Origin of the sequence: Streptomyces sp. V1I1 (assembly GCF_030817355.1) — a bacterium.
Classification (GTDB): Bacteria; Actinomycetota; Actinomycetes; order Streptomycetales; family Streptomycetaceae; genus Streptomyces.
This window is the reverse complement of record NZ_JAUSZH010000001.1, coordinates 3,535,001-3,590,121: the sequence shown is the minus strand read 5'-3', so window position 1 is coordinate 3,590,121 and position 55,121 is coordinate 3,535,001. Positions and strand designations below refer to the sequence as shown.

Sequence of the window (55,121 nt, the reverse complement as noted above, 5' to 3'; positions counted from 1 at the left end):
ATCTGGGCCGGGGCGGCGCGCTCGCGGTCAATATCTCCAACGCCGGACGGGCGATCCCTGTCTTCGCGGTCCTCGCCCTCTTCATGCTCACGCCGCTGCGCAGCGCCGGCTATGTGCCGACGATCATCGCCCTGGTGCTGTTCGCGGTCCCGCCGCTGCTGACCAACGCCTATGTCGGCATGCGTGAGGTGGACCGGGCGGTGGTGGAGGCCGCGCGGGGGATGGGGATGTCGGGCGGCCAGCTCTTCTTGCGGGTCGAACTGCCCCTCGCCTACCCGCTGCTCATGACCGGGCTGCGGTCGGCCGCCGTCCAGGTGGTGGCCACGGCCACGATCGCCTCGATGGTCGGCCAGGGCGGCCTGGGCCGGATCATCACCGCGGGATTCAACACGTACAACACCCCGCAGGTGGTGGCGGGCGCGCTCCTCGCGGCGCTGCTCGCGCTGCTCGTGGAGGGGGCGCTGGTGGCGGCCGACCGGCTGTTGAGCCCCCTTCGTAAGACCGTGTGACAACACTTGGACGGAGAACCTGATGATCAAGACCTCGCGCATCGCGGGTGCGGTACTCGGTGTGGTGGCCCTGACGGGTTCTCTCGCCGCATGCGGCGGCGACAGCCTGGAGAAGGAGAAGGGCGGCTCGGTATCGGGCGATGGGACGGGCAAGAAGGGCGCGCTCGTCGTCGGCGCCGCGTCCTTCACTGAGTCCAAGGTGCTCGCCGAGCTGTACGCGCAGCTCCTGGCCGACGCCGGATACAAGACGTCGGTCACCACGGTGAAGAACCGTGAGCTGTACGAACCCTCCCTGGAGAAGGGCGAGATCGACGTCGTACCGGAATACGCCGCGACGATCGCCGAATTCCTCAACGCGAAGGTGAACGGGCCGAAGGCGCCCGACGAGAAGCCGGTGGCGTCCGGCGACGTCGACGCCACCGTCGCCGCTCTCACCAAGCTCGCCGAGCCGCGCGGACTGAAGGTGCTGCCGGCCGGCGCGGCCGTCGACCAGAACGCCTTCGCGGTGAGCAAGGAATTCGCCGAGAAGAACAACCTCAAGACACTTTCCGATCTCGGCAGGTCGAAGCTCAAGGTGAAGATCGCGGCGGGCGACGAGTGCGAGGTGCGGCCGTTCTGCGCGCCCGGTCTGAAGAAGACGTACGGCATTGACGTCACGGGCATCGACCCCAAGGGAGTCGGCACCCCGCAGTCCAAGCAGGCGGTCAAGGACGGCGCCGACCAGCTGGTGCTGACCACGACCACCGACGCGGTGCTGGACGGCCTGGTCTTCCTGGAGGACGACAAGAAGCTCCAGAACGCCGACAACGTCCTGCCGGTGGTCAATGCGAAGGACGCGGGATCGAAGGAGATTGCCGACGTCCTCGACAAGCTCACCAAGGCGCTGACCACCGAGGATCTCGCGGAGTTGAACCGCAAGGTGGACGCCGAGCGCGCGAAGCCCGAGGACGCGGCGAAGGCATATCTCGAGTCGAAGGGCCTGCTCAAGAAGTAGCGGCGGTGCGGCCCGGCGTTCTTTCAATGAGAGATTTGCCGGGCCGAGACCCCATTCGGCGTCTACGCACGGTAAATTTCAGGCCATGCCACGTGGACGCCACCGCCATTCCCCGCCCCTTCACAGGCTGCTGCCGCCTTTGGCGGTCGCCGGAGCGTCGGTGCTGTGCGCCGCCGGCGCGTGGTTTCTGGCGGAGCCAGTCGTGCTCCGCTCGCTGGTCACTGCCGCGACGGCCGCCGCCGTCACCGGCGCGGTCCTGATGCGAAGTTGGGACCGGGCCGCCGGGCGCCGGGTCGCTGAGCTCACGCGCGCTCGCGCGAGCGACCAGTGGAAGACCGAGGAGCGCATAGCCGAACTCGAGACGGACGTCGAGGAGTCGCGCGAGCTGCGCGCCAAGCTCGACGCGAAACTCCGGGCAAAGCGGGTCGAACTGGCCGCGCTGCGCAGTGAGCACGCCGCGCTGCTGCGGCGGTACGCGACCGCCGAGACCGAGCGGGCCGGGGTGCTCGAGGACCGCCGCCAGCTCGCGCTGGAAGCGGCATCCCCGGTCAAGGCGCTGCCCCCGGCGGGGACCACGCCCACCCCGGCGACGTATCTGCGCGCCAACAAGGCACTGGATGACCTGTCGCGCAACGCCGCCGCGCAGGAGGCGAAACGTACCGTCGAGGAGGCCCGAGCCCGCGATCTGGCCGAGCGGGCCCGTGAGGCGGACGAGTCGCAGGGGAAGCACGCGGCGGTCGCCGGGGGAGAGCAGCACACCCGCCCGTCGTCCGCCGTCCCCGCTCGTCGTCCCGTCCCGGCGGCGGCAGCGATCGTTCCGTACGGTCCGCAGCGCCGTCGGCCCAAGCGCCCCGAGGGCGGCTTCGACTTCTTCGGCACGGGCGGGGACGCCGCTCCGGGTCCCGGTGCGCAAAAGGCCATAGAGGCCGTGCAGAACGAGGACCTCGCGGACGTGGTGGGCGAGGAGCTGGCCTCGCAACGTACGGCGGACTCGCGCGCGGTCGGCAAGGTCATCGACCTGACCGCACACGACGAGACGGAGCAGGTGGACGTGACGGAGCTGCGCGACGCGGTGAGCTGACGACGGACCCGGCTGACGGACCCGGCTGACGGTCCGGGTGCTACTTCGTCCGAGTGCTGCTTCGCCCGAGTACTACTTGTCGATGTCGCCGACGACGAAGAACAGCGAGCCCAGGATCGCCACCATGTCCGCGACCAGCGTCCCCGGCAGCAGCACCGTCAGCGCCTGGATGTTGTTGTACGACGCCGAGCGGAGCTTCAGCCGGTAAGGCGTCTTCTCGCCCTTGGAGACCAGGTAGTAGCCGTTGATTCCGAGCGGGTTCTCTGTCCAGGCGTAGGTGTGGCCCTCGGGCGCCTTCAGCACCTTCGGCAGCCGCTGGTTGATCGGCCCCGGCGCGAGCTCGGCGATCCGGTCCAGGCACGCGTCCGCCAGTTCCAGCGCGTTGTGGGTCTGGTCGAGCAGCACCTCGAAGCGGGCCAGGCAGTCGCCCTCCGCCCGCGTGACGACCTTGAGGGTGTCCTGCAGCTCCCCGTACGCCAGATACGGCTCGTCGCGCCGCAGATCGAAGTCGACGCCGGACGCGCGGGCGATGGGGCCGCTCACTCCGTACGCGTGCACCGCCTGCGCCGACAGGACGCCCACGCCGCGCGTACGGCCGCGGAAGATCTCATTGCCGAGGACCAGCCGGTCGTACACGTCCATCCGCGAGCGGAGGGCGGCGACGGCTTCGCGGGCCCGGCCGAGCCAGCCCGCCGGGAGGTCCTCCTTGAGGCCGCCGACACGGTTGAACATGTAGTGCATCCGGCCGCCGGAGACCTCCTCCATGACGTGCTGGAGGTCCTCTCGTTCACGGAAGGCGTGGAAGATCGGGGTGATTCCGCCCAGTTCAAGGGGGTACGACCCGAGGAACATCAGGTGGTTGAGGACGCGGTTCAGCTCGGCGAGGAGCGTACGGGTCCAGACCGCGCGTTCCGGGACCTCCATGCCGAGCATCCGCTCGACGGCCATCACGACGCCGAGCTCGTTGGAGAAGGCGGAGAGCCAGTCGTGGCGGTTGGCCAGCATCACGATCTGGCGGTAGTCGCGCGCCTCGAAGAGCTTCTCGGCGCCGCGGTGCATATAGCCGATGACCGGCTCGGCCTGCTGGATCCGCTCCCCGTCGAGTACGAGGCGGAGGCGGAGGACGCCGTGGGTGGAGGGATGCTGGGGGCCGATGTTGAGCACCATGTCGGTGCTTTCCGCCGCGCCGCCGATGCCGACCGTGGTCTCCGTCATGGCGCCAGTATCCCCCGGGCGGGGCGCGGCCGGGGATCCGCCCCAGACCCCGGTCCTCAATCCCCGGACGGGCTTGAAGATTGCGCCGGGCCGCCCACCCGCTGCACCAGCCAGCCGAAATCGCCCAGGCCGCCCCGCGCCCTCAGCTCCGCCGCCTCGCCCGCCGAGGCCAGCGCGCGGACGTACGCCGCGGGGTCGGACGTCGCCAGCGACAGCGGGGGCCGCCCGCCCGTGATGCCCAGGCGAGCCAGGGCATCCCGCTGGGGCAGCAACTCCGCGCCCGGCAGCGCACACGCGTCCAGCGCCACATGGGAGGTGATGTCGCAGCTGCCGTCCGGGACGGGAGGAACCTCGCGGCCCGCCCGGAAGCCGGTCAGTGTGCCGAAGAGCGGCCGGGCGTCCCGTACATGCGCGTAGTCGGCCGCGACCGCCAGACCGGCCTCCAGCGTGCCCACCGCCGCCGACCATGCCTCGTCGCGCGGGCGGCCGATCTCCGCCCGCGTGCCCGGCTCCGTCAGCGGCCACCAGCGGGCCAGCCAGTCCGCGTCCGCGCCGCCCACGGGGGAGCCGAGGCGCTCCGTGCCGTCCGGGCGTACGAGGACGTAGCGCGCCACCCCGTCCGGATCCACCTCGGCGACGTCAACCGGGACATTGTCCAGCCACTCGTTGGCGAAGAGGAGGCCGCTCACGCCCGCGGGGGGCTCGGCGGCCCACTCGATACGGGGGTCGAGGCCGGCGGGGCGGGCGGCACGTTCGACGGCGTACGCCCGGACCGGGAAGCCGGACGGGAGCACCGCCAGCACGCCCGTCAGGAGCTCCCCGCGGCCCGCGCCGATGTCGACAAGCGCCACCTCGTCGAGATCCGCTCCTTCCGCCGCGGTGAGGAGGAGACGCGCGACCGCCGCGGCGAAGAGGGGCGAGGCGTGCACGGACGTACGGAAGTGCCCGGCCGGTCCCTCGGGCTTCAGATAGAAGCCGTCGGGCCCGTACAGCGCGGCCTGGGTCGCTTCCCGCCAGCCGCGCCACTTACACGTCTCACCCGTTGCGTCATCCATCACGCGACCAAGTCTCCACCTTGGGGAGTACGCTTCCGCCGTCCGGATCGCTCCTCCGGTTGACCCTTGCACCTATCTGCTTTCCCTACGCTGGGTTACGTGCAGCTCCTCTATGACTTCATCCGCAGACACCCGACGGGCGTCGACACCTTCTGGGCTGTCGTGCTCTTCGGGTTCTCAATGCTGTGGGTGATCACAGCTGCCCCCGTCGGGGTCGAGCCCCGGACAGCGGCTGCTGTGATCGTTCTCCTGCTGAGTCTGGTCGTGGCCCTGCGCCGCCGTATGCCGGAGAGGATGCTGGTCCTCGCCGCCGTACTGGGAGTCGCCCAGCTCGCACTGGACGTCGAGGTCAACCCGGCCGACTTCGCGATGCTGGTGATCATCTACACCCTCGCCGCGCACGACGGCTCGCGCTGGGCGTCCCGGCTGGCGCTCGTCGGCGGGCTGTCCGCGGCGCCGTTGGCGCAGGTGCGCTGGCCGATGGAGGACACCGGCGCCGGCGGCAAGATCTTCTTCACGATCGTCATGAGCGCGACCTTCGCCCTCGCCTGGGTGCTCGGCGACTCGATACGGACCAGGCGCGCGTACTTCGCCCAGCTCGAGGAGCGCGCGACCCGGCTGGAGAGGGAGCGCGAGGCGCAGTCGAAGGTCGCGGTCGCGGCCGAGCGCGCCAGGATCGCCCGCGAGCTGCACGATGTCGTCGCGCACAACGTCTCGGTGATGGTGGTGCAGGCGGACGGCGCCGCGTACGTCATGGACGCCGCGCCCGACCAGGCCAAGCAGGCGCTGGAGACCATCTCGACCACCGGCCGCCAGGCGCTCGCGGAGATGCGCAGGCTGCTCGGCGTGCTGCGCACCGGCGATGCCAAGGAGAGCGGTGAGTACGTCCCGCAGCCCGATGTGCGGCAGATCGAGGACCTGGTCGAGCAGGTGCGCTGCGCGGGTCTGACCGTGGACTTCAAGATCGAGGGCACGCCGCGGGCCCTGCCGAGCGGCGTCGAGCTCACCGCGTACCGCATCGTCCAGGAGGCGCTGACCAACTCCCGTAAGCACGGCGGCCCGGAAGTCGGCGCCAGCGTACGGCTGGTCTACTTCGACGACGGCCTCGGCCTGCTGGTGGAGGACGACGGGCGCGGCGCGGCACACGAGATGTACGAGGACGGCGGCGCCGACGGCCGGGGCCACGGGCTCATCGGCATGCGCGAGCGCGTCGGTATGGTCGGCGGCACGCTGGACGCCGGGCCGCGGCCCGGCGGCGGCTTCCGGATCAGCGCACTGCTTCCCCTCAAGCCCGCCCACTAGAGCCCCCGCCCACTTGAGCCCCGCCCACTAGAGATCCCGCCCACTTGAGCCCCCCGTCCACTAGAGACCGAGGACCCTGCTGACATGTCCATCCGTGTGATGCTCGTCGACGATCAGGTGCTGCTTCGCACCGGATTCCGCATGGTGCTCGCAGCCCAACCGGACATGGAGGTCGTCGCCGAGGCGGGCGACGGCGCGGAGGCGATCGAGAACCTCCGCTCCACGGCCGTGGATGTGGTGCTGATGGACGTCCGTATGCCGAGGCTGGACGGCGTCGAGGCGACCCGCCGGATCTGCGCGGAGCCGGACGCGCCGAAGGTGCTGATACTGACCACCTTCGACCTGGACGAGTACGCCTTCTCCGGGCTGAAGGCGGGCGCCAGCGGCTTCATGCTCAAGGATGTGCCGCCCGGCGAACTGCTCGGCGCGATCCGCTCGGTGCACAGCGGCGACGCGGTCGTCGCGCCGTCCACGACGCGGCGGCTGCTCGACCGGTTCGCACCGTTGCTGCCGAGCAGCGGCAAGGAGCCGCGGCACAAGGAGATCGAGAAGCTCACCGAGCGGGAGCGCGAGGTGATGCTGCTGGTCGCGCAGGGGCTGTCGAACGGCGAGATCGCGGGCCGTCTGGTGCTCTCGGAAGCCACGGTCAAGACGCATGTGGGCCGCATCCTCACCAAGCTGGGCCTGCGGGACCGGGTGCAGGTGGTGGTGCTGGCGTACGAGACGGGACTGGTGCGGGCGGGCGGGGCCGGCTGATCAGTCTTCCCGGGGGACGAGGTCCAGTGGGTCTTCCCGGAGGACGAGGTCCAGCAGCCCGGGGAAGCGCGCGTCGAACTCCGTACGCCGCAGCCGGTTGACCCGCTTCGGCCCTATGTCGCGCTGCTCGACGAGTCCGGCGGCGCGCAGCACCGAGAAGTGGTGGCTGATGGCCGCCTTCCGTACGGGCACGTCGAAGGATCCGCAGGTGCGCGTCCAGTCCTCGGAGACGCCCAGTTCGCGGACGAGTCGCATGCGTACGGGGTCGGCAAGGGCGTCGAGCGCGGTCAGGAGCGGGACGTCGGCGGGGTGGGTGTGCTCGGGGGCGGGCCGGTGGCTGCTCATGTCGCGTGTGTTCCTCCTTGCTGAGTGTTCGATGGCGGTCATACACTTCGAGTGTTCGCTCTCCATTGAACACCCTAGGCTTTCACGACGGAGGAGTTCGGCATGCGCGCGATCCAGGCGACGGAGTACGGCGGCCCCGAGGTGCTGCGGCTGGTCGAGACGGATGCGCCGGAACCCGGGCCCGGTGAGGTGGCGATCGATGTCGCGTATGCCGGGGTGAACTTCGCGGAGATCAAGGCCAGGCGCAGCGGCTATAGGGCATCAAGTCTCCCCTTGCGTCCGGGACTTGAGGTCGCGGGCCGCGTCCGGGCGCTCGGTGCGGGCGTCACGGAGCCGGCCATCGGCCAGGAGGTCGCCGCGTTCACGACCCAGGGCGGCTACGCCGAGGTCGCGCTCGCCCCCGCCGCCACCGTCTTCCCCATTCCGGCCGGGCTCGCGCTGCGCACCGCGGCCACCCTGCCGACCGTGCTGCCCACCGCGCATGCACTGGTCCATGAGATGGGGCGGCTGCGTGCGGGCGAGAGCGTGCTGGTGCGGGGCGCGGCGGGCGGAGTCGGCACAGTGGTGGGCCAGTTGGCGAAGCGGGTGGGCAAGGGCGCGGTCTACGGAGTGTTGTCGTCCGCCGCCAAGGCCGACTTCGCTCTCGAGCACGGCTACGACCAGGTCTTCGTCGGCGACGACTGGGCGCGGCAGCTGGCCGATGTCACCGGCCGGCGTGGGGTCGACCTGCTGCTCGACCCGATCGGCGGCGAGCAGCTGCGCCGGAGCCTGGACTCGCTCGCGCCGTTCGGCCGGGCGGTGTCCTTCGGCAACTCGAGCGACGAGGCGCCTTGGCAGTTCGGCGCGGCCGAACTCGGGCCCGGTGCAAGGTCGGTGGCCTTCTTCTCGATCCTGACGCTGGCGGAGACGGCGCCGGACGCGCTGCGCGCGCTGTCGGAGCGGGCGTTCCGGCTGGTCGCCGACGGGGAGGTGGAGCTTCCCGTGACCGCCGAACTGCCGCTCGCCGAGGCGGCGGAGGCACACCGGCTGATCGAGAGCCGTACGACGACGGGCAAGCTGCTGCTCCGCGTCCAGGGTTAACGCAGCACGGTCTCCAGAAAATCACTCCCCAGCCGGGCGACGGCGGTGACGTCGAGCTGGTGCAGTACGTACCGGCCGCGCCGCCGCGTGGAGATCAGCCCGGCCTTCTTCAGCACGGCGAGATGGCGGGAGACCTCGGGCGCGGTGATCCCGTACGCGTCCGCCAGCTCGCTCGTCGTGAACGGGGCACGGGCGAGGTTGCGGCACAGGCGCATGCGCATGGGGTGGGCCAGCGCCTCCATCCGCAGCTTCAGCAGCTCGACGGGGGCGGGGCCGGCAGTGCGGGCGAGCCGACTGGGTAGTGGATCACCGGCCGGTGGGCCGGCACCGGTGGGCGGCCCGCCCGCGCACCGGTGGGTCCCCCCGCGCCGCGAAGCCGGCGCTCTCGGGGGTGTGGGGGCGTCAGCCCCCACGTTCCCCTCCCCCCAGGGGGCTGGGGAGCATCCCCAGTTTCGGGAAGGGGCGGGGTGGGGGAGCTACCCCACCCGCCGCACAAACTCCGCCGCCGCCTTCCTCACGTCCTCCCCCGTCCACTCCAGCCCCTCCGCCCCCACCGTCACCTCCGTGACCGCGATCCCCGGCGGGCAGCCCTCCGTGAACCACCTGCGGAACAGCGTCACTCCCGTCTCCTCAGACTGGCCGAGCGCCGCCACATTCAGCGCGTCCGCCTCCGACGCCAGCCAGACCTGGAACTGGTGCGTGTGCGGCTCTTCCGGGTGGATGCGGAACCACGGGACGCCCGCCTCCGCGAAGCCCTCCCGCAGCGCCGCTGCCACGACCTTCGCGTGGGCGACGTACGACGGCAGCCGTGGCAGCTCCCGTTCCAGGCCCAGCAGCGCCGACAGGGCCGCGGGGTACTGCTGGAAGATCTGGCCGCCGTAGCGATGGCGCCAGGCAATGGCTTCGTCGACCAGCTCCGGCGGGCCCGCGAGCACCGCGCCCGAAATCGCGTCCAGGGACTTGTAGAAGGACACGTACACGCTGTCCGCCAGCGACGCGATCTCGTCCAGCGCGCGGCCGAAGTGCGGGGCGCACTCCCACAGGCGCGCGCCGTCGAAGTGCACCACTGCATCGCGTGAGCGCGCCGCCTCCACGACCGCCACCAGCTCGTCCCACGTCGGCAGGACGAAACCCGCGTCCCGCAGCGGCAGTTCCAGCATCAGCGCCCCGAAGGGCTCGTCGAAGTCGTGTACCTCGTCGGCCGTCGGCAGCCGCGGCGCGCTCGTCGGGTGGACCGTACGCAGCCCGCTCACCACCCCGACCGCACCCCGCTCGTGCAGCTCCGGATGCGCCATCGGATGCAGCGCGACCGTCGCGTTCCCGGTACGCCCCGCCCAGCACCGCAGCGCCACCTGCTGCGCCATCGTCCCGGTCGGGAAGAACGCCGCGGCCGGGAAGCCGAGCAGCTCCGCCACCCGCCGCTCCAACTCGGCGACGACCCCGTTGCCGTACACATCGGTCCACTCGTCGAGGTCGTAGACCGCCCCCGCGTCCGCCGCAAGCGCCGTCAGCCGCTCCCCGACGCGGCGGTCCGCCGAGGCCCGCCACAGCACCCGGTGCGAGGCCCGCCACGCGGCGAGCCTGCGCCGCCGCTCGTCCTGCTCGCCCACTTCAGCCTCTTCAGCTTCAGCCATGCCCCGATCATCGCCCACGCCGCCGCCCACAGGCTGTGGACAACCGCAAGGGTGCGAGTGGCGCTGGCGTAGCATGACGAGAAATCGTCCGGTACCCCCCGCGGACTGGAACGGAAGGCCCCGCCGCGTGAATGCCACAGCACCACAGGAACCGCTCGACCCGCGGGACCGCCCAGCCCGCCTCACCGTGGGCGTCGTCGGAGCAGGCCGTGTCGGCCCGGCCCTCGCGGCATCGCTTCAGCTGGCGGGACACCGGCCGGTCGCCGTCTCCGGCGTCTCGGACGCGTCCGTACGACGGGCGGCCGTCCTGCTCCCCGACGTACCCCTGGTGACCCCCGCAGAGGTCCTCGCCCGCGCCGAACTGGTGCTGCTGACCGTCCCGGACGATGCGCTGCCTGCGCTGGTCGACGGACTCGTTGAGACCGGTGCGGTACGTCCCGGGCAACTGCTTGTGCACACCTCCGGTCGGTACGGCGCGAAGGTGCTGGATCCCGCCATGCGGGCCGGCGCGCTGCCGCTCGCGCTGCACCCGGTGATGACGTTCACGGGGACGAGCGTGGACGTCCAGCGGCTGGCGGGCTGCTCGTTCGGAGTGACGGCCCCCGAGGAACTGCGGCTGGCCGCCGAGGCGCTGGTCATCGAGATGGGCGGCGAGCCCGAGTGGATCGAGGAGGAGGCCCGCCCGCTCTACCACGCGGCTCTCGCCCTCGGCGCGAACTACCTGGTCACGCTGGTCGCGCAGGCGATGGAGCTGCTGCGTACGGCAGGGGTCGGCGCCCCTGACCGGATGCTCGGCCCGCTGCTCGGCGCGGCCCTCGACAACGCTCTGCGCTCCGGCGACGCGGCCCTCACAGGACCCGTCGCCCGCGGCGATGCCGGCACCGTCGCCGCCCATGTCGCGGAGCTGCGCAAGCACGCCCCCGGCATGGTCGCCGGTTATCTGGCGATGGCGCGCACCACCGCCGACCGGGCTCTCGCGCACGGCCTGCTCAAACCGGAGATGGCGGAGGATCTGCTGGGCGTCCTCGCGGACGGTGACCCCCGATGAGCCGCAGTTTCGAACTCGTACCGACGCGCGAGGCGCTTCAGTACGCCCTCGACCACCGCGCCGCCCCCGGCCGCACCGCCGTCGTGATGACCATGGGCGCGCTCCACGAGGGGCACGCCTCCCTGATCCGCGCCGCCCGGGCGGAGGTCGGGCCCGAAGGCTTCGTGACGGTCACGGTCTTCGTCAACCCGCTGCAGTTCGGCGCGGGCGAGGACCTGGACCGTTATCCCCGTACCCTCGAAGCCGATCTCAAGACGGCCGAACAGGCGGGCGCGGACGTGGTGTTCGCACCGTCCGCCGACGAGGTCTACCCCGGCGGCGAGCCGCAGGTCAGGATCGCCGCGGGCCCGATGGCCGAGCGCCTTGAAGGGGCTTCGCGACCCGGCCACTTCGACGGCATGCTCACCGTCGTCGCCAAGCTCCTCCACCTCACCCGCCCGGATGTCGCCCTCTTCGGCCAGAAGGACGCGCAGCAGCTCGCCCTGATCCGCCGTATGGTCCGCGATCTGAACTTCCCGGTCGAGATCGTCGGTGTGCCGACCGTCCGCGAGAGCGACGGCCTCGCGCTGTCCAGCCGCAACCGCTACCTGTCGGCGGCGGAGCGGCGCACCGCGCTCGCCCTGTCCGGCGCGCTGTTCGCGGCCCACGACCGGCTCGCCGCCCAGCAGGCGCTGCACGCCCGCGCCGAGGCCACCCCCGGCACGCACGCCCGCGCCGCCGCGCTCTCCGCGATCGGCGAGGCGCGCGCCGCGGCCGACGCACACGCGGTGGCCCAGGCGGGACCGGGCGGCGCCGACGGCGTACGGGCAGCGGCCCGCGCCGTCCTCGACGAGGCGGCGCAGGCTGTGCCGCCCCTCGTCCTCGACTATCTGGCCCTGGTCGACCCGGCCACCTTCGCCGAGGTCCCCGACGACCACACCGGCGAGGCGATCCTCGCGGTGGCCGCGAAGGTCGGCGCGACGCGCCTGATCGACAACATCCCCCTGACCTTCGGGCCCCCGGTCTTCGGGCCCCCGGTCTTCGAACCGCCGCCCCTCGGATCTCAGCCCGCCGAATCGCCGCCCCTCGAATCGCCGACGCCCGACTCCCCGACGCCCGACCATCCCCCGACCCTCGAACCCCCGACCTTCGGAGCCGCCAAGTGACCGGAATACGGCTGACCGCCCCCGCTCCCGGCTGGGCCATCGACGCCGACGTCGTCGTGGTCGGCTCCGGCGTCGCAGGCCTCACCGCCGCACTGCGCTGCGCGGCGACCGGGCTGAGCACGGTCGTGGTCACCAAAGCCCGTCTGGACGACGGCTCCACGCGCTGGGCGCAGGGCGGCATCGCCGCGGCGCTCGGCGACGGCGACACCCCCGAGCAGCACTTGGACGACACCCTCGTCGCGGGCGCGGGCCTGTGCGACGAGGAGGCGGTACGCACCCTGGTCACCGAGGGCCCCGACGCCGTACGCCGGCTGATCGCCACCGGTGCGCACTTCGACACCTCCGAGGCCGGCGAGATCGAGCTCACCCGCGAGGGCGGCCACCACCGCCGCCGTATCGCGCACGCGGGCGGCGACGCGACGGGGGCCGAGATCTCCCGCGCCCTGGTCGAGGCGGTCCGCGAGGCCGGTCTGCGCACCATCGAGAACGCCCTGGTCCTGGACCTGCTGACGGACGCCGAAGGCCGTACGGCAGGCATCACCCTCCATGTCATGGGCGAAGGCCAGCACGACGGCGTCGGCGCGGTCCACGCCCCCACCGTCGTGCTCGCCACCGGCGGCATGGGCCAGGTCTTCTCCGCCACCACCAACCCCGCCGTCTCCACGGGCGACGGCGTCGCGCTCGCGCTGCGCGCCGGAGCGGAGGTCTCCGACCTCGAATTCGTGCAGTTCCACCCGACGGTGCTCTTCCTCGGCGCGGACTCCGAGGGCCAGCAGCCGCTGGTCTCCGAGGCGGTACGGGGAGAGGGCGCCCATCTCGTCGACGCATCCGGCACCCGCTTCATGCTCGGTCAGCACGAGCTGGCCGAGCTCGCCCCCCGCGACATCGTCGCCAAGGGCATCATGCGCCGCATGCAGGAACAGGGCGCGGCGCACATGTACCTCGACGCCCGCCACTTCGGCGCCGAGATGTGGGAGCAGCGCTTCCCCACGATCCTGGCGGCCTGCCGCACCCACGGCATAGACCCGGTCACCGAGCCCATCCCGGTCGCCCCGGCCGCCCACTACGCCTCCGGCGGCGTCCGCACGGACCTGCGCGGCCGCACGACCGTGCCCGGGCTCTACGCCTGTGGCGAGGTCGCCTGCACTGGCGTCCACGGCGCGAACCGGCTGGCCTCCAACTCCCTTCTGGAGGGCCTGGTCTTCGCGGAGCGCATAGCGGCCGACATCGCCTCCCGCGCCCCGCTCCTGGCCGGTGCGGCCGCCGAGCCCCCCACCCCGTCCGTACTTCCGCTCATCGCCCCCGAGGCGCGAGCCGACATCCAGCGGATCATGTCGCAGGGCGCCGGTGTGCTCCGCTCGGCCAGTAGCCTGGCCGACGCGGCGGCCGCGCTGGACGCGGTCCACCGCAACGCCGTGCACGACCAGGAGGGTTCGGGCAAGACGGCCGAGCCCGGCGTCGAGTCCTGGGAGACGTCGAACCTCCTGTGCGTTGCCCGCGTGCTGACCACCGCGGCCCTTGAGCGCGAGGAGACCCGCGGCTGCCACTGGCGCGAGGACCGACCCGAGCGCGACGACGCCGACTGGCGCCGCCATCTCGTCGTACGTCTCGCTCCCGACCGGAGCCTCGTCGTCCGCCGCACCGAGAACACCGCTTTCGCCCCGACCGTCCCCGACGCCCCCAGGGAGCCGTAACCGTGAGCACGCCCGAAGAACGTCCGCGTCCCGTGGACGTACCGCTGATCCAGATCGGCGCCCCCGCGACCGAGGCGGGCGGCTGCGGAGACGCCTGCGGCTGCGGAGACGACGAAGCGTACGAGTGCGGTCTCGACCCCGCCCTGGCCCGGCTGCTCGCCGACGCGGGCCTCGACCCGGTCCAGGTCGAGGACATCGCGCACCTCGCGCTCGGGGAGGACCTCGACGGCAGCGTGGATGTGACGACCGTGGCGACCGTCCCCGAGGACGCCGTCGCCACCGGCGACTTCACCGCCCGCGAGGCGGGCACGGTCGCGGGCCTGAGGGTCGCCGAGGCCGTCCTGTCGATCGTCTGCACCGAGTCGTTCGAGGTGGAGAGGCACGTCGAGGACGGCGACCGCGTCGAGGCGGGACAGAAGCTGCTGTCCGTCACCACCAACACCCGTGACCTGCTCACCGGCGAGCGCAGCGCGCTGAACCTCCTGTGCCGCCTGTCCGGCATCGCGACCGCGACCCGCGCCTGGGCCGACGTGCTCGAAGGCACCAAGGCCAAGGTCCGCGACACCCGCAAGACGACGCCCGGCCTGCGCGCCCTGGAGAAGTACGCGGTGCGCTGCGGCGGCGGCGTCAACCACCGTATGTCGCTGTCCGATGCCGCCCTGGTCAAGGACAACCACGTGGTGGCGGCGGGCGGCGTCGCCGAGGCGTTCAAGGCCGTACGGGAAGCCTTCCCCGACCTCGCCATCGAGGTCGAGGTGGACACCCTCCACCAGGTACGCGAAGTCCTCGACGCGGGCGCCGACCTGATCCTGCTGGACAACTTCACCCCGGCCGAGACCGAGGAGGCCGTCTCGATCGTCGCTAGCCGCGCCGCTCTGGAATCCTCCGGCCGTCTCACCCTCGAGAACGCCCGCGCCTACGCCGAGACGGGCGTCGACTACCTCGCGGTGGGCGCGCTCACGCACTCCTCCCCGATCCTCGACATCGGCCTCGACCTGCGCGAGGCAGGCGTCTGATGCTGCTCACGATCGACGTCGGCAACACCCACACCGTCCTCGGCCTGTTCGACGGTGAGGAGATCGTCGAGCACTGGCGCATCTCCACCGACGCACGCCGCACCGCCGACGAACTGGCCGTCCTGCTCCAGGGCTTGATGGGCATGCACCCGCTGCTCGGCGACGAGTTGGGCGACGGCATCGAGGGCATCGCCATCTGCTCCACCGTCCCCTCCGTCCTGCACGAGCTGCGCGAGGTGACCCGCCGCTACTACGGCGACGTGCCGGCGGTCCTCGTCGAGCCCGGCATCAAGACCGGCGTACCGATCCTGATGGACAACCCCAAGGAGGTCGGCGCGGACCGCATCATCAACGCGGTCGCCGCCGTCGACCTGTACGGCGGCCCGGCGATCGTCGTCGACTTCGGCACGGCGACGACCTTCGACGCGGTCAGCGCGCGCGGCGAGTACGCGGGCGGCGTGATCGCCCCGGGCATCGAGATCTCCGTCGAGGCGCTCGGCGTGAAGGGCGCCCAGCTCCGCAAGATCGAGCTGGCCCGCCCGCGCAGCGTGATCGGCAAGAACACCGTCGAGGCGATGCAGTCCGGCATTGTGTACGGCTTCGCGGGCCAGGTCGACGGCGTTGTACGGCGCATGAAGGTCGAGCTCGCGGACGACCCGGACGAGGTCACCGTGATCGCGACCGGCGGCCTGGCCCCGATGGTGCTGGGCGAGGCGTCGGCGATAGACGAGCACGAGCCGTGGCTGACGCTGATCGGCCTGCGCCTGGTCTACGAGCGGAACGTCTCCCGGATGTGACGTTCCCAGATTTCACGGGGTCGTGGTGCTCGTGGGCCAGGGGCGTTGCTGGTTGCCCTCCGGTGGGTGGTTTCGCGGGCTGACCCTCCCGTGCTACCGCCCCTCCGGGTGGGGAGGGACCGTGCAGGGTCGGCCCGCGGGCGAACCCCGGCGTTTCCGGGTTTCCAGGGGGCGGGCCCGGACCGGGTGCCTGCTGGTGGGAGGGGCCGTGCAGGGTCGTCCCCGCAGGGGATCGGCGGCCGGACGCGGTGATCAATACGGACCCCTTGATGCCGCCGACCCCGAGGAGTCGAGCCCGGAGGGGCCCCGGAACCCGCGCCGCACGGCACCGGGCAACCCCGCAGCCCGCGCCGCGGACCCCCGCACGCCACGGCACCGGGCCACCCCACGACCCGCGCAACGCACCCCGCACCCCGCGGCCCAGCCGCGGCACCGCATCCGCCGCGCCCGGGCTTGCTCAATTAACCCGATTTTGTCCAAGTCGCACGTATCGTCGGCCCATGCCCACGCCATACGGATCCCGCGGCGGCATGGCCTTCAGCGCAGACGAGCTGCGTGTGCTCCGACGCGCCCTCGCCATCGCCCTCCATCCCGTCCCTCTCGCCGACGACGACGTCCAGGACGCTCTGCGTCTGGCCGATTCCGTGGACGAGGCGGTACGCGAGGCCGGCCGACTGCGTACGTTCCTCCTCGCCGACCTTGTCCGCTACCGCGAAGCGCTCCCCGGCTCCGCCGCGGGCTATCTGGAGCTCCTCCAGGACGCCCTGGCCACCGGCTACCACCCACGCCCCGAAGACCTGGCCGCGCTGCGCACGCTGCGCTCCAACCCCGTCGGAGCCGCCGTGCTGCACCGTTGCCAGACGCTCGCCGAGCAGTCCGTACGCGCCCGGCTGGCCGGCCGCGCGGTGCGGGCCGCGGTCACCGCCCCGGCCCCCCGCACCCGGCTCCTCGCGCTCGTCGGCGGCCGCGCTGCCGAGGACCCCAAACCGCAGCAGAAGCCCCAGCAGAAACCGCAGCAGAAACCCCAGCCCAAGCCGCCCGCGCCGGGCGAGAAGCCGGTGCCGAAGCCGTCCGAGGTCTTTCCGCCGCGCCGCCGGCCCGTGCCCCCGCCCGAACAGCTCGCGGCCGGATAGCTACTCTGGGAGCCATGGACTACGTATCCGCGCTCCTGCCCCCAGTGGTGATGGCCGTCTTCTTCACCGCTCTGGTCGTGACGATCGTCAAGAGCCAGGGCGGCCCGAACAAGGCCAAGGAGGACGCGATCGTGGACGCCGCCGTGGCTCGCGCGCAGTCCGCCAAGCAGGCCGGCCGCGGCGACTGATGCCGTCGCACACTGAGGACGTACGGCCGATTTTTAGCCGTACGTCCTTTTTTGTTACGTCAATAACCAGCCATTCCGAGGTCTCCCACTATGGTGGTTATGTGCCTCGCCAATTGGGAGAGCTGGAAGACGCCGTCATGACACGCGTCTGGCAATGGAACCGGCCGGTCACCGTCCGGGAAGTCCTCGAAGACCTTCAGCAGGAACGGTCCATCGCCTACACCACCGTCATGACCGTAATGGACAATCTCCATCAGAAGGGCTGGGTCCGCCGAGAAGTCGACGGCCGCGCCTATCGATATACGGCGGTCTCCACCCGGGCTGCGTACTCGGCCGCACTGATGAACGAAGCCTGGTCCAAGAGCGACAACCCGGCGGCCGCACTTGTCGCCTTCTTCGGCATGATGTCGCCCGAGCAGCGTGAAGCGCTCCTTGCCGCGGTCCGACTCGTTCAGGGGGATGTTCAGGGCGAGGTTCCTGGCGGGGTTCCTGCCGAGGTTCAGGGCCAGGTTCCCGGCGACGAGGCCGCCGACGGCGGGACGTCCCCGGAGCGATAGCGTCGGGGCATGCCTTATGCCGCAGCAAATGCCATCACCGTCAGACGGGCCAGGACCAGCGATGTGCCGTCGGTCCGGCGACTCGTCGACCCGTACGTGAGTGAAGGCATCCTGCTCGACAAAGCGACGGTCACTCTTTACGAAGCCATCCAGGAGTTCTGGGTAGCGGAACGCGACGAGGATGCCAGGGTGGTCGGCTGCGGCGCACTGCATGTGATGTGGGAAGACCTCGCCGAAGTGCGTACTCTCGCCGTCGATCCCGTCTTCAAGGGCACCGGCATCGGACATCAGGTGCTGGACAAGCTGGTACGGACGGCCCGCTGGCTGGGAGTGCGCAAGGTTTTCTGCCTCACCTTCGAAGTGGACTTCTTCAGCAAGCACGGCTTCGTGGAGATCGGTGAGACACCCGTCGACGGAGATGTCTACAGCGAGCTGCTGCGTTCCTATGACGAGGGCGTCGCGGAGTTCCTCGGGCTCGAACGAGTGAAGCCGAACACCTTGGGCAACAGCCGGATGCTTCTGCACCTGTGATCACCGCTTGAGGCGGATCCCTATGTCCGAATCGCGCACGTTTCCCGTGTTCTCGAGGTTCTGAACCTCTGCCAAGGGTTTGTGTTTTTCAGGGAAAAGCGGTTTCCTTTCCGCGTACTGCATTTTCGATGAAAGGAAATCCGGTGGCACAGAAGGTTCAGGTCCTTCTTGTCGATGACCTCGACGGTGGCGAGGCGGACGAGACGGTGACGTTCGCTCTGGATGGCAAGACCTACGAGATCGACCTCACCACCGCCAATGCGGACAAGCTCCGCGGTCTGCTCGAGCCGTACGCCAAGAGCGGCCGGCGTACCGGCGGCCGTGCCGCGTCCGGCCGTGGCAAGGGCCGTGCGGCTGCCGGCGGCAACAAGGACACCGCCGAAATCCGTGCCTGGGCCAAGGCAAACGGCTTCGAGGTCAACGACCGCGGCCGAGTCCCGGCAACGGTCCGCGAGGCTTACGAGAAGGCCAACGGCTGAGTATTCGCACGCGGCGTATTCGTACGCAGCAATCGGGCCCGGTGGCACTCAGTCGCCACCGTGTCCACAAGTCGTACGAGATCGGGGCTGATTCCCCCACCGGCTGCGGCACTGCGCCCGAAAGGGACCAGGGCCGGCAGCGTCGGTTCCACTTCGCGCCCCGGCACGGGGGGTCGCAGCCATACGGCGGCCCCCCGGGAGCCAGGACATCCCGGCGGCGGCGGGGCGGTCATCAGGCCGCCCGTGCCGATGGCGGTCAGATCGAGAGCGATCCCGCCCCACTCCAGCCACTCGAGCAGCCCAGGCAGCTCGTCGGCGCTGCCCGCGGCCACCAGGAGCCGCATTCTGTGCCCCATGAGGGCCACGGGCCCGGCGGTCTTCGTCCGGCGCAGCACAGCGGCGCCCGCGTCGGCGGGCAGCTCCAGCACATCGAAGCGCAGCCCGGTCAGCAGCCGCACCGGCGACCCGTCGGCGGCGGCCCAGCCGAGCTCGTTCTCGTACCACCCCGCTACGCCGCCGTCTGACGGCGTGCGGGGGAGCGGGACGGTGAAGGCCATACCCCGGGAACTCCGGACCAGCCTCGGGGGTTACGCAGAGTGGATGCGTGATTGCGTACAGTGCCCGACTTGGGGGCGTGTGGGCGCATTCGGGGGCGCAAGGTTGTTCGCCCGTAGCTGAGGGAACCGGTGCGAGCCGCATGGACTGTCAGTGGTTACGGGTAAGACATTCCTAGTGGGAAGGGGCGACACGCCTGCTTGGCCGTCTTACGTTCGCCATCGGCGTAGTGATGGTGAGGGTAACTGCCTGGCCTGCGGGAACATCGTCTCGCACCATCGGGTTGGAGCAGGTGTCGGCGTTCAGCGGTCAGGAGGCCATGGACGGGTGTCGGCAGTTGGAATGAGCGGTCCCCGCTTGCGGGACTAAGCTGCGGAAGGACAGGGAGGGGATCGTCCCCAATCTTTCTGACCGCTCTGAGGAGCGATTAACGATGTTCGAGAGGTTCACCGACCGCGCGCGGCGGGTTGTCGTCCTGGCTCAGGAAGAAGCCCGGATGCTCAACCACAACTACATCGGCACCGAGCACATCCTCCTGGGCCTTATCCACGAGGGTGAGGGTGTCGCCGCTAAGGCCCTGGAGAGCCTCGGGATTTCGCTCGAGGCGGTCCGCCAGCAGGTGGAGGAGATCATCGGCCAGGGGCAGCAGGCCCCGTCCGGGCACATCCCCTTCACCCCTCGTGCCAAGAAGGTCCTGGAGCTCTCGCTCCGGGAGGCCCTCCAGCTCGGCCACAACTACATCGGCACCGAGCACATCCTGCTCGGCCTGATCCGCGAGGGCGAGGGCGTCGCAGCCCAGGTCCTCGTGAAGCTGGGCGCCGATCTCAACCGGGTGCGGCAGCAGGTCATCCAGCTGCTCTCCGGCTACCAGGGCAAGGAAGCCGCCACGGCAGGCGGCCCGGCCGAGGGCACGCCCTCGACCTCGCTCGTCCTGGACCAGTTCGGCCGGAATCTCACCCAGGCCGCTCGTGAGTCCAAGCTCGACCCGGTCATCGGGCGCGAGAAGGAGATCGAGCGGGTCATGCAGGTGCTGTCCCGGCGTACGAAGAACAACCCGGTTCTCATCGGCGAGCCCGGCGTCGGCAAGACGGCGGTCGTCGAGGGCCTGGCGCAGGCCATCGTCAAGGGCGAGGTGCCCGAGACCCTCAAGGACAAGCACCTCTACACCCTGGACCTCGGCGCGCTGGTCGCCGGCTCCCGCTACCGCGGTGACTTCGAGGAGCGCCTGAAGAAGGTGCTCAAGGAGATCCGCACCCGCGGCGACATCATCTTGTTCATCGACGAGCTCCACACCCTGGTGGGTGCGGGCGCCGCCGAGGGCGCGATCGACGCGGCATCGATCCTCAAGCCGATGCTGGCGCGGGGCGAGCTGCAGACCATCGGCGCCACGACGCTGGACGAGTACCGCAAGCACCTGGAGAAGGACGCCGCGCTGGAGCGCCGCTTCCAGCCCATTCAGGTCGCGGAGCCGTCGCTGCCGCACACCATCGAGATCCTCAAGGGCCTGCGGGACCGTTACGAGGCCCACCACCGCGTCTCCATCACGGACGAGGCGCTGGTCCAGGCCGCGACGCTGGCAGACAGGTACATCTCGGACCGCTTCCTGCCGGACAAGGCGATCGACCTGATCGACGAGGCCGGATCGCGGATGCGCATCCGCCGGATGACCGCGCCGCCGGACCTCCGCGAGTTCGACGAGAAGATCGCGGGCGTCCGCCGCGACAAGGAGTCGGCCATCGACTCCCAGGACTTCGAGAAGGCGGCCTCTCTCCGCGACAAGGAGAAGCAGCTGCTTGCCGCGAAGGCCAAGCGGGAGAAGGAATGGAAGGCCGGCGACATGGACGTCGTCGCCGAGGTCGACGGCGAGCTGATCGCCGAAGTCCTCGCCACGGCGACCGGCATTCCGGTCTTCAAGCTGACCGAGGAGGAGTCCTCGCGCTTGCTCCGTATGGAGGACGAGCTCCACAAGCGCGTCATCGGGCAGAAGGACGCCATCAAGGCGCTCTCGCAGGCCATTCGCCGTACGCGAGCGGGTCTGAAGGACCCGAAGCGCCCCGGTGGCTCGTTCATCTTCGCCGGCCCGTCCGGCGTCGGTAAGACCGAGCTCTCCAAGACGCTCGCCGAATTCCTCTTCGGCGACGAGGACGCGCTGATCGCCCTCGACATGTCGGAGTTCAGCGAGAAGCACACGGTTTCCCGTCTCTTCGGTTCCCCGCCCGGATACGTGGGTTACGAAGAGGGCGGCCAGCTCACCGAGAAGGTGCGCCGGAAGCCGTTCTCCGTCGTCCTCTTCGACGAGGTCGAGAAGGCCCACCCCGATATCTTCAATTCCCTTCTGCAGATCCTGGAGGACGGTCGGCTGACCGACTCCCAGGGCCGCGTCGTGGACTTCAAGAACACGGTCATCATCATGACGACCAACCTCGGGACCCGGGACATCTCGAAGGGCTTCAACCTGGGCTTCGCCGCGCAGGGCGACGTCAAGTCGAACTACGACCGGATGAAGAACAAGGTCAACGAAGAGCTGAAGCAGCACTTCCGGCCCGAGTTCCTCAACCGTGTCGACGACACGGTGGTCTTCCACCAGCTCACCGAGGAAGACATCATCCAGATCGTCGACCTGATGATCGCCAAGGTGGACGAGCGCCTGAAGGACCGTGACATGGGCCTGGAGCTCAGCCCCATGGCCAAGTCGCTCCTCGCCAAGAAGGGCTACGACCCGGTTCTGGGCGCCCGGCCGCTGCGCCGGACGATCCAGCGCGAGATCGAGGACATCCTGTCGGAGAAGATCCTCTTCGGCGAGCTGCGCCCCGGTCACATCGTGGTCGTGGACACCGAGGGCGAGGGTGAGGAGAAGAAGTTCACCTTCCGTGGCGAGGAGAAGTCGGCGCTGCCCGACGTCCCGCCGATCGAGCAGGCGGCCGGCGGTGCCGGTCCGAACCTGTCGAAGGACGCGTGACGCTCGCGCTGAGCTGAGCTGAGCGATTGAAGGGGCTGCCCCGGCCCCGTACGGAAACGTACGGGCCGGGGCAGCCCCTTTTTCGCCGTCCTCAGCGGTAGTCGATGATCTGTCGCTTGGGAAGGCCGGAGACGCTGAGCGTCAACCCGGCCACGGCCCGCAGCGGTGTCAGATTCAGCTTTTCCTCCCCCATCGTGGGGTACGAGATGAAGAGGGAGCTCAGCCGGGATATCCGGGCCATCGCCCCCACATCGACGGCGGAAACCCGCACGGCATTCAGCTCGACCACGTGCAGAGCGTCGAGTTCGGGGAGGAACGCGAGGCTTTCCACGGCGGGGCAGCGATTGATGGCCACCCGCTGGAGCTGTGAACCGCAGCAGCGCAGGAAGGCCAGGTCGGTGAGGAGCTTGTTGTCTGCGATGTCGATGGTATCGATGCTGTGGCCGTCGAGGTGGGACTCGAGGTCGGCGGCGCTGAAGTCACCCGTGATGTCGAGGTGCCGAACGTGTGACAACACGGGGAGCTGTGCCAGCTGTTCGCGGGTGGTGACGTGCAGGGGCACGTCCGTCAGATCGACGCGAGCCAGGACTTCGCGGGCGAACGTGCCGGCCGGGTAATTGGCCCAATTGCGCGCCAGTAAGAAGGCCAAGCGGAATCGGCCGTCGGACACTTCCGCGAAACGCCGGGCGTAGGGGACGGCGTCGGCGCCGCCGATCTCGTTGATCAGATCGACCACACGCTTGTCCTTCGCCGCGTCCCGGTCGTCGGGACCGGGCAGAAGCGGCAGCACATACGGCCCCAGCCGGGCCAGCAGGTGCAGCTCGGTGGCATTGCGGGGCGGGACGACAGACGTGATCCCCGACCGCACGCGCTTGAGAGTGGTCGCGGTGGTCGCGTCCAGCCACGCCGCGTGCTGTGCGCACAGCGCCGCCAGTACATACAAGGCGGTACGCCTGCCTTCCCGCTTCCCCAGCGAGGAGCCGGCGGCCATCAATCCATTGACCAGCACGGTCAGTTCCCGGCGGGAACAATGGCCCGCGGCCAGCAGCAGGACGTCCTGCCATTGCTGCTCATGGGCGTGCTGAAGCGCCTCCTGGATGTGGTCGCCTTCGACGAACTCCTTGGCCACCAGGAAGTCCTGGAAGGTGCGGTGGGCGAACTGGAAGTCGTCGTCGCCGCGTTCCTGGAGGAGACCGCTGCGGTTGAGCAGATGATTCAGTACATCCTCGGGCGTGCCCTGCTCCTGTACCCGTGGCATCCCCGGCAGGGCGCGGTTCAGTTGGTGCAGGGCCTGTTCCCGGGTGAATTCGGCCTGGCCGCCTCGCACCAGCCATACCGCGATCCGCTGGAGCAGCTGCAGATGCTCCTCCACATTCATGGAGATGCCTTCGGGCGCGTCGATCTTGCGGCGCTTGTCGCGGTTGCCGAGGAGCATCTGGAGCGCGGACTGGTAGAGCGCCCATCGGGTCTCCGGCAGGAAACCCTGGCGCAGCCGGTGCAGGGCGCAGATGACCGCGCAGAGCAGCGGCGTACGGGCGAGATCGCTGAGCGCGCGGTTCTGCTCGAACTGCTGGGCCAGGTCCCGTTCCAGGTCGTCCAGGTTCTCGCCGTCGTCGCCGTCCAGGCGGGCTGCCCTGTGCCATGCGGCGACGAAAGCGTGGATGTCCGAGCCGGTCATCGGCAGCAGGCTGAGCTCCTCGAAGTGCTCCGACTTCAGCCAGTCCGGCTCGACCGCGAGCGGCCGTACGGTCACCACGCACCGGGTGCCGGGGAAGCGGCGGGTGACCGGTCGACTCACCGTACGCCTCAAGGAATCCCCGGTTCATCGCGAGTGTCTGCAGGGGAAGGCACTCGACTCGCTGGTGGCCACGGCCGCGAGGGACCTCCTGGACGATGCCGAGAAGCCCGTCGTCGGCGAAGACCGGCGCACCGGAGAGCCCCGCGAGCGGCGATGTACCGTCGGCGGGCTCGCTCGCGGGAGGCCGGTCGAACTCGAACACCATCGTGCGCCGGATGAGCCCGGCCATGGGAAGGATCGTCCCGGTGTACTGATCGAGATCCAGCTTGCGGCCACTGTCGTACCGCTGGATGCGGGGGAAGCCGATGATCTCGCAGTGCGGCAGTGGCCGGTCGGCGGCCACGGTGCTCATGCGAGGCAGCTGCGTGCGTGCTTCCGGCTTTCGCGTGATGTGCAGCAGCGCTGCATCGAGGCCCTCGTCGGACCAGACCAGCCGGCAGGCCAGTTCGCCGGCGCTGCCGGGGACGGCCACCCGGGCCGTGTCGGCGGCGCCGATGACATGCGCGCACGTGAGCACTGTGCTGCGGCCGATCAGTACGCCGCTGCCCTGGTGTTCGGACAGGACCGCGACGACACTCCGTGACGGCGTCATGGATGACGAGCGGGCCATCAGTCAGCGGGTCCGGCGCCGAAGTCGTCGGTGCTGCCGAGATGTTCGTTGCCGACCTTCCAGCGCCCGCCCGTGGCCGCGTTCCGCGGCTTGAGGGTGAAGGCGATCTTGTGGGTGTGGCCGGTGGTACGGGCGGCGTCCGCGCCCGCCTCCACCACCCAGGCCTTCACCTTCGCGCCGCCCTTGACCTCCTTTCGGAGCTCGATCGTGAACTCCATCTGAATGTCCCCGACTTCGAAGGCGACCGGCTGACCGGTGGCCCGGGTGGCCGCGTCGAGTAACTGGTCCCGTACCGACTGGATGGCGTCGGCGAGCTCGATGTCCGTCATGGCCCGGACCGTACCTTCCGTACGGTCCGGGCGACCGGCGTTTCAGCAGAACTTCGGCTTCTGCCAGGAGCATTCGAGATCCGCCGCGGGATCCGAGCTGCGCGGGCCCCGCGGCGGTACGGCGGCGATGGTGTCCCCGGCCGTGTCGGACCTGGCCAGGGTGACCACGATCGCGTCCTCGATGCTCTTCACCGACGAGGCTAGGTAGTTGTTGAGGACGACGCTGTAGACGAGCTCGCGGCCGCCGGCGTCCGTGACGTACCCGGAGAGAGCCGAAGCGCCCGTCAACGAGCCGGTCTTGCCGCGGGCGTTGAGGGCCGCCGGGGTCGCGCACATCCGGGTGCGCAGGGTGCCGCCGATGGCGCGGTCCGGGTTGCAGGCCACTGGGAGGGATGCTGACCAGTCGGGGTACCAGGGGGCGTCTTGGACCGAGAGGAGCAGGGTGGCGAGCTGCTGGGCCGGGAAGAGGTTCATCCGGGTCAGGCCCGAGCCGTCGAGCTGGCGGATGGTGGAGGTCTGCACGCCCTCCTGCTTGAGGTAGCCGGTGATCGCCGACAGGCCCGCGTCCCAGGTGCCGCGGCCGGCCGTCTCGTAGCCGATCGTCTTGGTGAGCGCTTCGGCGTGCATGTTGTTGGACAGCTTCATGAACGGGAACATCAACTCCCGTAGCGGCATGGAGCTGTGCGAGGCGAGGAGCTTCGCGTCGGACGGGGTTGGACGGCCGAGGCGGGGGCCGCCGGCGATGCGTACGCCGTGGGCGGCGAGCGCGTCGGAGAAGACCGCGGCGGCGTAGCCGGTGGGTTCCCACACGCTCACCCACTCCTTGGTGGCGCTCGCGCCGACCGGGATGTTCCCGCTGACGGTGATCGTGTTGGTGCCGTGCTGCCGCTCGACGGCGAGGGTGTCGGGCTGTCCGGCGGGGACGGTGGTGCCGCGGATGTCGATGCGTACGTAGTCGGTGGGCGGGGTGAGCTTCACGCGCGGCTTGTCGCCCGGCGCGGCGCCGGGGAGCGCCTCGACGACGACCGTGCCGGAGTCGTAGTCGGTGTCGGGCGCGACGGTGAGCGGGGAGATCTGCGCGGAGTAGTACGAGGACTCGTCGTCCCCGGCCCAGGAGCGGCCGAGGCGCTGGGTGTCGAAGCGGGTGTCGTCCGCGACGAGGCGGCCGGTGACGCGGGTGACGCCGGAGGCGGCCAGGTCGGCGGCGAGCCGGTCGTAGTCCTTGGCGAGCGTGGTCGGGTCGCCGCTGCCGCGCAGATAGAGGTCGCCGCGGAGGGTGGAGCCGTGGCGGCGGCCGGTGGACAGGACGTCGGTGCGGTAGCGGTATTCGGGGCCCAGCAGCGCCATCGCGGCGGCGGAGGTGGCGAGCTTGGTGTTGGAGGCGGGCATGAGGCGGTCGGCGCCGTCCCGCTGATAGAGCCGCTCCCCGGTGGCGGCGTCGGCGATCACCACACTCGCGGCTCCGCCGTCCATGCGGGCGTCGGCGAGGATCTTGTCGATGGCGCCCTTGAGGCCGGTGTCGGAGGGACCGGCCCCGGCGGGCGCGCTCCAGGTGAGCGTGCAGGCGAGCCCGATGACCACGGGCAGGATCCAGCCGCGGGGGCGCCGGTTCGAGCGAATTACGGATCTACTCGTGGCACACACGGGTCTACTCATGGCACAGGAGCATCCCGGACGGGGGTGCGCGCGGGAAGAACGCGTGGGCCGTCCGGAGGGGCCAGGACGGGTTCCGAAGGGGTCCCGGAGGGGTCTCGGAAGGGTCTCGGAAGGGGCTCGGAAGGGGCTCGGAAGGAGCTCGGAAGGAGCTCGCGGAGGGGCTCGCGGAGGGGCAGTTCTCGGTTGAATCCGTGACAAGGCACACAGGGGTTTCGGGGCCTACTAGCCGGAGTAGTGGGCTGGATCGGCTCTGATGCGGGACCTCGGGCCTGGGTCGGCGGGGACCGTGGGCCCTTCGGTGTCCGATGGCGGGTGATCCGGGGTGGATGTCGTATTCGCACGGTTCGTGTGTGGTCCGTACGTGGAGCTAAACCTGTCCACGTAGGGAGATTTTGACCGATTTGCGAAGAGGCCTCGAAAGGGGATCGGGGGGCGTCAAGGGCCGAATTCAAGGTGGGGCGGCTACGACCCTATGTCGTAGATGGGCGGTTTTGGGCCTTGTGGGGGCTTGGGTTACCAAGGGATGGCCAAGCCCGGCGCAGAGGTGCCGGGTCCCTTTATGCCCCGGAGGTTCACTCCAATGTCGCAGCGCGCCACGTCCCACCTTCCCCGCCCGTCCGCTCTCCGTACCCGCGCCGCCGTGCTGGCCGCCGGTCTGGGAGCGTCGATGGTGCTCGGGGCCGGGGCCGCGTTCGCCGCTGGGACCAGTGCGCCGGCGGCTGCCGGTTCCGCCACCGCGGTGGACGCCTCGAGTGCCGTCGCCGCGCAGGCCCTGGCGCAGTCCAAGGCCGCCGCAGCCGCGAAGGCGGCCGCCGCCGCGAAGGCAGCGGCCGCGAAGGCAGCGGCCGCGAAGGCCGCAGCCGCGAAGTCGAAGGCTGCCAAGCCCAAGGCTGCGAAGAATGCCGTGACCTGGGTCAAGCCCGTCACCGACTACAAGCTGACCGCGAGCTTCAACCAGGGCGGCAACATGTGGTCGCACAAGCACTCCGGCCAGGACTTCGCCGTCCCCGTCGGCACCCCGGTCAAGGCCGCCTTCAACGGTGTCGTCGTGAAGGCCGGCTCGAACGGCGGCGGCGACGGTCCCGCGTACGGCAACGCCATCGTGATCAAGCACACCAACGGCAAGTACTCGCAGTACGCCCACCTGTCGAAGGTCAACGTCACAGTCGGCAAGAGCGTGAAGGCGGGCCAGACCATCGCCCGGTCCGGCAACACCGGCAACTCATCCGGTCCGCACCTGCACTTCGAGATCCGTACGACCCCGAACTACGGTTCCGCGCTCAACCCGATGGCCTACCTGCGCTCGGCCGGCGTCACCATCTGACGCTCGGGCCTCTGGCGCTGCGGAGCTGCGGCGGGTGTGCCTGCCGGTGACCGTCAGCCTGTGACTGTCAGCCTGTGACGTGGTGAGCCCGGCTCACCAGATCGATGGCGACCTCGAGGACGGCCTGGCGCTTGTCCTCGGGGTCGGCCTCGATGTCCTTCAGTACGAACATTCCGGCGTGCATCGTGAAGAGCGCGCTGATGCAGCGGACCTGGTCGGCCAAGGGCGCCTCCGGCTCCCTGATGAGCTCGAGCATCACCATCATGCGGTCCTTGAAGGTCTCGCCGATGCTCAGATCGCGCATCGTGGCCTGGTTCTCCTGCATGAAGCGGAAGAGCGGGGCCGCGCCGACGAGCGTCTCGCTGTAGCGACGCAGGATCTCCTGCTTGGTCTCCAGCGTGTGCGGCTGGGTCTGCCCCCACTCGATCAGCTCGTCCATCGGCCTCGTCAGGTCCTGGAAGCCCTGGGCGCGGGCGGCCTCATGGTCGGCGTCATGGCGATCATCGGGGACCTCGTGCCGCCGCGGGAGCGCGGTAAGTACCAGGGCATGATGGCCGCCGTCATGGCCGTCGCCATGATCGGCGGACCGCTGGTCGGCGGGACCATCACCGACCACCTCGGCTGGCGCTGGCGCTTCTACATCAACCTGCCGCTGGGCGCCGTCGCGCTGGCCATGGTCACCGCGGTGCTCCACCTGCCGAAGAAGGAGCGGACCAAGGCGCGCATTGACTATCTGGGCGCCGGGCTGCTGACACTGGGCATCACCTCGATCGTGCTGGTGACGACCTGGGGCGGTACGGAGTACGCCTGGGACTCGACCGTGATCATGGAGCTCATCGCGATCGGCGTGGCCGCGCTCACCGGCTTCCTGTTCGCCGAGACCAGGGCGGCCGAGCCGATCATGCCGCTGCACATCTTCCGCAGCCGCAACTTCACGCTGATGTCGGTGATCGGCTTCATGGCCGGGTTCATGATGTTCGGCGCGGTGCTGTTCCTGCCGCTGTTCCAGCAGTCCGTCCAGGGCGCTTCGGCGACCAACTCCGGTCTGCTCCTGCTCCCGATGCTGATGTCGATGCTCGTCGTCTCGATGGTCGCGGGCCGGATCACCACCAGCACCGGCAAGTACCGGCTCTTCCCGATCGTCGGCGGCGGGCTGATGGCGACGGGGCTGTTCCTGCTCGCGCAGATGGACACCGAGACCTCGCGGCTGACCTCCGGCATCTACATGGGGGTGCTCGGCGCCGGCATGGGCTTCCTGATGCAGATCACCATGCTGGTCGCGCAGAACAGCGTCGAGCAGAAGGACATGGGCGTCGCGTCCTCCGCGACCACCCTCTTCCGTACGCTCGGTGCCTCCTTCGGCGTCGCGATCATGGGCGCGCTGTTCACCGGTCGGGTGCAGGACGAGATGGCGGCGCGCGGCGGGTCCGCGGCCACCCAGCAGTCCGCGCAGCTGGACGCCGCGAGCCTGGCGAAGCTGCCGGACCCGGTCCGTGAGGCGTACGAGTTCGCTGTGGCGTCCGGGACGCACGTGGCCTTCCTGGTGGGTGCGGCGGTCGCGGTGATCGGCTTCACGGCGGCCTTCTTCGTCAAGGAGGTGCCGCTGCGCGGGGCGGGACCGGCGCCGGCCGCGACCGCGGCCGCCCCGACCGTGGACAAGGTGGCCGAACAGGTCTGACCTCGACGAACCCCCTGGCCGACGGCCCCCGGTGTGCACGCCTGTGTGCACGTCTGGGGCCGTTGTCAGTGGTGCGTGTCAGCATCGGGTGTGTGGAAAGCACCACTGCGGCGCCGGCGCGCCTCGCCCATCTGCGGCAGCTGCGCCTCGCCAAGGACGCCATGGACCGTGACTGGGCCGAGCCGCTCGACCTGGACGCGGTGGCCGCCCATGCCGGGTATTCGCGCTACCACTTCGTACGCGCCTTCAAGGCGGTGTACGGGCAGACGCCCGGCCAGTATCTGTCGCGCAGGCGGATAGACCGGGCCGAGGAGCTGCTGCGCTCGGCGGATCTGTCGGTCACCGAGATCTGCACGCTGGTCGGCTTCAGCAGCCTGGGCACGTTCTCGACCCGGTTCAAGAAGCAGACCGGGCTGACCCCGAGCGAGTACCGCGCCAGGCATGTGGGGCGGGGAGCCGCGCTGATACCGGGGTGCTACGCCCTGCTGTGGGCGGGCGGCTTCCCGGGCAAGGAGAAGCCTCTTTCCAAGCAGCGCAATTCTGAAGAAGCCGACTGACCGGGCCGCTGCCTACGGTGGCAAGGCAAGCCGGAACCACGCCTCACCGAGGAGCACCTCATGATCAAGGGTCTTGCCATTTCCACGGTCTGGGTCCTGGACCAGGACAGGGCGAAGGAGTTCTACACCGAGAGGCTCGGCCTGGAGGTCCGCACCGACATGACGATGGGCGAGGGAGGCATGCGCTGGCTGACGGTCGGCGCCAAGGACCAGCCCGATGTGGAACTGACGCTCATGGTGCCGGGCGCGCCCGCGATGGACCCGGAATCCGCCGAGGCCATCAAGAAGCTCATCGCCAAGGGGGTCATGGGCGCCGGAGTGCTGACCACCGACGACGTCCACGGCGACTACGAGAAGCTCAAGGCACGCGGCGTGGAGTTCGTACAGCCGCCGCAGGACCGTCCGTATGGCACGGAGGCGATCCTGCGCGACGACTCGGGCAACTGGTACTCGTTCACCCAGCGGCGCGAGGGCGGGCTCGACCTGGACAAGGACTGGTCCTGCTAGTCCGGGAGCAGGGCGCGCCCTAGTCCGGCAGCGGCATCATCGGGAAGCTGCCGGTGTTCGTCGGCGCGTGCTCGGGGAGCCAGAGCACCGCGATCGCGCCGCCCGACTCGCCCAGCGGCGTCGCCATCCCCTCCGGCGCGGCATTGCGGAACGTCAGCCGCGCGCCGAGGACCCGCGCCTGGCCCGCCGCGATCGTCAGGCCCAGGCCGTGGCCCGTCCCCGCGCGGTCGCTGGCGCCCGTGCGGAAGCGGCTCGGGCCCTCCCGCAGCAGCGCCTCGGGGAAGCCGGGACCGTGGTCGCGGACCCGCACCACGCGGCCCTCGACCGTGACCTCGACCGGCGGCTTGCCGTACTTGGCGGCGTTGGTCAGCAGATTGAGCAGGATGCGCTCCAGCCGCCGCGGATCGGTGCTGACCCACGACTCGTGCACGACGCGGACGACCACATCGCGGTTCAGCACTGTGATCCGGCGGCTGACAAACTCACCGAGCGAGATCTCCTGGAGCTCGGCCCGCTCCGACGCGCTGTCGAGCCTGGCCACCTCCAGGACGTCCTCGACCAGCGTCCGCATGGCCTGCGCCCGGTCTCGTACGAGCTCGGTGGGGCGGCCGGGCGGCAGCAGCTCGGCGGCCGTGAGCAGCCCGGTGACCGGGGTGCGCAGCTCGTGCGCGATGTCGGCGGTGACCCGGCGCTCCGCCTCGATGCGCTCGTTCAGGGCGTCGGTCAGCGCGTCCACGGCGCGGGCCAGATCGTCGGTCTCGTCGCGTACGACACCGCCGATCGCGTCCCTGACCCGTACCTCCGTATTGCCCTGCGCGACGTTGCCGGCGGCCGCGGCGGCCTTGCGCAGCCGGCGGGAGAGCTGCCCGCCGATCAGCACGCCGAGCGCGCAGCCGCCGAAGACCACGGAGACCGAGCCGATGATCAGCGCCCGGTCGAGATCCTTCATGACGGTGGCGCTGCGGCCGGCGAACTGGGTGTGCAGGGAGAGCACGTCTCCGTTGGACAGCGGTACGGCGGCCCAGATGTCGGGCGTGCCGCCGTTGCCCTCGTCCACGTAGGTGCCGCGCCGCTTCTCGCGCATCAGCTTCTGGAGTGACCTTGGCAGGGCAGAGTCATTGATCTTGGTGTTGAAACGCGGGTCCTTGTTCTTGGACGTCTCGTACCAGCGCTGCGCGAGCAGCACCCGGTCCATCTGCACATCGCGGGCGTTGTCCAGCATCGAGACGCGGGCGGCGTTGTGCACGACAAGGCTCAGCGCCATGGCGATCAGCGCGCCGACGCCCGCGATCGCGATGCTGATCTTCCAGCGGACTCCTGTGCGCAGTACGAGCCGCTTCATGCCTTGAGCTTGTAGCCGAAGCCGCGGACCGTTTCGATCCGGTCCTGTCCGATCTTGGTGCGTAGCCGCTGGACATGGACGTCCACGACCCGGGTGTCGCCGCCCCAGCCGTAGTCCCACACCCGCTCAAGCAGCTTGTCGCGGGAGAGCACGGTCCCGGGCGTCGACGAGAACTCCAGCAGCAGCCGCATCTCGGTCGGCGTCAGCGCCACCGGCGCACCCCCCTTGCGCACTTCCATGCCCTCCGTGTCGATCTCCAGATCGCCGAAGGCCAGGAGCGGCCCCTGCGGATCCTGACCCGCCGGGGCCGCACCGCCGCCCGCCGCGCCGACCGCGTGGCCGAAGCGGCGCAGCACCGCGCGGATGCGGGCGACCAGCACCGCGCCGTCGAACGGCTTGGTGACGTAGTCGTCGGCGCCGGCCTCCAGGCCGAGCACCACGTCGATCGAGTCGGCGCGCGCCGACAGCATGATCACGGGCACGGTCGACTCGTCCCGGATGCGACGGCACAGGCTCACGCCGTCCAGACCCGGCACCATCACATCGAGCAGCGCGATGTCCGGCCGGTTGGCTCGGAAGGCATCCAGGCCCTGCAACCCGTCGGGCATCGCGGTGACCACGAAGCCGTCCCGCTCCAGGGCGAGCTGGGTCGCCTCACGGATGACGTCGTCGTCCTCGACGAACAGGACATGGGTCTCTGCCATCCCCGCTGCTCTCAGTTCTCGTTCGGTACGGGCGGTTCGGTGGCGACAACCTCGCCCTCTCCGACCGTTCTGCTGAATTCGTTGCGTACCCAGTACTGCTGGACGAACTTCCCGCCCGACCAGTGGTACGTGGTCACTTCCTCGCCGGACGGCTCGGCGACCGGATCACCCTTGGCGTACACCTGCTTGGTCACCACCAGGTCGCCCCGGTCGATCGCGGAGTACACCGCGGGCTCCTCGGCGGCGAACACATTCTCGTACTTGTCGCCGGTCCGGCGGTACACATACGTGCCCATGCCCACCGCGTCACCGCACGTCAGCACATTGACGACGACATCGGGCGAGGAGCCGCCGGTGAGGTTCCCGTAGGAGGTGTCCACCGGGTAGGAGTCCCGGGCGCACGGCTTGAGGTCGGCCTTGACCCGCTCGCTGACCTTCGGATCGCTCATGATCAGCTTCACCGCGCTGACGGCCTCGGTCTTCTGCGCGCCGCCGGTGGGGGACGCGTTGGACGAGGGGGTGGCCTTGGCGACCGCGTCGGCATGCGCCGCGCCTTCGTCCTGAACCCCGGTGCCGCCCGTGGAGCACGCGACGGCGAACACGCCTACGGCGGCGAGCCCGGCCATCGCCGCGCCGCTCGCCGCCAGGCTCCTGTTGCCGCCTCTGCCAGTCAGGCCGCGCACCGCTCCTGCCCCCGTCCGTCGCACTCACCGTTACGCCGCACCTCGCCGCGCTCCAGGGCACGGATGTCCAGGTCCCGGCTCTCCAGCTCCTGTCGGAGCCGGGCCAGCGCCCGGTGCAGCGTGCTCTTGACCGTACCGGCCGACATACCCAGCGCGGCAGCGGTCTCCTCCGTGCTCATCTGCTCCCAGTGTCGCAGCACCACGACGCTGCGCTGCTTGGGTGCGAGCACCTTCAGGATGTCCATCAACAGGGCGCGGTCCGCGCGCTGCTCACTGCCGTCGTCGACGCTCGCGTCGGGCAGCTGCTCGGTCGGAACCTCTTCCAGCTTGCGGGCGCGCCACCACTCCGTACGCGTATTTATCATCACGCGGCGGAGGTACGCGTCGGCCAGCGACTTGTCCGCGATGCCGTCCCAGCGACCGTAGGTGCGGACCAGAGCGGTCTGCAGCAGGTCCTGCGCGTCGATCGGGTCGGGGACGAGACGCCGGGCGCTGCGCAGAAGCGCCTCCTGCCGGTTGCGTACGTACTCTTCGAATTCGAGCACCTCGCCGTGCGCCATTCCAACCGCCTCCGTCCCCGTGAGCCCCGCGACAAGCACTGCCGTTCCCTTGTGTCACAAGAAGCTACGGAGGTGTTGTCACGGGGCTGTGCGGAGCAGCCGTCGGAGGGCGCACGGCCATCCATCGGTTGTGTAACAGCAGATGTTTCAGGTGCGGTTCGAGTGGGAAACGGCCGACGGCTCAACTGTGAGGGAGTCGGTAGAATCCGTTCTCCAGCGGTTCCACGAGCCCGTCGGCGACCAGTCCGTCCAGCGCCCGGGCCCGCTGGACCGGCTCGTGCCAGACCGCGTCCAGCGCCGACTGAGGCACCGGCGCCACCGCCTCGCGCAGCACGGCGAGGAGCCTGCCGCGCACCTGCCGGTCCGTTCCCGCGTACGTCTGGCCGCGGCGCGCGGGACCTTCGTACGCGGGCTTACCGGCCAGCCGCCACGCACACCGACCGGCGATCGGGCAGCGCGCGCAGTCCTCGTTCTTCGCCGTGCACACCAGCGCGCCCAGCTCCATGGAGGCCGCCGCCCAGCGGGCCGCGGTCGCCTCGTCGTCGGGCAGCAGCGCGCGGGCCAGCTTGCGTTCGACGGCGGTCGTCGCGGTCGGCGGGTACTGGATGCCGGTCGCGGCGCGGGCCAGGACCCGGCGGACATTGGTGTCGAGGACGGCATGGCGCTGTCCGTACGCGAAGGAGGCCACCGCGGCTGCCGTGTACTCCCCGATGCCGGGCAGCGAGAGCAACTGCGCGTGGTCGCTCGGCACATCGCCGCCGTGCCGCTCCGTTATTGCCTGCGCGGCCCCGTGCAGGCGCAGCGCACGCCGCGGATAGCCGAGCCGGCCCCAGGCGCGGACCGCCTCGCCGGGTGCGTCGGCCGCCAGATCGGCCGGGCGCGGCCAGCGCGCCAGCCACAGCTGGTACACGGGGAGCACCCGGTTGACGGGTGTCTGCTGCAGCATGAACTCGCTGACCATCACACCCCAGGCGCCGGCCTCGGGGCGGCGCCAGGGCAGATCGCGGGCGTGCTCGTCGAACCAGGCGATGACCGGCGTGTGGAGGGACGCCGCGTCGGCCGGGGCAGGGTCTGTGGTGATGTCAGTCATGGCACTCTGATCCTGGCACGACAAGGGGAGCGGACGCTGCATACGCTCCGGGCGCCGCCGAGCCTCAGTCCCGGCCGCCCGGTGAACCAGAACACCACGTGGGCGAATTCCCGCCGCGGGCCCGCCCGCCGCCAGGTGACGCCGCGGGCCCGCCCGCCGCCAGGTGACGACGAACGCGGCTGATGCTGCGGCCCATGGTCACGGACCGTACCCGGCGGGCCCGTATCCTCACCCAGAGCGATCGGTAAGGGGTGGCCTTGACGAAAGTCGGGGATGCTTGCGGCGCCGACCGTGATGATGATCGCCAGAACTCGCGAAGTCGGGCGGCGGATGGGACGGGAGTTGGCCACGTTCTCTCGTAGAGTTTGGGCCGTGGGATCTCTGCGCAATCCGATCGGGCCGCTACCCTCCTCCATCTACTGGCGACGGAGGGCAGTCGCGGCGTCTTTGATCGCGCTGCTCGCGCTGCTGACCGTATGGGCCGTCAGTTCCGGTGGCGGCAACGGCAACGGAGACCGGGACGACGGCAGCGCCAACGGCTCCGGTCCCGCGCCCTCCATCACCCCTGGGCCCTCCCAGTCCGGACCCGCGATCAGTGAACAGCCGGGCGGGCGCGACGAGTCGGGCGACTCCGGCGAGAGTGACGGCAGCGCCGACGGCGGCGGTACGGACGCGGGCGCCGACGGCGGGGCGGGCGGTGACGGCGGCAAGAACGGCGACAACGGCACGGGTGGCGCGGCCAGTGGCGGCGCGGGCGGCCAGCAGGTCCCGGCCGGTTCGACCCTCCCCGACTGCTCCCCGGGCGCACTGAAACTGACCCTGCGCAGCGTCAAAGTCTCGTACGAGCCGGGGGAGAAGCCCACGTTCCAGCTGGTCGCGTCCAACTCGTCGGCGACGACCTGCAAGGCGGACTTCGGTCCCAAGGTGGCGGTGCTGACGGTCACCGACGACGAGGACGACGACGTGTGGTCCTCGAAGGACTGCCCGCGCACGGCCGGCGGTCTCCTGCTGCGGGTTCCGGCGGGCGCGACGATCACGCACACGGTGGAGTGGGACCGCAGGCGGAGCGCGCCGCAGTGCGCGACGCCGCCCGCGGGGGCGGTCGCCTCCGGTACGTATCTGGTGGAGGCGAAGTTCCCGGGGGTGACGGTGCTGCCGGCGTCGTTCCGCCTGGAGAAGGAGTAACTCGCCGGGGGCGTCCGGCGGCCACCGAGCTACACGTACCGCTCGAGGATCGACGACTCCGCGAGCCGCGAGAGGCCCTCCCGCACACTGCGGGCCCGCGCCTCTCCCACGCCGTCGACCGTCTGCAGATCGTCGACGCTCGCCGCGAGCAGCTTCTGCAGGCCGCCGAAGTGCTCGACGAGCCGCTCAATGATCGCGCCCGGCAGCCGAGGCACCTTCGCCAGCAGCCGGTAACCGCGCGGCGACACCGCTGAGTCGAGCGTCTCGGGCGAACCGCTGTAGCCCAACGCCCTTGCCACTACGGGCAGTTCGAGCAGCTCGGTGTGGGTGAGGTCGTCCAGCTCGGTGAGCGCCTCGTCGACCGTGCGGGACCGCTTCGCCGTCGGCTCCGGCACATAGTCGCGTACGACCAGCTCACGCTCCGGCTCCACGCCCGCGATCAACTCGTCCAGCTGGAGGGAGAGGAGACGGCCGTCGGTGCCCAACTCCACCACGTACTCGGCGATCTCGGTCGCGATCCGGCGCACCATCTCAAGGCGCTGTGCCACCGCCGTGACGTCCCGGACCGTCACCAGGTCCTCGATCTCCAGCGCGGAGAGCGTGCCCGCGACCTCGTCGAGGCGGAGCTTGTACCGCTCCAGTGTCGCGAGCGCCTGGTTGGCGCGGGACAGGATCGCGGCCGACTCCTCGAGAACCCGGCGCTCCCCGTCCACGTACAGCGCGATCAGCCGCATCGACTGCGACACGGAGACGACCGGGAAGCCGCACTGCCGGGAGACCCGGTCCGCCGTGCGGTGGCGGGTGCCCGTCTCCTCGGTGGGGATTGACGCATCCGGGACCAGCTGCACACCGGCCCGGTGGATCTTGCTGATGTCCTTGTCGAGGATGAGCGCGCCGTCGAGCTTGCACAGCTCACGCAGCCGGGTCGCGGTGAACTCCACGTCCAGCACGAAACCGCCGGTGCACATCGACTCGACGGTCTTGTCCATGCCGAGGACGATCAAGCCTCCGGTGTTACCGCGGAGGATCCGCTCCAGGCCGTCGCGCAGGGCCTGACCGGGCGCGACCGCGCTCAGGGCGGCGCGGATCAGCGCTTCGTTGCCGGAGCCTCCGCCGGACTTTCCGGGTGCTGCTGCCCGGTCGTTGGCTGCCACTGCACTCCTCCGGCTCGTACGGATGGGCGAGACCAGGGCAAAGTCTACCGGCGCGTGTCGTCGTCCTGTGGGGCGTCCGTCCGCTCTTTGCGCGGAGCAGCCACCGAGCCCCCCTGACGCCCCCGCGGGAGCACCCTCAGCGCGTCTCCCATATCGGCCACTTCTGTGACCTTCATGCCGGCCGGGACCTTGCCGGGGTCGGACGGGACGAGGGCGTGCGTGAAGCCGAGCCGGTGTGCCTCGGCGAGCCTGCGCTGGACGCCGGTGACCCGTCTGACCTCGCCCGCGAGACCGACTTCGCCGATCGCGACCAGGTTCTTGGGCAGTGGGGTGTCGCTGGCGGCCGATGCCAGGGCGAGCGCGATCGCCAGGTCGGCCGCGGGCTCGGAGAGCTTCACTCCGCCGACGGTCGCGCTGTAAATGTCGCGTTTGCCCAGTGCGGTGATCCGGCCGCGCTGCTCGAGGACGGCCAGCATCATCGAGACCCGGGAGGTCTCCAGCCCCGATGTGGTGCGCCGGGGCGAGGGGATCTGCGAGTCGACCGTCAGCGCCTGCACCTCGGCGACGAGCGGACGGCGGCCTTCGAGGGTGACCGTGAGACAGGTGCCGGGGACGGGGGCGTCCCGGCGGGTGAGGAACAGGCCGGAGGGGTCGGCGAGGCCGGTGATGCCCTCGTCGTGCAGCTCGAAGCAGCCGACCTCGTCCGTCGCGCCGTAGCGGTTCTTGACGCCTCGTACGAGCCGCAGACGCGCGTGCCGGTCGCCCTCGAAGGACAGCACGACGTCCACCAGGTGCTCAAGCAGCCGCGGTCCGGCGATCGCGCCGTCCTTGGTGACATGGCCGACGAGGAGCGTGGACATGCCGCGCTCCTTGGAGGCGCGGATCAGCGCGCCGGCGACCTCGCGGACCTGGGCCATGCCACCGGGAGCGCCGTCGATCTCGGGGGATGCGACGGTCTGTACGGAGTCGAGGACCAGCAGCGACGGCTTGACCGCGTCCAAGTGGCCGAGGACCGCGGAGAGATCGGTCTCGGCGGCGAGATAGAGGTGGTCGTGCAGCGCGTTGATCCGGTCGGCGCGCAGGCGCACCTGGCTCGCGGACTCCTCGGCGGTGACGTACAGCGTGCGGTGATCGTCGCTGGCGGCCTTCGCGGCGACGTCGAGCAGCAGCGTGGACTTGCCGACGCCCGGCTCGCCCGCGAGCAGCACGACGGCCCCCGGCACCAAGCCGCCGCCGAGGACACGGTCCAGCTCGTCCACGCCGGTGGGGCGGGCGGTCGCCTGTCGGCCGTCGACCTGGCCGATGGGGAGGGCCGCGGTGGAGACGCGGCCGGCGGCGGTCGTGCGGACAGCCGGTGCGCCGTACTCCTCGACCGTCCCCCAGGCCTGGCACTCGGGGCAGCGGCCGAGCCACTTGGCGGTCGTCCAGCCGCAGTCGGTGCAGCGGTAAGACGGCCGGTCCTTCGCGGATTTCGTACGGGCAGCCATGCGCAAACCGTAGCGGGGCCCACTGACAACGCCGTCGCCACCGCCCCTGCGGGCTACTTCACGACCTCGAAGCGCAGGTGGGTGATGTCCGACGACTCCAGCGACCAGGTCCGCCGCAGCTCGACGGGCCCGCCGACATGGTCGAACAGCCGCTTTCCCGCGCCGAGCAGGACCGGGACGAGCATGATGTGGATCTCGTCCAGCAGACCCGCGTTAAGCGCCTGCTGCGCGGGAGTCGCACCGTGCACGCCGACGTGCTTGCCGCCGGCGGCCGCCCTCGCCCGCGCGATCGCCGACTCGATGCCGTCCGTGACGAAGGTGAACACGTCCGGCGCGACCACGTCCGCCGGGTCCGGCGGACGGTGGGTGAGGACGAAGCAGGGGATCTTGCCGGCCGGACCGCCGTCGCCCCAGCCGCCGTCGCCCTCGCACACGTCGTAGGAGTGCCGGCCCATCACGATCGCGCCGAGGTTTTCCACCATCTCGGCAAGGACCTTGGCGTCGGTCTCGTTCATCTCCTCAACCCACCGGTGCAGGCGGCGTCCACCCACGCCCAGCGGCTCCTCGCGGGTGTCTTCCGGCGCGGTGATGAAGCCGTCCAGTGACATCGACATACCTGAGATGACCTTGCTCATGAAGGGTTGACCGTCCTCAGCCTCGGAACTCATCGGAGCCCGGCGTACGCCGGTGGCCCGCTAGGGGTGGAATTAACGATTCCTGTCCCTCTTCGAGCGATCTGTTCACCCGAAAGGATTAAAAGTGTTCAAGGGGTACGAAGGGGATGTACTCCAGCGCCTACGGTCACGGGCGTGACGAGCAGCAGGCTGGAACCTCCCACGCACACCACCGGCGCACACCGGGCGAACCGGCGCGTGTCCCGTCCGTCCGCGCAACAGCCGCTCGCGCGCTATGAGCCGTACCTCGACGGCCTGTTCACGTACTGCCTCTCCGTGCTCTGCGACCACGAGGCGGCGACCGCGCTCCTCGGCGACGTACTCGCCATCGCCGAGCGGCAGTACGGGCGTTGCCCGGCGGGCGAGGCCGAGCGGAAGGCATGGCTGTACGCGCTCGCGCGGTGGGCCTGTCTGCGCCGGCTGACCGAACAGCGGCGCAAGCGGCAGGGGACGCACACCGGACGCCCCGCGCGGCTCGCCGCCTCCGGGGACGCCGCGCCCCCGGTCCCGGAGGAGGCCGCCGAGCGCCGCCACCGTGAACTGGCGCTGCTGGCCTGGCCGGAGGCGGCCGGGACGACACCCGAACAGCGCGAGGCCCTGGAGCTCGCCGTCCGGCACGGGCTCGGCTCGCGCGAAGTCGGCGCCGTCATCGGCCTGGACGCGAGGGCCGCGCGCGAGCTGCTGGCCGCCGCGGCCTGCGAGGTCGAGCGCACCTGGGCCGCGCTCGCCGTCGTCGAGACCGGCAACTGCCCGGCCGTCGCCCGGCTCACCGGCGATCACCAGGTGCTCCTCTCCGCCACTCTGCGCCAGGAACTCGTCCGGCACGTCGCCGACTGCCCCCGCTGCCGCCGCACCGCCGAGCGCGCGGGGGCGGGCGGGCCGTGGCCGGGGTCGGCCGTCACCCCGGCCGCGCTGCCGCTGGTCGAGGCGCCGCGGGCCGCCTCGTATGCCGCGATGCTGCGCGTACCCCGCGCCCGGGCCGCCGCGCCGCGCTTCGGCCCCGGCGGCTTCCCGCTCGACCCGAAGGACCACGCGGCCCGGCGGGACCGGCTGCGGGCGCGCGCCGTGACGACCACGGTCGTGGCGACCGTCGTCGCGGCGCCGGTGTTCGCGCTCTGGGCGGCGTACCGGGGCGCGCCGCTGACGGGGGAGGGGCGCGACGGCTCCTCGGTCTCCGCGAGCGCGGCGGACGGGCCGAATGGCATCAACGGCGAGCCGTACGACCACTACGAGAACGCGGGCAACGCGCAGGCGGAACCGGACCCGAGGTTCACGGCGGGCTCGCGCTCGCCGGACGTCTCCGTCGAGGTCATCAGCGCGGGTACCCCCCTCTCGCCGTCCCGCTCCGGCGTTTCTGGCCCGGGCCGCCTCACGGTCGAGGCTGAGCCCGCCGGCGACACGACGCGGATCACGATCACGGCCTCGGGCGGCTCCCCGGCGGCATGGTCGGCGTGGACGGACGCTCCCTGGCTGTACATGAGCCACTCCTCGGGCACGCTCAGCCCGGGCGAGTCGGTCACGATCTACGTCACGGTGGACCACGACCGGGAACCGGAGGGGCCGTGGACGGCGCGGGTGGGCGTGGACCCGTCGGGCGCGGTGGTGGAGATCGACGGCTACGGCGCGACGAGACCGCCGACACCCTCGGACCCGGCCCCGACGCCGACGGACCCGACGCCCACGCCGACGGACCCGAGCCCGGCGCCCTCTGACCCGTCACAGACCCCGACGCAGGAAGCGCCACCGGCGGACCCGCCGCCGTCGGACCCGTCCGCATCCGCATCCCCGTCGCCGAGCTGAGCCACCCGCGGCACCGGGCCACCCCGCGACCCGCGCAACGCACCCCCGCGCCGCGGACCCCCGCAGCCCGCCGCAACAGGCAATCCGCGGACGCCGCACCGCGGGCTCCGCAGGTGCTACCTCGGGTCCGCCGGGTGCGGGGCCACCAAAGGGAGCTGCGACGACAGGCGGGCCTCGCACAGCTCCGCCAGGACGTCGTACGCCTCCTTGCCCATCAGCTCCGTCAGCTCAGGGCGGTACGTCACATACACCGGCTCCCCCGCCCCGTGCGCCGACGTCGCCGACGTGCACCACCAGTGCAGGTCATGGCCGCCGGGGCCCCAGCCACGGCGGTCGTACTCCCCGATCGAGACCTGCAGCACCTTCGTGTCGTCGGGGCGCTCGATCCAGTCGTACGTACGCCGCACCGGCAGCTGCCAGCACACGTCCGGCTTCGTCTCCAGCGGCTCCTTGCCCTCCCGCAGCGCCAGGATGTGCAGCGAGCAGCCCGCCCCGCCCTCGAACCCCGGGCGGTTCTGGAAGATGCAGGACCCCTCCCAGCGGCGCGTCTGGCGTTCGCCGTCGTCGTCGGTCTGGACCCAGCCCGTCTCCGTGCCCACGTTGTGGAACTGCCACAGCTCCGGCGTCAGCCGCGCGACGTTCTCCGCGACCCGCTTCTCGTCGTCCTCGTCGGAGAAGTGCGCGCCCAGCGTGCAGCACCCGTCGTCCGCGCGGCCCGCCTGGATGCCCTGGCAGCCGCTTCCGAAGATGCAGGTCCAGCGCGAGGTCAGCCAGGTCAGATCGCAGCGGAAGACCTGTTCGTCGTCGCCGGGGTCCGGGAACTCGACCCACGCTCGCGCGAAGTCCAGGCCCTTCTCGTCGTGCTTGGAGGGCTTGATCTGCTTCGGGGGCTTGGCTTTGCCCTGCTTCGCCTTTTTCGTCTTTGGCACAGGGCAAGCGTATGCGCGTGACAGCAGTAGCGTTCCGTTCATGAGACTCGGAGTCCTCGACGTCGGTTCGAACACAGTGCACCTGCTGGTGGTGGACGCCCACCCGGGCGCCCGCCCGCTGCCCGCCCATTCGCACAAGGCGGAGTTGCGACTCGCCGAACTCCTCGACGGGGACGGGGCGATCGGACCCGACGGCGTCGCCCGGCTGATCGAGGTGGTCGGCGACGCGGTGCAGGCCGCCGAGGACCAGGGCTGCGAGCAGGTGCTGCCCTTCGCGACCTCCGCGGTGCGGGAGGCCAGCAACGCCGACGGGGTGCTGGCCCGGGTCAAGGCCGAGACCGGGGTCGACCTGCAGGTCCTGACCGGCGAGGAGGAGGCCCGGCTGACCTTCCTCGCGGCCCGCCGCTGGTTCGGATGGTCGGCCGGGAAGCTACTGGTCCTGGACATCGGCGGCGGCTCGCTGGAGATCGCGTACGGGATCGACGAGGACCCGTACGTGGCGGTGTCGCTGCCGCTCGGCGCGGGCCGGCTGACGGCCCTGCTGCCCGGCGACCCGCCCGACCCGAAGGACGTGAAGGCGCTGCGCCGCCGTATCCGGGCCGAGATCGCCCGTTCGGTCGGCGAGTTCAGCCGGTTCGGGAAGCCGGACCACATAGTGGCGACGTCCAAAACCTTCAGGCAGCTGGCCCGTATCGCGGGTGCCGCGCGCTCCGCCGATGGCCTTTACGTGCAGCGTGAACTGAGTCGTAAGTCACTGGAGGAGTGGATGCCGAAGCTCGCCGCCATGACGGTCGAGCAGCGCGGCACCCTCCCCGGCGTCTCCGAGGGCCGAGCCCGTCAGCTGCTGGCAGGAGCGCTGGTCGCGGAGGGTGCGATGGATCTGTTCGGGGCTCCGGTGCTCGAAATCTGTCCCTGGGCGCTGCGCGAGGGCGTCATTCTGCGGCGCCTGGACCATCTCCCGGCCTCCTAGCGGCGGCCCGTACCCTGTCTCCCGTGGCAGAACCAGTGGTGCGTATCCCGGATGCGAAGGTTGTCCTGTCAACGGCTTCCGTCTATCCGGAGTCGACGGCGACGGCCTTCGAAATTGCCGCGCGCCTGGGCTACGACGGCGTCGAGGTCATGGTCTGGACCGATCCCGTCAGCCAGGACATCGAGGCCCTGCGCCGTCTGTCCGACTACCACCAGGTGCCGATCCACGCCGTGCACGCGCCCTGTCTGCTGATCACCCAGCGGGTCTGGTCCACCGACCCCTGGGTGAAGCTCCAGCGGGCGCAGGCGGCGGCCGAGAAGCTGGGCGCCTCGACGGTCGTCGTGCATCCGCCGTTCCGCTGGCAGCGGCAGTACGCCCGGGACTTCGTCACCGGGATATGGCGGATGGCGCACGAGACGGATGTCCGGTTCGCCGTCGAGAACATGTACCCGTGGCGCTACCGGGACCGCGAGATGCTCGCGTACGCCCCCGACTGGGACGTCACCAAAGAGGACTACCGGCATTTCACGGTCGACCTCTCGCACACCGCGACGTCCCGTACCGACACGATGGCCATGATCGACCGGATGGGCGACCGGCTCGGCCATGTGCACCTCGCCGACGGCAAGGGGTCCGCGAAGGACGAGCACCTGGTCCCGGGGCGCGGCAACCAGCCGTGCGCCGAGCTGCTCGAGCGCCTGGCCCGTACCGGCTTCGACGGCCATGTCGTCATCGAGGTCAACACCCGGCGCGCGATGTCCGCCGCCGAACGCGAGGCCGACCTCGCCGAGGCGCTCGCCTTCACCCGGCTGCATCTGGCGTCGGCCGCGTCTTCCGGGGTGCGCGGCTCATGACCGGCGCTGCGGCTCCGCGGCGGCGCGGCCGTCCGGCCCGTACGGGAGCGGGAGAGGGCCCCGGCGCCCGCGAGCGGATCCTGGAAGCGGCCCGTACGGAATTCGCCGAGCGCGGCTACGACAAGACGACCGTCCGCGGCATCGCCAAGGCGGCGGACGTCGACCCCGCACTCGTCCACCACTACTTCGGTACGAAGGACGAGGTCTTCGCGGCCGCCATCGAGGTCTCCTTCGAGCCGACTCTGGTCATCCCGGAGATCCTGGGGCAGGGCGCGGACGGCATCGGCGAGCGGCTCGCCCGCTACTTCATCGGGGTGTGGGAAAACCCGGCGACCCGGGCCCCGCTGCTGGCGATCATCCGTTCCGCGCTCACCCACGAGGCGGCGGCGAAGGTACTGCGCAGCTTCGTACTGCGGCGGCTGCTCGAGCGGATCGCGGGCGATCTCGACGTACCGGACCCGAAATTCCGCGCGGAGCTGGCCGCCTCGCACATGATCGGCATCGCGATTCTGCGCTATGTGATCAGGGTGGAGCCGCTGGCCTCGGCGGACCCGGAGGAGATCATCGCGATGGTGGCCCCCACGCTGCAGCGGTATCTGACCGAAGCCTGAGCGGCAGCTGACCGAAGCGTGAGCCTCGCGTCCCGTATAACGGACAGACTGTCCAGATCTTGGAGCCGCGGCGTAGGCTCGACGGGAGCCTACCCGTCTGAAGGAGCGAGCGACGATGCCCGAGCTGAGGTCCCGCACTGTCACCCACGGCCGCAATATGGCGGGCGCCCGCGCCCTTATGCGGGCGTCGGGCGTAGCGGGCGCAGACATCGGCAAGCCGATCGTCGCGGTCGCCAACTCATTCACCGAGTTCGTGCCCGGCCACACCCATCTCGCCCCGGTCGGCCGGATCGTCTCCGACGCGATCCTGGCCGCGGGCGCCGTGCCCCGCGAGTTCAACACGATCGCCGTCGACGACGGCATCGCGATGGGCCACGCCGGCATGCTCTACTCCCTGCCGTCCCGCGACCTGATCGCGGACAGCGTCGAGTACATGGTCGAGGCGCACTGCGCGGACGCCCTGATCTGTATCTCCAACTGCGACAAGATCACCCCCGGCATGCTGATGGCCGCGCTGCGCCTCAACATCCCGGTGATCTTCGTCTCCGGCGGCCCGATGGAGGCCGGCCAGGCGACCCTCGTGGACGGCACGGTCCGCAAGCTCGACCTGATCAACGCCATCGTGGACGCGGTCGACGAGAACGTGTCGGACGAGGACGTCCTCCGTATCGAGGAGAACGCCTGTCCCACCTGCGGGTCCTGTTCCGGCATGTTCACCGCCAACTCGATGAACTGCCTCGCCGAGGCCATCGGCCTGGCCCTCCCCGGCAACGGCTCGGTGCTCGCCACCCACACCGCCCGCAAGGCGCTCTACGAGAACGCCGGCCGCACGATCGTCGAGATCACCAAGCGCTACTACGAGCAGGGCGACGAGTCCGTCCTGCCGCGCAACATCGCCACCCGCGAGGCCTTCGAGAACGCCATGGCGCTCGACATCGCCATGGGCGGCTCCACCAACACGATCCTGCATCTGCTCGCCGCCGCCCAGGAGGCCGAGCTCGACTACGACCTGACCGACATCGACGCCGTCTCGCGCCGCGTCCCGTGTCTCGCCAAGGTCGCGCCGAACGTCGCCCCCGGCGGCACGTACTACATGGAGGACGTGCACCGCGCGGGCGGCATCCCGGCGATCCTGGGCGAGCTCTACCGCGGCGGGCTCCTCAACGAGGACGTCCACACCGTCCACTCCCCGTCCCTCGCCGACTGGCTCAAGACCTGGGACGTGCGCGGCGGTTCCCCGTCCGCCGAGGCCGTCGAGGTGTGGCACGCGGCCCCCGGCTGCGTCCGCTCCGCGACCGCATTCTCCCAGTCCGAGCGCTGGGAGTCCCTCGACGTCGACGCCGAGAACGGCTGCATCCGCTCCGTCGAGCACGCGTACTCCAAGGACGGCGGACTCGCCGTGCTGAAGGGCAACCTCGCCGTCGACGGCGCTGTCGTGAAGACCGCCGGCGTGGACGAGTCGATCTGGACCTTCGAGGGACCTGCCGTCGTCTGCGAGTCGCAGGACGAGGCCGTCGACAAGATCCTCCGCAAGGAGATCAAGGAGGGCGACGTCGTCGTCATCCGCTACGAGGGCCCGCGCGGCGGCCCCGGCATGCAGGAGATGCTCTACCCGACGTCGTTCCTGAAGGGCCGCGGGCTCGGCAAGGCCTGCGCGCTGGTGACGGACGGCCGCTTCTCCGGCGGCACATCGGGCCTGTCGATCGGGCACGCCTCGCCGGAGGCGGCGAGCGGCGGAACCATCGCGCTCGTCGAGGACGGCGACCGCATCCGTATCGACATCCCGAACCGGTCGATGGAACTCCTCGTCCCCGAGGCGGAGTTGGCGACCCGCCGCGAGGCGCTGGGCGGTGTCTACGCGCCGAAGGACCGCGAACGGAAGGTCTCGGCGGCGCTGCGCGCGTACGCGGCGATGGCTACGAGCGCCGACAAGGGCGCGGTCCGGGACGTGTCCCGGCTGGGCTGATCCCGGTCGCACAGCCGGTCGTGCAGCAGGCTCACCATTTGGTGGGGTCCCGGGCGTCCAGCGCGAAGACGGAGCCGTCCGGGGCCGTGCCGAAGAGCTTGTCACCGGCGACGACGGGTGCGGGCAGCACCGACGCGAAGGTGTAACGCCCGTCGTCCATACGGGGTTTGGTCTGGCCGATGAGCACACCGCGTACGGCGTCCACGGCCAGCAGCCGCCCGTCCCCGGCCGTCACATACACCGCGCGGGCGTCGGCGGCGGGGCGTGAGAGATGGGTGACCGAGGTCTCCAGCCGCCACAGCTGGGCGGGCTTCGTCCCGCCGGTGCCGAGGGCGAGGAGCGCGCCGCCCGATCCGCTCAGGTAGACGGTGTCCCCGGCCACGGTCGCCTGCGCCTGGTCGACGGGCGCGGGCAGCGGGATACGGCGTACCGCGCGCGGCTTGCCCGCGGTGTCGAGTCGTACGACAGCGTCCGTGAAGCCGTCGGTGTTGGCGGAGAGCAGATACAGGAAGCCGCCCACCGACCGCGCCGGGCTCAGCGTTCCCTTGACCCGCTTTTCCCAGAGCAGGTCGCCACTGGCCGGGTCGACCGCGCTGACCAGTGTCGACGTACCGTCAGCGGAGGGTGTGACGGCGAGCGCGGGTCCGTCGCCGCCCGTGGACGCGACCCACTGGCTGCCCCTTCCGCCGCGCTGCCGGGTCCAGCGCTCCTTGCCCGTAGCGGCGTCGACGGCCCGCACCACCCCGCCGTCCGTCACCAGCAGCACCACGTCACCGGCAGGCCGGACCGTGGAGTACCGGGAGATGTCGACGTCCCAGCTGACCTCGCCGGACTCCGGGTCGAGCGCCTCGAGCCGGTCCCCGCCGGGTGCGACCACCTGCAGCAGCCCGCCGGCGAGTACGGGCGTCATGCCCTCGTCGGTCTGCGCCGCGCTGTCGCCCGTCTTCGCCGACCAGAGGGTCTTGCCGTCGGCGGGGTTGAGGCGGGTCGCCTTGATGCCGGGCGCCGTGCAGTAGAGCCCGGAGCCGGCCGACGCGCAGACCGGCGTCCTGTTCTCGTCGTCCCCGCCGCGCAGGGGCACGCTCCAGGGGCGGAAGGTCTGCTCGGCGCGGGGCACCGAGGGTGCGGGAGCCGCGGTGTCGCCGTCGCCCACGGTACGTACGACCACGATCCCCGCCGTGACCAGCACCGCCAGCGCCGCGCCCGCCCAGCGGATCTTCCGCCGGGTCAGGGGGCGGTGTCCCGCAGCGGGCACCAGGGGCGCGCTCTCGCGGGGGTCCGGGGTGCGCTGCGCCGGTATGTAGGCCTGGGTGTCGTACGACGAGGAGGGCGAGGACCCGCGCAGCGCGACCATCAACTCGTACGGCGTCGGCCGTTCCGCCGGGTCCTTCGCCAGACAGCGCCGGAACAGCGGCACGAGATCCGCCGGCACACCCGCCAAGTCCGGTTCGTTGTGCACCACTTGGTACGCCACGATGTACGGGCTGTCCGAGTCGAAGGGCCCGCGCCCGGTCGCCGCGTGCACCAGCACGGCCCCCATCGCGAACACATCGGCGGCGGGCCCGACCTCGCGCGGACGCTGGAACTGCTCGGGCGCCATGAACGGCGGCGTACCGATCAGCTTGCCCGTCTCCGTACGCAGATCGCTGTCCGCGGGACGGGAGATGCCGAAGTCGATGACCTTCGGCCCGTCGGGAGCGAGCAGTACATTGCTCGGCTTGAGATCGCGGTGCACCACGCCGACGCGATGGATGTCACGCAGCGCCTCGGCGAGACCCGCGCCCGCCTTGCGCAGTTCCTCCGAGCCCAGCGGCCCGTTCCGCTTCACCCGCTCGGCGAGCGTCGGGCCCTCGATGAACAGCGTGGCCATCCAGGGCCGTTCCGCCTCCGGGTCGGCGTCGACGACGGGCGCGGTGAAGGCGCCGCTGACCTTGCGGGCGGCCGCGACCTCCTGCCGGAAACGGGCTCTGAACTCCGGGTCCGATGCGTGTTCGGCATGGATGACCTTGACCGCGAGGCGCAACCCGGAGGCGGAAGTGGCCAGGTGGACGACGCCCATGCCGCCGTTGCCGAGGCATGCCTCAAGACGGTACTGCCCGGCATATTCCGGATGCTCCGCTTCCGGGAACCGCCCGGTGCTGCGCAGCGGTGGCATCTCCCACCCCCGTGTTGTTCGTGCGCAAGCGCGACGCACGGAGCCTAGTCGATGATGCGTGTGATGCAGGTGTGGGTTGCTAGCCTGCGCGGCGTACGGAAGAGACCGTACGGATCAAGCCACATCAACGGGGGAGAGTTTCATGGCTGTTGAAGAAGTGCAGTCCGAGAGTTTCGACGAGGCCACGGCCAAGCGCTATCCGGTCGCGCCCGGAGTGGCGCTGAACGTACGCAGTGGCCCAGGCACCAACTACCGGCTCATCAAGGTGCTGCCGGTCGGCTCTCGGGTGCCGATCAACTGCCAGAAGCCGGGTGAGTGGATCAGTGGTCCGTACGGCACCACCAACCTCTGGGACAACATCGCCAATGGGCAGTTCGTCTCGGACGCGTATGTGAACACCGGTAGCGACGGCTATGTGACGATCCGCTGCTCCTGACGGGGTGGCCGTGACGCCCGGGGATAATCGACCCCGTGAGCGAGCAGAGTAAGCAGAGCGGGACGAACGCCGGCGGCGGTCCGCAGCCCGAGCCCATCCGTTTCTTCGGCACGACCTGGATCGGCCACGACGGGGGCTACGGGCTGCGCCGCGCCGGCGTCGCCGCCGGTGCCCTCGCCGCCGCCGTAGCAGGCTGTCTCGTGCTGCGCTTGGCCTACCAGGGTCTGGCGATCGCCGACGTGGGCGGCTTCGTCAACGCGCTGGTCGTCGTGATGTTCGCGATCTGCAGCGCCGTCGCCTTCCGCAAGACCTGGGAGGGCTTCACCCGCCGCCCCACCGGTTCCGCGACCGAGGATTCGCTGCGCAGCCTCAAGGCGATCGGCTTCGTAGGCTCGCTCCTCGCCTACTTCTTCCGCTCGCTGACCGAGGCACCGGGCGAGAAGCTGCGCCGCGAGGAGTACGAGACGGCCCGCAGCCAGTACGAGAAGCGCCGCGGCGTCCGTACCGGCAACCCCGCCGCCCGCAAGGGCAAGGGCGGCAAGGCCAAGCGCAAGTAGCCACGGCCTGATCCGGTTCGTACGCTCCGACGCACGCCCGGCACCCGCACGCCCGGCACCCGCACGCCCGGCACCCGCACGCCCGGCACCCGCACGCCCGGCACCCTTACCGCACCGCGCCCGCGTCCTGATGGGCCGCGCGTGGCGGTCCGGCTGATCCCCGGCCTCAGCGCGACCTGCGCGAGAACCGCCCGACCAGCCCGACGACGCCCATCACGAGCGCGCCCCGCCACAGGCCCTCCCACAGGCTGCCGAAGAACCCCTGTGTGGTGAGCGCCTGCTGGACCACCACATCCGCGGCGACCATCAGCGCGCCCGGCACGGCCGCGACCCGCCATGGGTGGGCCGCGGCCCAGCGCCGTATCCGGCGGTCGGACGGGCTCCCCGTGCCCGGCTTGTCGCCGAGCACCGCGCCCGCCCCGCCGACCATGAAGAACAGCATCAGCGCGACCGACAGCGCGCCGGCCAGCACGCCGAGGCCGATTCCCTCGCCGATCATGCCGAGCGCGAGGGCAACGCCGCCGCCCAGCCCGCCGACCGCCGCGGCGGCGCGCCACGGCCCGAGCGTCACCGACGCGACGGCCAGCCGCCGCCGCTCGGCCTTCGAGATCTCACTGTTGTGGCTCATATGTCAACCGTCCGCCGCCCGTGCCCCCAACGCCATGGGGGATGCCCCTGACACGCCCCCCATCTCTCGACGGGCCTCATCTCTTGACGCTGCACCGCTCTCTTGACGTGGCAAGGCCGCCAGCGCATTATTCATCACATGATGAATTATTCTGGAGTTGCCGTCCTGGCCCGCGGCCTCACAGTCGTACGAGGCGAGCGCACCGTCCTGCGCGGCATCGACTTCACCGTGCCGCCCGGCCGGATCACCGGCCTCCTCGGCCCCTCCGGCTGCGGCAAGTCGACCCTGATGCGCGCCGTGGTCGGCACGCAGGCCAAGGTCACCGGAACCCTCGACATCCTCGGCAGTCCCGCGGGCGACGCCACCCTGCGCTCCCGTATCGGCTACGTCACCCAGGACCCGGCCGTCTACGACGACCTGACGGTCCGCCAGAACCTGGACTACTTCGCCTCCGTCCTGCAGCCCGGCCGCCGCCACCGCGACACCCGCCGCGACTACGTCACCCGTGCCATCGCCGACGTAGACCTCGTCTCGCACGCCGACTCCCTGGCCGGCCGGCTCTCCGGCGGCCAGCGCAGCCGCGTCTCCCTCGCCGTCGCCCTGCTCGGCACACCCGAACTGCTCGTCCTCGACGAACCGACCGTCGGCCTCGACCCCGTCCTGCGCCGTGATCTGTGGAATCTCTTCCACCGTCTCGCCGACGAGCGCGGCGCGACGATCCTCGTCTCCTCGCACGTCATGGACGAGGCGGAGCGCTGCCACCGCCTGCTCCTGATGCGCGAGGGCGAGATCCTCGCCGAGGACACCCCCGACGACCTCCGCTTCCGAACCCGCTCCCAGACCGTCGAAGCCGCCTTCCTCCACCTGGTCGACGAGGCCAACGCCCGGCAGGCCGATTCCCCGCAGCAGGCCGATCCTCAGCCCAAGGCCATTCAGGAGAACGCCCGATGAACGCCTCCCGCACCCTCGCCACCGCCGCCCGCGTCCTGCACCAGCTCCGCCACGACCCGCGCTCCATCGCACTGATGGTCTTCGTGCCGTGCGTGATGCTCTTCCTGCTGCGCTACGTGTTCGACGGCAGCGAGCGGACCTTCGACTCCATCGGCGCCTCGCTCCTCGGCATCTTCCCGCTGATCACGATGTTCTTGGTGGCCTCCATCGCCACCCTGCGCGAACGCACCTCAGGCACCCTGGAACGCCTGCTCGCCATGCCCCTGGGCAAGGGCGATCTGATCGCCGGCTACGCCCTGGCCTTCGGCCTCGTCGCCATCGTCCAGTCCCTCCTCGCCACCGGCCTCGCGCTGTGGGCACTGGGCCTGGACGTCATCGGCTCGCCCTGGCTGCTGCTCCTCGTCGCGCTCCTCGACGCCCTGCTCGGCACGGCACTGGGACTCTTCGTCTCGGCCTTCGCCGCCTCTGAGTTCCAGGCGGTCCAGTTCATGCCGGCGGTGCTCTTCCCGCAGCTGCTGCTCTGCGGCCTGTTCACGGCGCGCGAGAAGATGCAGCCCGTCCTCGAGGGCATCTCGAACGTCCTGCCCATGTCGTACGCCGTCGACGCCATGACCGAAGTCCAGCGCTACCCGGACGCCACCGGCGACTTCACCCGCGACGTCCTGATCGTCGCGGCCTGCGCGGTCCTGGTTCTGGCCATGGGCGCGGCGACGCTGCGCCGCCGCACCGCCTAGTTCCGCGTGATGGTGTCCCCGACCTTGAGCTGGCCGGGCACCGGCCTCCGAGGCGCGGGCGGGCCTGCGCTCGCCCGTACCGCCCCTCGGACGCCCCGGCACAGCCACGCCCCCGGTGCGAGGATGGCGACACGTATCCCCACCGGCGAGGTGAACAGAGCCATGACCCAGACAGTCGCAGTCCTCGGAACGGGCAAGATCGGCGAGGCCCTCCTCAGCGGCATGATCCGCGCCGGCTGGCGCCCCGCCGACCTGCTGGTCACCACCCGCCGCGCCGACCGCGCCAATGAGCTCCGCACCCGCTACGGCGTCGAGCCCGTCACCAACCCCGAGGCCGCCAAGCGCGCCGACACCCTCATCCTGGCCGTCAAGCCCCAGGACATGGGCAAGCTCCTCGACGAACTCGCTCCGCACATCACCGCGGACCGCCTTGTCATCAGCGCCGCGGCCGGCATCCCCACCTCCTTCATCGAGGAACGCCTGACCGCAGGCACCCCCGTAGTCCGTGTCATGCCCAATACGCCCGTACTCGTCGACGAGGGCATGTCCGTGATCTCGGCCGGCAGCCACGCGACCGCCGAGCACCTCACCCACACCGAGGAGATCTTCGGCGGCGTCGGCAAGACCCTCCGCGTCCCCGAGTCCCAGCAGGACGCGGCCACCGCTCTGTCCGGCTCGGGTCCGGCGTACTTCTACTTCCTCGTCGAGGCCATGACCGACGCCGGCATCCTCCTCGGCCTGCCCCGCGCCCAGGCCCACGACCTGATCGTCCAGGCCGCCATCGGCGCCGCCGTCATGCTCCGCGACAGCGGCGAACACCCCGTCAAGCTCCGCGAAGCCGTCACCTCCCCCGCCGGCACCACCATCAGTGCCATCCGCGAACTCGAGAACCACGGTGTACGCGCCGCCCTGATCGCCGCCATCGAGGCGGCCCGCGACCGCAGCCGCGAGCTCGCGTCGGGCAACGGCTGACGGTCCCGGTCACGGCTGGACGGCTGGGACGGAGTCGTCCTCCGCTACCTGGGCAGCAGCCCGATCGCCCTATAGGCGGCATCAACTCTCGGCCGGGCCATCCCCCTGGCCCGCTCGGCTCCCTTCCTCAGCACCTCATCGACGTGTCCCGGATCCGCCGCCAGCTCCGCATGTCGCTCCCTCACCGGCATCAGCAGCTCCACCACCGCCTCGGCCGTGTCCTTCTTCAAGGCCCCGTACGACTCATATACACCGGCCAGGTCGATTGGGTTCCCACCCTCACAAGCCGCCAGCATCTCGAGCAGATTCGCGATGCCCGGCTTGCCCTCGCGGTCGAACTCGACCTCACGCCCGCTGTCCGTGACCGCCCGCATGATCTTCTTGCGCACCACATCCGCGTCGTCCAGCAGATAGACGATCCCCGCCCCGGACTCGTGCGACTTCCCCATCTTCGAGGTCGGGTCCTGCAGATCCATGACCCGCGCAGCCACCGGCGGATGCGTCGCCTTCGGCACGGTGAACGTGTGCCCGTATCGCTGGTTGAACCGCACCGCCAGATCCCGCGTCAGCTCCACATGCTGGGTCTGGTCCTCACCCACAGGCACCTCATCCGTCCCGTAGGCCAGGATGTCCGCCGCCATCAGCACCGGATAGGTAAGCAGGGACAGCCGCACACTCTGCCCGGTTGCCCGCGCCTGCGTGCCCTTCTCCTTGTACTGGATCATGCGCCGCAGCTCGCTGTCCGTGGCCGTGCACTCCAGGAGATACGACAGCCGCGCGTGCTCGTCCACATGACTCTGTACGAATACGGTGCACAGCTCCGGGTCCAGCCCCGCTGCCAGCATCAGCGACGCGGCCTGCCGACTGAGTCTGCGCACCCGCGCCGGATCGTGCTCCACGGTCAGCGCGTGAAGATCGACCACGCTGAACAGCGAGTCCGCCTGGTGCTGATCGACCTCGGCCCACCTGCGCAGCGCCCCGAGGTAGTTGCCCAGCGTCAGATGCCCCGTGGGCTTGATCCCGCTGAAGATCCGCGTCATCACGCTCTCCGTCTCCTGATCGGAGCCGCCGCGTCCAGCGGCCGGACTCCCGGAGGGAGAAACGAGAACGGCCGCCGAAGCGGCGGCCGTTGAGTGCATGCGTAGGTGCCGGCCGCCGTCAGGCGGCCCACCACTGAAGGAGGCACGTACGCGTTGTCATACGTACGAGACTACGGGCCCCAGCCCCAGGTTGACAGCGGATACCGCCATCCGTAGTGTTCTCCGAGTTGTCCGACGTGAGCACCGACTTCGGCCGGTCCCCGGACAGCCATTCCGCAAGACCGACTACAAGCGAGCGACACTCCGTCGCCCGGCTTTCTGTGCGCTTTTGCGAAATGAGGAATCCGCGTTCGAATGAGCGCAGCCCCGATTAGCGTCGGGGGCCAGGATTCCGCTAAAGTCTCACTCGTCGGAACGGCCCAACAGCCGGAAAGGCAACCCGAGTTCGACCGGGAATCAGACCCGAAAGGATCTGATAGAGTCGGCACCGCCGGAAAGCCGAAAGGCCGGAAAGCGAGCCCCTTCTGACGGGGAATCGGACACGAAAGAGTCTGATAGAGTCGGAAACGCAAGACCGAAGGGAAGCGCCCGGAGGAAAGCCTCAGAAAATGTTCTGCGGTGAGTACGAAGGAAGCGTCCGTTCCTTGAGAACTCAACAGCGTGCCAAAAGTCAACGCCAGATATGTTGATACCCCGTCCATCTTCGGATGGTCGTGGTTCCTTTGAAGTCCTACTGGCCCATGTGGCGGGTAGGCATTTACACAGCGAGGATGCTGTGGACGGCAGGCCTTATTCCGGTCTGACCGTTCCGCTCTCGTGATGTGTGTCCCGATTACGGGAAAACATTCACGGAGAGTTTGATCCTGGCTCAGGACGAACGCTGGCGGCGTGCTTAACACATGCAAGTCGAACGATGAAGCCTTTCGGGGTGGATTAGTGGCGAACGGGTGAGTAACACGTGGGCAATCTGCCCTGCACTCTGGGACAAGCCCTGGAAACGGGGTCTAATACCGGATAACACTTCCTTCCGCATGGGAGGAGGTTGAAAGCTCCGGCGGTGCAGGATGAGCCCGCGGCCTATCAGCTTGTTGGTGGGGTGATGGCCTA

At 70.4% G+C, this 55,121-nt stretch carries 51 protein-coding genes, 1 rRNA gene and 4 pseudogenes (2 of these 56 running past the window's edge); 33 read left to right on the top strand and 23 right to left on the bottom strand.

Annotated elements, in window-relative coordinates; all coding sequences use genetic code 11:
• From QFZ67_RS16770 to QFZ67_RS16760, 3 genes are all read left to right on the top strand, one after another.
• Positions 1-509: the 3' portion of an ABC transporter permease gene (locus QFZ67_RS16770; protein WP_307661895.1), read on the top strand. It extends 160 nt beyond the left edge of the window; the window shows 509 of its 669 coding nt (coding positions 161-669); its start codon lies off the left edge, out of view; its stop codon occupies positions 507-509.
• Positions 510-531: 22 nt separating this feature from the next.
• Positions 532-1,503 (top strand): ABC transporter substrate-binding protein, encoded by a 972-nt coding sequence (locus QFZ67_RS16765; RefSeq protein WP_307661894.1) that lies wholly within the window; start codon positions 532-534, stop codon positions 1,501-1,503.
• 85 nt (positions 1,504-1,588) lie between these two features.
• Positions 1,589-2,584: a hypothetical protein gene (locus tag QFZ67_RS16760; RefSeq protein ID WP_307661893.1), complete on the top strand. Its 996-nt coding sequence runs from the start codon at positions 1,589-1,591 to the stop codon at positions 2,582-2,584.
• A gap of 72 nt (positions 2,585-2,656) precedes the next feature.
• On the opposite strand, the gene QFZ67_RS16755 is transcribed toward QFZ67_RS16760, so the two are convergent.
• Positions 2,657-3,799 carry an NADH-quinone oxidoreductase subunit D gene (locus QFZ67_RS16755; protein ID WP_307661892.1) on the bottom strand — a complete coding sequence of 381 codons (1,143 nt, stop codon included), beginning with the start codon at positions 3,797-3,799 and terminating at the stop codon, positions 2,657-2,659.
• Between the two features lie 56 nt (positions 3,800-3,855).
• The gene (locus tag QFZ67_RS16750) at positions 3,856-4,854 is read right to left on the bottom strand and encodes an SAM-dependent methyltransferase (protein WP_307665869.1); all 999 of its coding nucleotides are present in this window, start codon (positions 4,852-4,854) and stop codon (positions 3,856-3,858) included.
• Positions 4,855-4,953: 99 nt separating this feature from the next.
• Between QFZ67_RS16750 and QFZ67_RS16745 the strand changes: the two genes are divergently transcribed.
• Both QFZ67_RS16745 and QFZ67_RS16740 read left to right on the top strand, forming a co-directional pair.
• Positions 4,954-6,156 (top strand): sensor histidine kinase, encoded by a 1,203-nt coding sequence (locus QFZ67_RS16745; RefSeq protein ID WP_307661891.1) that lies wholly within the window; start codon positions 4,954-4,956, stop codon positions 6,154-6,156.
• An 84-nt stretch (positions 6,157-6,240) separates the two neighbouring features.
• Complete coding sequence (locus tag QFZ67_RS16740; RefSeq protein WP_307661890.1) at positions 6,241-6,912, top strand: response regulator transcription factor; 672 nt, start codon at positions 6,241-6,243, stop codon at positions 6,910-6,912.
• On the opposite strand, the gene QFZ67_RS16735 is transcribed toward QFZ67_RS16740, so the two are convergent.
• A complete protein-coding gene (locus QFZ67_RS16735) occupies positions 6,913-7,257 on the bottom strand; it encodes a helix-turn-helix transcriptional regulator (protein ID WP_307661889.1) in 345 nt (114 codons plus the stop codon).
• Positions 7,258-7,359: 102 nt separating this feature from the next.
• Here QFZ67_RS16735 and QFZ67_RS16730 point away from each other — a divergent pair, with 102 nt between their 5' ends.
• Positions 7,360-8,337, top strand: coding sequence for a zinc-binding dehydrogenase (locus tag QFZ67_RS16730; RefSeq protein ID WP_307661888.1), 978 nt, complete (start codon positions 7,360-7,362; stop codon positions 8,335-8,337).
• Here QFZ67_RS16730 and QFZ67_RS16725 read toward each other — a convergent pair.
• Positions 8,334-8,662, bottom strand: a pseudogene (locus QFZ67_RS16725) (ArsR/SmtB family transcription factor); the annotation flags it as partial. The gene QFZ67_RS16730 and the pseudogene QFZ67_RS16725 sit on opposite strands and share 4 nt — an antisense overlap.
• A gap of 151 nt (positions 8,663-8,813) precedes the next feature.
• The gene (locus QFZ67_RS16720; RefSeq protein ID WP_307661887.1) at positions 8,814-9,971 is read right to left on the bottom strand and encodes a low specificity L-threonine aldolase; all 1,158 of its coding nucleotides are present in this window, start codon (positions 9,969-9,971) and stop codon (positions 8,814-8,816) included.
• Positions 9,972-10,098: 127 nt separating this feature from the next.
• On the opposite strand from QFZ67_RS16720, the gene QFZ67_RS16715 reads away from it, so the two are divergent.
• The 10 genes from QFZ67_RS16715 to QFZ67_RS16670 all read left to right on the top strand — a co-directional run bounded on the left by QFZ67_RS16715 (position 10,099) and on the right by QFZ67_RS16670 (position 18,559).
• Positions 10,099-11,019, top strand: coding sequence for a Rossmann-like and DUF2520 domain-containing protein (locus tag QFZ67_RS16715; RefSeq protein ID WP_307661886.1), 921 nt, complete (start codon positions 10,099-10,101; stop codon positions 11,017-11,019).
• On the top strand, positions 11,016-12,164 hold the full coding sequence (gene panC, locus QFZ67_RS16710) for a pantoate--beta-alanine ligase (RefSeq protein WP_307661885.1): 1,149 nt from the start codon (positions 11,016-11,018) through the stop codon (positions 12,162-12,164). Before QFZ67_RS16715 ends, panC begins: the two co-directional genes overlap by 4 nt.
• A complete protein-coding gene (locus QFZ67_RS16705; protein ID WP_307661884.1) occupies positions 12,161-13,858 on the top strand; it encodes an L-aspartate oxidase in 1,698 nt (565 codons plus the stop codon). Before panC ends, QFZ67_RS16705 begins: the two co-directional genes overlap by 4 nt.
• 2 nt (positions 13,859-13,860) lie before the next feature.
• Entirely contained in the window at positions 13,861-14,874 is a 1,014-nt protein-coding gene (gene nadC / locus QFZ67_RS16700; RefSeq protein WP_307661883.1) for a carboxylating nicotinate-nucleotide diphosphorylase, read from the top strand.
• Positions 14,874-15,671: a type III pantothenate kinase gene (locus QFZ67_RS16695; protein WP_215098503.1), complete on the top strand. Its 798-nt coding sequence runs from the start codon at positions 14,874-14,876 to the stop codon at positions 15,669-15,671. Before nadC ends, QFZ67_RS16695 begins: the two co-directional genes overlap by 1 nt.
• A 530-nt stretch (positions 15,672-16,201) precedes the next feature.
• The gene (locus QFZ67_RS16690; protein ID WP_307665868.1) at positions 16,202-16,804 is read left to right on the top strand and encodes a hypothetical protein; all 603 of its coding nucleotides are present in this window, start codon (positions 16,202-16,204) and stop codon (positions 16,802-16,804) included.
• Positions 16,805-16,818: 14 nt separating this feature from the next.
• Positions 16,819-16,992 carry a hypothetical protein gene (locus tag QFZ67_RS16685; protein ID WP_307661882.1) on the top strand — a complete coding sequence of 58 codons (174 nt, stop codon included), beginning with the start codon at positions 16,819-16,821 and terminating at the stop codon, positions 16,990-16,992.
• Between the two features lie 101 nt (positions 16,993-17,093).
• A complete protein-coding gene (locus QFZ67_RS16680; RefSeq protein ID WP_307661881.1) occupies positions 17,094-17,549 on the top strand; it encodes a BlaI/MecI/CopY family transcriptional regulator in 456 nt (151 codons plus the stop codon).
• 9 nt (positions 17,550-17,558) lie between these two features.
• Complete coding sequence (locus QFZ67_RS16675; RefSeq protein WP_307661880.1) at positions 17,559-18,080, top strand: amino-acid N-acetyltransferase; 522 nt, start codon at positions 17,559-17,561, stop codon at positions 18,078-18,080.
• Between the two features lie 143 nt (positions 18,081-18,223).
• Positions 18,224-18,559 carry an Lsr2 family protein gene (locus QFZ67_RS16670; protein ID WP_307661879.1) on the top strand — a complete coding sequence of 112 codons (336 nt, stop codon included), beginning with the start codon at positions 18,224-18,226 and terminating at the stop codon, positions 18,557-18,559.
• Here the strand turns inward: QFZ67_RS16670 and QFZ67_RS16665 are convergent.
• Positions 18,538-19,116: an SCO3374 family protein gene (locus QFZ67_RS16665; RefSeq protein ID WP_307661878.1), complete on the bottom strand. Its 579-nt coding sequence runs from the start codon at positions 19,114-19,116 to the stop codon at positions 18,538-18,540. The two genes, QFZ67_RS16670 and QFZ67_RS16665, sit on opposite strands and share 22 nt — an antisense overlap.
• Before the next feature lie 431 nt (positions 19,117-19,547).
• Here QFZ67_RS16665 and QFZ67_RS16660 point away from each other — a divergent pair, with 431 nt between their 5' ends.
• Positions 19,548-22,073 (top strand): ATP-dependent Clp protease ATP-binding subunit, encoded by a 2,526-nt coding sequence (locus QFZ67_RS16660; RefSeq protein WP_307661877.1) that lies wholly within the window; start codon positions 19,548-19,550, stop codon positions 22,071-22,073.
• Positions 22,074-22,164: 91 nt separating this feature from the next.
• Here the strand turns inward: QFZ67_RS16660 and QFZ67_RS16655 are convergent, their stop codons facing one another.
• The 4 genes and pseudogenes from QFZ67_RS16655 to dacB form a co-directional block, all read right to left on the bottom strand.
• Positions 22,165-23,871 (bottom strand): NACHT domain-containing NTPase, encoded by a 1,707-nt coding sequence (locus QFZ67_RS16655; RefSeq protein ID WP_307661876.1) that lies wholly within the window; start codon positions 23,869-23,871, stop codon positions 22,165-22,167.
• Positions 23,872-24,013: 142 nt separating this feature from the next.
• A pseudogene (locus QFZ67_RS16650) lies at positions 24,014-24,463 on the bottom strand (trypsin-like peptidase domain-containing protein); the annotation flags it as partial.
• A 17-nt stretch (positions 24,464-24,480) separates the two neighbouring features.
• Positions 24,481-24,810 carry a trypco2 family protein gene (locus QFZ67_RS16645; protein ID WP_307661875.1) on the bottom strand — a complete coding sequence of 110 codons (330 nt, stop codon included), beginning with the start codon at positions 24,808-24,810 and terminating at the stop codon, positions 24,481-24,483.
• Positions 24,811-24,852: 42 nt separating this feature from the next.
• Positions 24,853-26,466 (bottom strand): D-alanyl-D-alanine carboxypeptidase/D-alanyl-D-alanine-endopeptidase, encoded by a 1,614-nt coding sequence (gene dacB / locus QFZ67_RS16640; protein ID WP_307661874.1) that lies wholly within the window; start codon positions 26,464-26,466, stop codon positions 24,853-24,855.
• 580 nt (positions 26,467-27,046) lie between these two features.
• Here dacB and QFZ67_RS16635 point away from each other — a divergent pair.
• Positions 27,047-27,790, top strand: coding sequence for a M23 family metallopeptidase (locus QFZ67_RS16635; RefSeq protein WP_307661873.1), 744 nt, complete (start codon positions 27,047-27,049; stop codon positions 27,788-27,790).
• A gap of 67 nt (positions 27,791-27,857) precedes the next feature.
• On the opposite strand, the pseudogene QFZ67_RS16630 reads toward QFZ67_RS16635, so the two are convergent.
• Positions 27,858-28,250, bottom strand: a pseudogene (locus QFZ67_RS16630) (TetR family transcriptional regulator); the annotation flags it as partial.
• Between QFZ67_RS16630 and QFZ67_RS16625 the strand changes: the two are divergent.
• The 3 genes and pseudogenes from QFZ67_RS16625 to QFZ67_RS16615 form a co-directional block, all read left to right on the top strand.
• Positions 28,251-29,468, top strand: a pseudogene (locus QFZ67_RS16625) (MFS transporter); the annotation flags it as partial.
• 161 nt (positions 29,469-29,629) lie between these two features.
• Positions 29,630-30,025: a helix-turn-helix transcriptional regulator gene (locus QFZ67_RS16620; protein WP_307665867.1), complete on the top strand. Its 396-nt coding sequence runs from the start codon at positions 29,630-29,632 to the stop codon at positions 30,023-30,025.
• Positions 30,026-30,085: 60 nt separating this feature from the next.
• Positions 30,086-30,532 carry a VOC family protein gene (locus QFZ67_RS16615; protein WP_307661872.1) on the top strand — a complete coding sequence of 149 codons (447 nt, stop codon included), beginning with the start codon at positions 30,086-30,088 and terminating at the stop codon, positions 30,530-30,532.
• Positions 30,533-30,551: 19 nt separating this feature from the next.
• Here QFZ67_RS16615 and cseC read toward each other — a convergent pair whose 3' ends face one another.
• From cseC to QFZ67_RS16590, 5 genes are all read right to left on the bottom strand, one after another.
• The gene (cseC, locus tag QFZ67_RS16610) at positions 30,552-31,874 is read right to left on the bottom strand and encodes a two-component system sensor histidine kinase CseC (protein WP_307661871.1); all 1,323 of its coding nucleotides are present in this window, start codon (positions 31,872-31,874) and stop codon (positions 30,552-30,554) included.
• Complete coding sequence (cseB, locus tag QFZ67_RS16605) at positions 31,871-32,578, bottom strand: two-component system response regulator CseB (protein WP_307661870.1); 708 nt, start codon at positions 32,576-32,578, stop codon at positions 31,871-31,873. Before cseB ends, cseC begins: the two co-directional genes overlap by 4 nt.
• Positions 32,579-32,589: 11 nt before the next feature.
• Positions 32,590-33,261 (bottom strand): hypothetical protein, encoded by a 672-nt coding sequence (locus tag QFZ67_RS16600; RefSeq protein ID WP_307661869.1) that lies wholly within the window; start codon positions 33,259-33,261, stop codon positions 32,590-32,592.
• Entirely contained in the window at positions 33,249-33,821 is a 573-nt protein-coding gene (locus QFZ67_RS16595) for a SigE family RNA polymerase sigma factor (protein ID WP_307661868.1), read from the bottom strand. The genes QFZ67_RS16600 and QFZ67_RS16595 overlap by 13 nt, the downstream gene beginning before the upstream one ends.
• A 181-nt stretch (positions 33,822-34,002) precedes the next feature.
• Positions 34,003-34,911, bottom strand: coding sequence for an A/G-specific adenine glycosylase (locus QFZ67_RS16590; RefSeq protein WP_307661867.1), 909 nt, complete (start codon positions 34,909-34,911; stop codon positions 34,003-34,005).
• Positions 34,912-35,283: 372 nt separating this feature from the next.
• Here QFZ67_RS16590 and QFZ67_RS16585 point away from each other — a divergent pair, with 372 nt between their 5' ends.
• Positions 35,284-36,096: a hypothetical protein gene (locus tag QFZ67_RS16585; protein ID WP_307661866.1), complete on the top strand. Its 813-nt coding sequence runs from the start codon at positions 35,284-35,286 to the stop codon at positions 36,094-36,096.
• A 29-nt stretch (positions 36,097-36,125) separates the two neighbouring features.
• On the opposite strand, the gene disA is transcribed toward QFZ67_RS16585, so the two are convergent.
• The 3 genes from disA to QFZ67_RS16570 are packed head-to-tail and all read right to left on the bottom strand — an operon-like array spanning position 36,126 to position 39,372.
• Positions 36,126-37,250, bottom strand: a complete 1,125-nt coding sequence (gene disA, locus QFZ67_RS16580) for a DNA integrity scanning diadenylate cyclase DisA (protein ID WP_307661865.1) — start codon at positions 37,248-37,250, stop codon at positions 36,126-36,128.
• Between the two features lie 44 nt (positions 37,251-37,294).
• The gene (gene radA / locus QFZ67_RS16575) at positions 37,295-38,737 is read right to left on the bottom strand and encodes a DNA repair protein RadA (RefSeq protein WP_307661864.1); all 1,443 of its coding nucleotides are present in this window, start codon (positions 38,735-38,737) and stop codon (positions 37,295-37,297) included.
• A 53-nt stretch (positions 38,738-38,790) separates the two neighbouring features.
• Positions 38,791-39,372, bottom strand: a complete 582-nt coding sequence (locus QFZ67_RS16570; RefSeq protein WP_307661863.1) for a dihydrofolate reductase family protein — start codon at positions 39,370-39,372, stop codon at positions 38,791-38,793.
• Positions 39,373-39,546: 174 nt separating this feature from the next.
• Between QFZ67_RS16570 and QFZ67_RS16565 the strand changes: the two genes are divergently transcribed.
• Positions 39,547-41,211 (top strand): hypothetical protein, encoded by a 1,665-nt coding sequence (locus QFZ67_RS16565; protein WP_307661862.1) that lies wholly within the window; start codon positions 39,547-39,549, stop codon positions 41,209-41,211.
• A gap of 116 nt (positions 41,212-41,327) precedes the next feature.
• Here the strand turns inward: QFZ67_RS16565 and QFZ67_RS16560 are convergent, their stop codons facing one another.
• The gene (locus QFZ67_RS16560; RefSeq protein WP_307661861.1) at positions 41,328-42,140 is read right to left on the bottom strand and encodes a hypothetical protein; all 813 of its coding nucleotides are present in this window, start codon (positions 42,138-42,140) and stop codon (positions 41,328-41,330) included.
• A gap of 40 nt (positions 42,141-42,180) precedes the next feature.
• On the opposite strand from QFZ67_RS16560, the gene QFZ67_RS16555 reads away from it, so the two are divergent.
• The 4 genes from QFZ67_RS16555 (at position 42,181) to ilvD (ending at position 46,541) form a co-directional block, all read left to right on the top strand.
• The gene (locus QFZ67_RS16555) at positions 42,181-43,110 is read left to right on the top strand and encodes a Ppx/GppA phosphatase family protein (RefSeq protein WP_307661860.1); all 930 of its coding nucleotides are present in this window, start codon (positions 42,181-42,183) and stop codon (positions 43,108-43,110) included.
• Positions 43,111-43,133: 23 nt separating this feature from the next.
• Positions 43,134-43,964: a sugar phosphate isomerase/epimerase gene (locus QFZ67_RS16550; RefSeq protein WP_307661859.1), complete on the top strand. Its 831-nt coding sequence runs from the start codon at positions 43,134-43,136 to the stop codon at positions 43,962-43,964.
• Positions 43,961-44,575: a TetR family transcriptional regulator gene (locus QFZ67_RS16545; protein WP_307661858.1), complete on the top strand. Its 615-nt coding sequence runs from the start codon at positions 43,961-43,963 to the stop codon at positions 44,573-44,575. Before QFZ67_RS16550 ends, QFZ67_RS16545 begins: the two co-directional genes overlap by 4 nt.
• Positions 44,576-44,690: 115 nt before the next feature.
• Positions 44,691-46,541 (top strand): dihydroxy-acid dehydratase, encoded by a 1,851-nt coding sequence (gene ilvD, locus QFZ67_RS16540; RefSeq protein ID WP_307661857.1) that lies wholly within the window; start codon positions 44,691-44,693, stop codon positions 46,539-46,541.
• A 31-nt stretch (positions 46,542-46,572) separates the two neighbouring features.
• Here the strand turns inward: ilvD and QFZ67_RS16535 are convergent, their stop codons facing one another.
• Entirely contained in the window at positions 46,573-48,696 is a 2,124-nt protein-coding gene (locus tag QFZ67_RS16535) for a PQQ-binding-like beta-propeller repeat protein (protein WP_307661856.1), read from the bottom strand.
• Positions 48,697-48,838: 142 nt separating this feature from the next.
• On the opposite strand from QFZ67_RS16535, the gene QFZ67_RS16530 reads away from it, so the two are divergent.
• Together QFZ67_RS16530 and QFZ67_RS16525 are read left to right on the top strand one after the other, a co-directional pair.
• Complete coding sequence (locus tag QFZ67_RS16530; protein WP_307661855.1) at positions 48,839-49,132, top strand: peptidase; 294 nt, start codon at positions 48,839-48,841, stop codon at positions 49,130-49,132.
• A 35-nt stretch (positions 49,133-49,167) separates the two neighbouring features.
• Complete coding sequence (locus tag QFZ67_RS16525; RefSeq protein WP_307661854.1) at positions 49,168-49,689, top strand: hypothetical protein; 522 nt, start codon at positions 49,168-49,170, stop codon at positions 49,687-49,689.
• A 166-nt stretch (positions 49,690-49,855) separates the two neighbouring features.
• On the opposite strand, the gene QFZ67_RS16520 is transcribed toward QFZ67_RS16525, so the two are convergent.
• Entirely contained in the window at positions 49,856-50,317 is a 462-nt protein-coding gene (locus tag QFZ67_RS16520) for a hypothetical protein (RefSeq protein WP_307661853.1), read from the bottom strand.
• 138 nt (positions 50,318-50,455) lie between these two features.
• On the opposite strand from QFZ67_RS16520, the gene QFZ67_RS16515 reads away from it, so the two are divergent.
• From QFZ67_RS16515 to proC, 3 genes are all read left to right on the top strand, one after another.
• Positions 50,456-51,268, top strand: coding sequence for an ABC transporter ATP-binding protein (locus QFZ67_RS16515; protein WP_307661852.1), 813 nt, complete (start codon positions 50,456-50,458; stop codon positions 51,266-51,268).
• On the top strand, positions 51,265-52,002 hold the full coding sequence (locus tag QFZ67_RS16510) for an ABC transporter permease (RefSeq protein ID WP_307661851.1): 738 nt from the start codon (positions 51,265-51,267) through the stop codon (positions 52,000-52,002). The genes QFZ67_RS16515 and QFZ67_RS16510 overlap by 4 nt, the downstream gene beginning before the upstream one ends.
• A gap of 162 nt (positions 52,003-52,164) precedes the next feature.
• Positions 52,165-52,974: a pyrroline-5-carboxylate reductase gene (gene proC, locus QFZ67_RS16505; RefSeq protein ID WP_307661850.1), complete on the top strand. Its 810-nt coding sequence runs from the start codon at positions 52,165-52,167 to the stop codon at positions 52,972-52,974.
• Positions 52,975-53,018: 44 nt separating this feature from the next.
• On the opposite strand, the gene trpS is transcribed toward proC, so the two are convergent.
• Complete coding sequence (trpS, locus tag QFZ67_RS16500; protein WP_307661849.1) at positions 53,019-54,014, bottom strand: tryptophan--tRNA ligase; 996 nt, start codon at positions 54,012-54,014, stop codon at positions 53,019-53,021.
• Between the two features lie 845 nt (positions 54,015-54,859).
• On the opposite strand from trpS, the gene QFZ67_RS16495 reads away from it, so the two are divergent.
• A 16S ribosomal RNA gene (locus QFZ67_RS16495) occupies positions 54,860-55,121 on the top strand (it continues 1,264 nt past the right edge of the window).

What these genes read in the sequence shown, in the direction of transcription:
- QFZ67_RS16765 (WP_307661894.1), top strand. Translation starts at nt 532, where the DNA reads ATGATCAAGACCTCGCGCATCGCGGGTGCGGTACTCGGTGTGGTGGCC.
- QFZ67_RS16760 (WP_307661893.1), top strand. Translation starts at nt 1,589, where the DNA reads ATGCCACGTGGACGCCACCGCCATTCCCCGCCCCTTCACAGGCTGCTG.
- QFZ67_RS16755 (WP_307661892.1), bottom strand. Translation starts at nt 3,799, where the DNA reads ATGACGGAGACCACGGTCGGCATCGGCGGCGCGGCGGAAAGCACCGAC.
- QFZ67_RS16750 (WP_307665869.1), bottom strand. Translation starts at nt 4,854, where the DNA reads ATGGATGACGCAACGGGTGAGACGTGTAAGTGGCGCGGCTGGCGGGAA.
- QFZ67_RS16740 (WP_307661890.1), top strand. Translation starts at nt 6,241, where the DNA reads ATGTCCATCCGTGTGATGCTCGTCGACGATCAGGTGCTGCTTCGCACC.
- QFZ67_RS16735 (WP_307661889.1), bottom strand. Translation starts at nt 7,257, where the DNA reads ATGAGCAGCCACCGGCCCGCCCCCGAGCACACCCACCCCGCCGACGTC.
- QFZ67_RS16730 (WP_307661888.1), top strand. Translation starts at nt 7,360, where the DNA reads ATGCGCGCGATCCAGGCGACGGAGTACGGCGGCCCCGAGGTGCTGCGG.
- QFZ67_RS16720 (WP_307661887.1), bottom strand. Translation starts at nt 9,971, where the DNA reads ATGGCTGAAGCTGAAGAGGCTGAAGTGGGCGAGCAGGACGAGCGGCGG.
- panC (WP_307661885.1), top strand. Translation starts at nt 11,016, where the DNA reads ATGAGCCGCAGTTTCGAACTCGTACCGACGCGCGAGGCGCTTCAGTAC.
- QFZ67_RS16695 (WP_215098503.1), top strand. Translation starts at nt 14,874, where the DNA reads ATGCTGCTCACGATCGACGTCGGCAACACCCACACCGTCCTCGGCCTG.
- QFZ67_RS16690 (WP_307665868.1), top strand. Translation starts at nt 16,202, where the DNA reads ATGGCCTTCAGCGCAGACGAGCTGCGTGTGCTCCGACGCGCCCTCGCC.
- QFZ67_RS16685 (WP_307661882.1), top strand. Translation starts at nt 16,819, where the DNA reads ATGGACTACGTATCCGCGCTCCTGCCCCCAGTGGTGATGGCCGTCTTC.
- QFZ67_RS16675 (WP_307661880.1), top strand. Translation starts at nt 17,559, where the DNA reads ATGCCTTATGCCGCAGCAAATGCCATCACCGTCAGACGGGCCAGGACC.
- QFZ67_RS16665 (WP_307661878.1), bottom strand. Translation starts at nt 19,116, where the DNA reads ATGGCCTTCACCGTCCCGCTCCCCCGCACGCCGTCAGACGGCGGCGTA.
- QFZ67_RS16660 (WP_307661877.1), top strand. Translation starts at nt 19,548, where the DNA reads ATGTTCGAGAGGTTCACCGACCGCGCGCGGCGGGTTGTCGTCCTGGCT.
- QFZ67_RS16645 (WP_307661875.1), bottom strand. Translation starts at nt 24,810, where the DNA reads ATGACGGACATCGAGCTCGCCGACGCCATCCAGTCGGTACGGGACCAG.
- dacB (WP_307661874.1), bottom strand. Translation starts at nt 26,466, where the DNA reads ATGAGTAGACCCGTGTGTGCCACGAGTAGATCCGTAATTCGCTCGAAC.
- QFZ67_RS16635 (WP_307661873.1), top strand. Translation starts at nt 27,047, where the DNA reads ATGTCGCAGCGCGCCACGTCCCACCTTCCCCGCCCGTCCGCTCTCCGT.
- QFZ67_RS16620 (WP_307665867.1), top strand. Translation starts at nt 29,630, where the DNA reads ATGGACCGTGACTGGGCCGAGCCGCTCGACCTGGACGCGGTGGCCGCC.
- QFZ67_RS16615 (WP_307661872.1), top strand. Translation starts at nt 30,086, where the DNA reads ATGATCAAGGGTCTTGCCATTTCCACGGTCTGGGTCCTGGACCAGGAC.
- cseC (WP_307661871.1), bottom strand. Translation starts at nt 31,874, where the DNA reads ATGAAGCGGCTCGTACTGCGCACAGGAGTCCGCTGGAAGATCAGCATC.
- cseB (WP_307661870.1), bottom strand. Translation starts at nt 32,578, where the DNA reads ATGGCAGAGACCCATGTCCTGTTCGTCGAGGACGACGACGTCATCCGT.
- QFZ67_RS16595 (WP_307661868.1), bottom strand. Translation starts at nt 33,821, where the DNA reads ATGGCGCACGGCGAGGTGCTCGAATTCGAAGAGTACGTACGCAACCGG.
- QFZ67_RS16590 (WP_307661867.1), bottom strand. Translation starts at nt 34,911, where the DNA reads ATGACTGACATCACCACAGACCCTGCCCCGGCCGACGCGGCGTCCCTC.
- radA (WP_307661864.1), bottom strand. Translation starts at nt 38,737, where the DNA reads ATGGCTGCCCGTACGAAATCCGCGAAGGACCGGCCGTCTTACCGCTGC.
- QFZ67_RS16570 (WP_307661863.1), bottom strand. Translation starts at nt 39,372, where the DNA reads ATGAGCAAGGTCATCTCAGGTATGTCGATGTCACTGGACGGCTTCATC.
- QFZ67_RS16555 (WP_307661860.1), top strand. Translation starts at nt 42,181, where the DNA reads ATGAGACTCGGAGTCCTCGACGTCGGTTCGAACACAGTGCACCTGCTG.
- QFZ67_RS16545 (WP_307661858.1), top strand. Translation starts at nt 43,961, where the DNA reads ATGACCGGCGCTGCGGCTCCGCGGCGGCGCGGCCGTCCGGCCCGTACG.
- ilvD (WP_307661857.1), top strand. Translation starts at nt 44,691, where the DNA reads ATGCCCGAGCTGAGGTCCCGCACTGTCACCCACGGCCGCAATATGGCG.
- QFZ67_RS16535 (WP_307661856.1), bottom strand. Translation starts at nt 48,696, where the DNA reads ATGCCACCGCTGCGCAGCACCGGGCGGTTCCCGGAAGCGGAGCATCCG.
- QFZ67_RS16530 (WP_307661855.1), top strand. Translation starts at nt 48,839, where the DNA reads ATGGCTGTTGAAGAAGTGCAGTCCGAGAGTTTCGACGAGGCCACGGCC.
- QFZ67_RS16520 (WP_307661853.1), bottom strand. Translation starts at nt 50,317, where the DNA reads ATGAGCCACAACAGTGAGATCTCGAAGGCCGAGCGGCGGCGGCTGGCC.
- QFZ67_RS16515 (WP_307661852.1), top strand. Translation starts at nt 50,456, where the DNA reads ATGATGAATTATTCTGGAGTTGCCGTCCTGGCCCGCGGCCTCACAGTC.
- QFZ67_RS16510 (WP_307661851.1), top strand. Translation starts at nt 51,265, where the DNA reads ATGAACGCCTCCCGCACCCTCGCCACCGCCGCCCGCGTCCTGCACCAG.
- proC (WP_307661850.1), top strand. Translation starts at nt 52,165, where the DNA reads ATGACCCAGACAGTCGCAGTCCTCGGAACGGGCAAGATCGGCGAGGCC.
- trpS (WP_307661849.1), bottom strand. Translation starts at nt 54,014, where the DNA reads ATGACGCGGATCTTCAGCGGGATCAAGCCCACGGGGCATCTGACGCTG.